The 55765-nt window shown below is 66.0% G+C and carries 55 protein-coding genes and 2 pseudogenes (2 of these 57 running past the window's edge); 27 read left to right on the forward strand and 30 right to left on the reverse strand.

Going from position 1 to position 55765, the window contains the following annotated elements; all coding sequences use genetic code 11:
- Window positions 1-182 carry the 5' portion of an HPr family phosphocarrier protein gene (locus AC1DRE_RS10975; RefSeq protein WP_104175133.1) on the reverse strand. 97 nt of this gene lie to the left of the window's left edge, so the window shows 182 of its 279 coding nt (coding positions 1-182); it begins with the start codon at window positions 180-182; the stop codon falls past the left edge of the window.
- Between the two features lie 38 nt (window positions 183-220).
- Entirely contained in the window at window positions 221-1906 is a 1686-nt protein-coding gene (gene ptsP, locus AC1DRE_RS10980) for a phosphoenolpyruvate--protein phosphotransferase (protein ID WP_476984665.1), read from the reverse strand.
- A gap of 163 nt (window positions 1907-2069) precedes the next feature.
- On the opposite strand from ptsP, the gene AC1DRE_RS10985 reads away from it, so the two are divergent.
- The 6 genes from AC1DRE_RS10985 to AC1DRE_RS11010 all read left to right on the forward strand — a co-directional run bounded on the left by AC1DRE_RS10985 (window position 2070) and on the right by AC1DRE_RS11010 (window position 8431).
- Entirely contained in the window at window positions 2070-2795 is a 726-nt protein-coding gene (locus AC1DRE_RS10985) for a TetR/AcrR family transcriptional regulator (RefSeq protein WP_476984666.1), read from the forward strand.
- 57 nt (window positions 2796-2852) lie between these two features.
- Window positions 2853-4811, forward strand: a complete 1959-nt coding sequence (locus AC1DRE_RS10990) for a PTS mannitol transporter subunit IICBA (protein ID WP_476984667.1) — start codon at window positions 2853-2855, stop codon at window positions 4809-4811.
- A complete protein-coding gene (locus tag AC1DRE_RS10995; protein ID WP_476984668.1) occupies window positions 4811-5965 on the forward strand; it encodes a mannitol-1-phosphate 5-dehydrogenase in 1155 nt (384 codons plus the stop codon). Before AC1DRE_RS10990 ends, AC1DRE_RS10995 begins: the two co-directional genes overlap by 1 nt.
- A gap of 183 nt (window positions 5966-6148) precedes the next feature.
- On the forward strand, window positions 6149-6670 hold the full coding sequence (locus tag AC1DRE_RS11000) for an N-acetyltransferase family protein (protein WP_476984669.1): 522 nt from the start codon (window positions 6149-6151) through the stop codon (window positions 6668-6670).
- A 61-nt stretch (window positions 6671-6731) separates the two neighbouring features.
- Window positions 6732-7181 carry a MarR family winged helix-turn-helix transcriptional regulator gene (locus AC1DRE_RS11005; RefSeq protein ID WP_476984670.1) on the forward strand — a complete coding sequence of 150 codons (450 nt, stop codon included), beginning with the start codon at window positions 6732-6734 and terminating at the stop codon, window positions 7179-7181.
- Between the two features lie 23 nt (window positions 7182-7204).
- On the forward strand, window positions 7205-8431 hold the full coding sequence (locus tag AC1DRE_RS11010; RefSeq protein WP_476984671.1) for an MFS transporter: 1227 nt from the start codon (window positions 7205-7207) through the stop codon (window positions 8429-8431).
- A gap of 123 nt (window positions 8432-8554) precedes the next feature.
- Here the strand turns inward: AC1DRE_RS11010 and AC1DRE_RS11015 are convergent, their stop codons facing one another.
- The 3 genes from AC1DRE_RS11015 to rraA all read right to left on the reverse strand — a co-directional run bounded on the left by AC1DRE_RS11015 (window position 8555) and on the right by rraA (window position 12537).
- Window positions 8555-9994 carry a sugar porter family MFS transporter gene (locus AC1DRE_RS11015; protein ID WP_476984672.1) on the reverse strand — a complete coding sequence of 480 codons (1440 nt, stop codon included), beginning with the start codon at window positions 9992-9994 and terminating at the stop codon, window positions 8555-8557.
- Between the two features lie 255 nt (window positions 9995-10249).
- A complete protein-coding gene (locus AC1DRE_RS11020) occupies window positions 10250-11902 on the reverse strand; it encodes an MDR family MFS transporter (protein WP_476984673.1) in 1653 nt (550 codons plus the stop codon).
- Window positions 11903-12006: 104 nt separating this feature from the next.
- On the reverse strand, window positions 12007-12537 hold the full coding sequence (gene rraA / locus AC1DRE_RS11025; protein WP_476984674.1) for a ribonuclease E activity regulator RraA: 531 nt from the start codon (window positions 12535-12537) through the stop codon (window positions 12007-12009).
- Between the two features lie 98 nt (window positions 12538-12635).
- On the opposite strand from rraA, the gene AC1DRE_RS11030 reads away from it, so the two are divergent.
- The 6 genes from AC1DRE_RS11030 to AC1DRE_RS11055 all read left to right on the forward strand — a co-directional run bounded on the left by AC1DRE_RS11030 (window position 12636) and on the right by AC1DRE_RS11055 (window position 18259).
- Window positions 12636-13952, forward strand: coding sequence for an MFS transporter (locus tag AC1DRE_RS11030; RefSeq protein ID WP_476984739.1), 1317 nt, complete (start codon window positions 12636-12638; stop codon window positions 13950-13952).
- A gap of 149 nt (window positions 13953-14101) precedes the next feature.
- Window positions 14102-14677: a TetR/AcrR family transcriptional regulator gene (locus AC1DRE_RS11035; RefSeq protein WP_476984675.1), complete on the forward strand. Its 576-nt coding sequence runs from the start codon at window positions 14102-14104 to the stop codon at window positions 14675-14677.
- A 303-nt stretch (window positions 14678-14980) separates the two neighbouring features.
- Window positions 14981-16195 (forward strand): NAD(P)-dependent malic enzyme, encoded by a 1215-nt coding sequence (locus AC1DRE_RS11040; protein ID WP_476984676.1) that lies wholly within the window; start codon window positions 14981-14983, stop codon window positions 16193-16195.
- Window positions 16196-16337: 142 nt separating this feature from the next.
- On the forward strand, window positions 16338-16838 hold the full coding sequence (locus AC1DRE_RS11045) for a DUF456 domain-containing protein (RefSeq protein ID WP_476984677.1): 501 nt from the start codon (window positions 16338-16340) through the stop codon (window positions 16836-16838).
- Window positions 16839-16880: 42 nt separating this feature from the next.
- On the forward strand, window positions 16881-17846 hold the full coding sequence (locus AC1DRE_RS11050; protein WP_476984678.1) for a hypothetical protein: 966 nt from the start codon (window positions 16881-16883) through the stop codon (window positions 17844-17846).
- A gap of 53 nt (window positions 17847-17899) precedes the next feature.
- Window positions 17900-18259 (forward strand): nuclear transport factor 2 family protein, encoded by a 360-nt coding sequence (locus tag AC1DRE_RS11055; protein WP_476984679.1) that lies wholly within the window; start codon window positions 17900-17902, stop codon window positions 18257-18259.
- A gap of 28 nt (window positions 18260-18287) precedes the next feature.
- Here the strand turns inward: AC1DRE_RS11055 and AC1DRE_RS11060 are convergent, their stop codons facing one another.
- The gene (locus tag AC1DRE_RS11060) at window positions 18288-18938 is read right to left on the reverse strand and encodes a LysE family translocator (protein ID WP_476984680.1); all 651 of its coding nucleotides are present in this window, start codon (window positions 18936-18938) and stop codon (window positions 18288-18290) included.
- Between the two features lie 104 nt (window positions 18939-19042).
- Between AC1DRE_RS11060 and AC1DRE_RS11065 the strand changes: the two genes are divergently transcribed.
- A complete protein-coding gene (locus AC1DRE_RS11065; RefSeq protein ID WP_104175119.1) occupies window positions 19043-19498 on the forward strand; it encodes an Lrp/AsnC family transcriptional regulator in 456 nt (151 codons plus the stop codon).
- Between the two features lie 15 nt (window positions 19499-19513).
- On the opposite strand, the gene AC1DRE_RS11070 is transcribed toward AC1DRE_RS11065, so the two are convergent.
- From AC1DRE_RS11070 to AC1DRE_RS11090, 5 genes are all read right to left on the reverse strand, one after another.
- The gene (locus tag AC1DRE_RS11070) at window positions 19514-20146 is read right to left on the reverse strand and encodes a hypothetical protein (RefSeq protein ID WP_476984681.1); all 633 of its coding nucleotides are present in this window, start codon (window positions 20144-20146) and stop codon (window positions 19514-19516) included.
- A 2-nt stretch (window positions 20147-20148) separates the two neighbouring features.
- Complete coding sequence (locus AC1DRE_RS11075; protein WP_476984682.1) at window positions 20149-20811, reverse strand: hypothetical protein; 663 nt, start codon at window positions 20809-20811, stop codon at window positions 20149-20151.
- 10 nt (window positions 20812-20821) lie between these two features.
- Window positions 20822-21460: a hypothetical protein gene (locus AC1DRE_RS11080; protein ID WP_476984683.1), complete on the reverse strand. Its 639-nt coding sequence runs from the start codon at window positions 21458-21460 to the stop codon at window positions 20822-20824.
- Entirely contained in the window at window positions 21457-22947 is a 1491-nt protein-coding gene (locus tag AC1DRE_RS11085; RefSeq protein ID WP_476984684.1) for a WXG100 family type VII secretion target, read from the reverse strand. The genes AC1DRE_RS11080 and AC1DRE_RS11085 overlap by 4 nt, the downstream gene beginning before the upstream one ends.
- An 84-nt stretch (window positions 22948-23031) precedes the next feature.
- Complete coding sequence (locus AC1DRE_RS11090) at window positions 23032-23490, reverse strand: Lrp/AsnC family transcriptional regulator (protein WP_476984685.1); 459 nt, start codon at window positions 23488-23490, stop codon at window positions 23032-23034.
- Between the two features lie 393 nt (window positions 23491-23883).
- Between AC1DRE_RS11090 and gluQRS the strand changes: the two genes are divergently transcribed.
- Window positions 23884-24780 (forward strand): tRNA glutamyl-Q(34) synthetase GluQRS, encoded by an 897-nt coding sequence (gene gluQRS, locus AC1DRE_RS11095; protein ID WP_476984686.1) that lies wholly within the window; start codon window positions 23884-23886, stop codon window positions 24778-24780.
- Window positions 24781-24789: 9 nt separating this feature from the next.
- Window positions 24790-25479 carry an HD domain-containing protein gene (locus AC1DRE_RS11100; RefSeq protein WP_476984687.1) on the forward strand — a complete coding sequence of 230 codons (690 nt, stop codon included), beginning with the start codon at window positions 24790-24792 and terminating at the stop codon, window positions 25477-25479.
- Here the strand turns inward: AC1DRE_RS11100 and AC1DRE_RS11105 are convergent.
- The 8 genes from AC1DRE_RS11105 to AC1DRE_RS11140 all read right to left on the reverse strand — a co-directional run bounded on the left by AC1DRE_RS11105 (window position 25476) and on the right by AC1DRE_RS11140 (window position 34934).
- Window positions 25476-26717 (reverse strand): low temperature requirement protein A, encoded by a 1242-nt coding sequence (locus tag AC1DRE_RS11105; protein ID WP_476984688.1) that lies wholly within the window; start codon window positions 26715-26717, stop codon window positions 25476-25478. The genes AC1DRE_RS11100 and AC1DRE_RS11105 overlap by 4 nt on opposite strands.
- Window positions 26718-26771: 54 nt before the next feature.
- Entirely contained in the window at window positions 26772-27407 is a 636-nt protein-coding gene (locus tag AC1DRE_RS11110) for a transmembrane-type terpene cyclase (protein WP_476984689.1), read from the reverse strand.
- Between the two features lie 17 nt (window positions 27408-27424).
- Window positions 27425-28741, reverse strand: a complete 1317-nt coding sequence (locus AC1DRE_RS11115) for an ATP-binding protein (RefSeq protein ID WP_476984690.1) — start codon at window positions 28739-28741, stop codon at window positions 27425-27427.
- Between the two features lie 142 nt (window positions 28742-28883).
- Entirely contained in the window at window positions 28884-29831 is a 948-nt protein-coding gene (locus tag AC1DRE_RS11120) for an L-lactate dehydrogenase (protein ID WP_476984691.1), read from the reverse strand.
- 199 nt (window positions 29832-30030) lie between these two features.
- Complete coding sequence (locus tag AC1DRE_RS11125) at window positions 30031-31581, reverse strand: amino acid permease (protein WP_476984692.1); 1551 nt, start codon at window positions 31579-31581, stop codon at window positions 30031-30033.
- Window positions 31582-31695: 114 nt separating this feature from the next.
- Window positions 31696-33114: an aspartate ammonia-lyase gene (locus AC1DRE_RS11130; RefSeq protein ID WP_476984693.1), complete on the reverse strand. Its 1419-nt coding sequence runs from the start codon at window positions 33112-33114 to the stop codon at window positions 31696-31698.
- 7 nt (window positions 33115-33121) lie between these two features.
- On the reverse strand, window positions 33122-34186 hold the full coding sequence (locus AC1DRE_RS11135; RefSeq protein WP_476984694.1) for an asparaginase: 1065 nt from the start codon (window positions 34184-34186) through the stop codon (window positions 33122-33124).
- A gap of 52 nt (window positions 34187-34238) precedes the next feature.
- Window positions 34239-34934, reverse strand: coding sequence for a FadR/GntR family transcriptional regulator (locus AC1DRE_RS11140; RefSeq protein ID WP_476984740.1), 696 nt, complete (start codon window positions 34932-34934; stop codon window positions 34239-34241).
- Between the two features lie 190 nt (window positions 34935-35124).
- Here AC1DRE_RS11140 and AC1DRE_RS11145 point away from each other — a divergent pair, with 190 nt between their 5' ends.
- Together AC1DRE_RS11145 and AC1DRE_RS11150 are read left to right on the forward strand one after the other, a co-directional pair.
- The gene (locus tag AC1DRE_RS11145) at window positions 35125-35439 is read left to right on the forward strand and encodes a type II toxin-antitoxin system Y4mF family antitoxin (RefSeq protein ID WP_476984695.1); all 315 of its coding nucleotides are present in this window, start codon (window positions 35125-35127) and stop codon (window positions 35437-35439) included.
- Window positions 35436-36665 (forward strand): type II toxin-antitoxin system HipA family toxin, encoded by a 1230-nt coding sequence (locus AC1DRE_RS11150; RefSeq protein WP_476984696.1) that lies wholly within the window; start codon window positions 35436-35438, stop codon window positions 36663-36665. Before AC1DRE_RS11145 ends, AC1DRE_RS11150 begins: the two co-directional genes overlap by 4 nt.
- Window positions 36666-36726: 61 nt before the next feature.
- On the opposite strand, the gene AC1DRE_RS11155 is transcribed toward AC1DRE_RS11150, so the two are convergent.
- From AC1DRE_RS11155 to AC1DRE_RS11165, 3 genes and pseudogenes are all read right to left on the reverse strand, one after another.
- Window positions 36727-37344: a uracil-DNA glycosylase family protein gene (locus AC1DRE_RS11155; RefSeq protein WP_476984697.1), complete on the reverse strand. Its 618-nt coding sequence runs from the start codon at window positions 37342-37344 to the stop codon at window positions 36727-36729.
- A gap of 239 nt (window positions 37345-37583) precedes the next feature.
- Window positions 37584-38574: pseudogene (locus AC1DRE_RS11160) on the reverse strand (HNH endonuclease); the annotation flags it as partial.
- A gap of 168 nt (window positions 38575-38742) precedes the next feature.
- On the reverse strand, window positions 38743-39645 hold the full coding sequence (locus AC1DRE_RS11165; protein ID WP_476984698.1) for an SRPBCC family protein: 903 nt from the start codon (window positions 39643-39645) through the stop codon (window positions 38743-38745).
- A 161-nt stretch (window positions 39646-39806) separates the two neighbouring features.
- Between AC1DRE_RS11165 and AC1DRE_RS11170 the strand changes: the two genes are divergently transcribed.
- Window positions 39807-40313, forward strand: a complete 507-nt coding sequence (locus tag AC1DRE_RS11170) for a hypothetical protein (RefSeq protein ID WP_476984699.1) — start codon at window positions 39807-39809, stop codon at window positions 40311-40313.
- A gap of 59 nt (window positions 40314-40372) precedes the next feature.
- On the opposite strand, the gene AC1DRE_RS11175 is transcribed toward AC1DRE_RS11170, so the two are convergent.
- Window positions 40373-41905 (reverse strand): amidohydrolase, encoded by a 1533-nt coding sequence (locus AC1DRE_RS11175; RefSeq protein WP_476984700.1) that lies wholly within the window; start codon window positions 41903-41905, stop codon window positions 40373-40375.
- A gap of 12 nt (window positions 41906-41917) precedes the next feature.
- Complete coding sequence (locus AC1DRE_RS11180) at window positions 41918-42556, reverse strand: SRPBCC family protein (RefSeq protein ID WP_476984701.1); 639 nt, start codon at window positions 42554-42556, stop codon at window positions 41918-41920.
- A 274-nt stretch (window positions 42557-42830) separates the two neighbouring features.
- On the opposite strand from AC1DRE_RS11180, the gene AC1DRE_RS11185 reads away from it, so the two are divergent.
- From AC1DRE_RS11185 to AC1DRE_RS11205, 5 genes and pseudogenes are all read left to right on the forward strand, one after another.
- Window positions 42831-43232, forward strand: coding sequence for a hypothetical protein (locus AC1DRE_RS11185; protein WP_476984702.1), 402 nt, complete (start codon window positions 42831-42833; stop codon window positions 43230-43232).
- Window positions 43229-44284, forward strand: coding sequence for a zinc-dependent alcohol dehydrogenase family protein (locus tag AC1DRE_RS11190; RefSeq protein WP_476984703.1), 1056 nt, complete (start codon window positions 43229-43231; stop codon window positions 44282-44284). Before AC1DRE_RS11185 ends, AC1DRE_RS11190 begins: the two co-directional genes overlap by 4 nt.
- A gap of 72 nt (window positions 44285-44356) precedes the next feature.
- A complete protein-coding gene (locus AC1DRE_RS11195) occupies window positions 44357-46072 on the forward strand; it encodes a DUF4389 domain-containing protein (RefSeq protein ID WP_476984704.1) in 1716 nt (571 codons plus the stop codon).
- Between the two features lie 31 nt (window positions 46073-46103).
- Window positions 46104-46304, forward strand: a pseudogene (locus AC1DRE_RS11200) (3-oxoacyl-ACP reductase); the annotation flags it as partial.
- Between the two features lie 70 nt (window positions 46305-46374).
- Window positions 46375-46509, forward strand: a complete 135-nt coding sequence (locus AC1DRE_RS11205) for a hypothetical protein (protein WP_476984744.1) — start codon at window positions 46375-46377, stop codon at window positions 46507-46509.
- On the opposite strand, the gene AC1DRE_RS11210 is transcribed toward AC1DRE_RS11205, so the two are convergent.
- The 5 genes from AC1DRE_RS11210 to AC1DRE_RS11230 form a co-directional block, all read right to left on the reverse strand.
- Window positions 46503-46931, reverse strand: coding sequence for a DUF1003 domain-containing protein (locus AC1DRE_RS11210; protein WP_476984705.1), 429 nt, complete (start codon window positions 46929-46931; stop codon window positions 46503-46505). The two genes, AC1DRE_RS11205 and AC1DRE_RS11210, sit on opposite strands and share 7 nt — an antisense overlap.
- A gap of 31 nt (window positions 46932-46962) precedes the next feature.
- Window positions 46963-47622 carry a GntR family transcriptional regulator gene (locus AC1DRE_RS11215; protein WP_476984706.1) on the reverse strand — a complete coding sequence of 220 codons (660 nt, stop codon included), beginning with the start codon at window positions 47620-47622 and terminating at the stop codon, window positions 46963-46965.
- A gap of 121 nt (window positions 47623-47743) precedes the next feature.
- Window positions 47744-48766: a transketolase family protein gene (locus AC1DRE_RS11220; RefSeq protein ID WP_476984707.1), complete on the reverse strand. Its 1023-nt coding sequence runs from the start codon at window positions 48764-48766 to the stop codon at window positions 47744-47746.
- Window positions 48763-49647, reverse strand: coding sequence for a transketolase (locus tag AC1DRE_RS11225; protein WP_476984708.1), 885 nt, complete (start codon window positions 49645-49647; stop codon window positions 48763-48765). Before AC1DRE_RS11225 ends, AC1DRE_RS11220 begins: the two co-directional genes overlap by 4 nt.
- A gap of 23 nt (window positions 49648-49670) precedes the next feature.
- The gene (locus AC1DRE_RS11230) at window positions 49671-51008 is read right to left on the reverse strand and encodes an MFS transporter (RefSeq protein ID WP_476984709.1); all 1338 of its coding nucleotides are present in this window, start codon (window positions 51006-51008) and stop codon (window positions 49671-49673) included.
- A gap of 188 nt (window positions 51009-51196) precedes the next feature.
- Here AC1DRE_RS11230 and AC1DRE_RS11235 point away from each other — a divergent pair, with 188 nt between their 5' ends.
- The 4 genes from AC1DRE_RS11235 (at window position 51197) to AC1DRE_RS11250 (ending at window position 55182) form a co-directional block, all read left to right on the forward strand.
- Complete coding sequence (locus tag AC1DRE_RS11235; protein ID WP_476984710.1) at window positions 51197-52021, forward strand: sugar phosphate isomerase/epimerase family protein; 825 nt, start codon at window positions 51197-51199, stop codon at window positions 52019-52021.
- 98 nt (window positions 52022-52119) lie between these two features.
- On the forward strand, window positions 52120-52893 hold the full coding sequence (locus AC1DRE_RS11240) for an SDR family NAD(P)-dependent oxidoreductase (protein ID WP_476984711.1): 774 nt from the start codon (window positions 52120-52122) through the stop codon (window positions 52891-52893).
- Between the two features lie 34 nt (window positions 52894-52927).
- Window positions 52928-54694, forward strand: a complete 1767-nt coding sequence (locus tag AC1DRE_RS11245; protein ID WP_476984712.1) for a dihydroxyacetone kinase family protein — start codon at window positions 52928-52930, stop codon at window positions 54692-54694.
- A complete protein-coding gene (locus AC1DRE_RS11250) occupies window positions 54691-55182 on the forward strand; it encodes an RpiB/LacA/LacB family sugar-phosphate isomerase (RefSeq protein ID WP_476984713.1) in 492 nt (163 codons plus the stop codon). The genes AC1DRE_RS11245 and AC1DRE_RS11250 overlap by 4 nt, the downstream gene beginning before the upstream one ends.
- Before the next feature lie 34 nt (window positions 55183-55216).
- Here AC1DRE_RS11250 and AC1DRE_RS11255 read toward each other — a convergent pair whose 3' ends face one another.
- Window positions 55217-55765, reverse strand: partial view of a sulfite oxidase gene (locus AC1DRE_RS11255; protein ID WP_476984714.1) — the final stretch only. The gene runs 561 nt beyond the window's last position; the window shows 549 of its 1110 coding nt (coding positions 562-1110); its start codon lies beyond the right edge, outside the window — the gene reads right to left on this strand; the stop codon is at window positions 55217-55219.

Raw genomic sequence — 55765 nt, forward strand, 5'->3', positions numbered from 1 at the left:
TTGGCCGCCCCCAGTGTCATGAGCGAAAGGATGCTGGCGGCGTCGAGGGCCTCGTCCGCCGGTTCGCCCTGCATGGAAATGGTGACCTCAACGCCGGCATTGCCTGCCGCTTCGGCGAAAAGTGCGGCAGGGCGGGCGTGGAGTCCGGAGCGGCTGGCGATGGTTGCGGTACGTTCGGGCATTACTTCTCCTGATGGGTTTCGGCGGTGGGCGGCGTCGGTTAGAGGCCGAGTTCGTTGAGTACAGGCAGCTTTTCGCGCACCCAGGCCCGGGCCTCGGTGGCGCTCGGTGCGGAGAGGGCGAGCTTGGCCAGTTGCTGCGCTTCGGCCAGCGTGACGGTCTTGAGCACCGCAGCCACGGCCGCGAGCGAGCGTGCGGTCATGGACAGGGTGGTAACGCCGAGGCCGGTCAGTACGACGGCGAGGGCGGGGTCCGCCGCAGCCTCGCCGCAGACGCCAACGGGCTTGTTGTGGCCTTCGGCCCGTGATCCTTCGACGGTGAGGCCGACAAGGCGGAGCACGGCCGGCTGCCACGGAGTGTTGAGTGCCGCCAGCGGACCGAGCTGACGGTCGGCGGCCATGGCGTACTGGGTGAGGTCGTTGGTGCCCAGGCTGGCGAAGCCCACTTCCCGCAGGATGGCCTCGGCTGTGAGTGCTGCGGAGGGGACCTCCACCATCACGCCGGGAGTCTTGATGCCGGCGTCGGCGCACATCGAGGCGAAACGGGCCGCTTCCTCCGCCGTCGAAATCATCGGAGCCATGACCCACACGTCTGCTTCGGACTGTTTCTCGGCCAGGGCGATGGCTTCCAGCTGGCGGTCCAGGACGCCGGGCGTAGTGAAGTCCGTGCGGTAGCCGCGGACGCCCAGGGCCGGGTTGGGCTCCGTGGAATCGGTCAGGAACGGGAGGGGCTTGTCGGCGCCGGCGTCGAGGGTGCGCAGAACCACCTTCTTGCCCGGGAACGCGTCAAATACGCTCTTATAGGCCGCGGCCTGTTCCTCCACAGTGGGCTCGGAGTCCCGTTCCAGGAAGCAGAATTCGGTGCGGAACAGGCCCACGCCCTGGGCGCCCAGCTTGGCGGCCGCCACGGCGTCCTTGCCGCCACCGACGTTGGCAAGGAGGGGTACCAGGTGACCGTCCGCCGTCGTGCCCGTGCCGCTGAACTCGGCCAGCAGGGAGGCCGTAGCCGCCCAGGCATCCGCTGCGGCACGCAGCGAGTCGTCGGGATCGGACGTGATGGTGCCCGCGGCGCCGTCCACATAGACTTCCGTGCCGTCCGGGAGCTCGTCCACGCCCAGTGCGGCGACCACAGCAGGCAGGCCAAGCGAACGCGCAATGATGGCGGTGTGGGACTGGGGGCCGCCGCCCGCAGTGACGAGTGCCAGGACCTTGTTCGGGTCCAGGGTGGCGGTGTCGGCCGGCGCCAGGTCCTCGGCCACGAGTACAAAGGGTGTGCTGGAGGAGGGAATGCCGGGCGCAGCGACGCCGCGAAGTTCGGCCACAATCCGGGCGCGTACATCCAGGACGTCGGTGGCACGTTCCGCCATGTAGCCGCCCAGGTTGTGAAGCATTTCAGAGACGGAGGATCCGGATTCCCAGATGGCGCGTTCGGTCGAGAGTCCGCGGGCCACGAGTTTGGCCGCGCCCTTGATCAGCATGGTGTCCTTGGCCATCAGTGCCGTTGCCTCCAGAACGGCCTTGCCGTCTCCGGTGGCGTGTGCGGCGCGGCCCTTCAGTTCGTCGTGGACGGCCTGCGAGGCAGCCTTGAGCGCTGCTGTTGCGTCCTCGGCTGTGACGCCGGCGGGCAGCTGTTCGCCTGCCGGCGGTTCGCTGATCGGCTTGGGCATTTGGCGGATGGTGCCGATGATGCGGCCGGGGCTGACGCCTACTCCTGGGAAGTTCTGCACTGAAGGTCCTCATTCTCTGCCGATAAGCAGGCCCGCCGTTCGTTGCCTGGGCGATTGCCCAGATTGCCGCGACTGCTACGTCCCGACGGTGTTTTGCGGTGCCTGAAAAAATTGTATGTGATGCAGTTCATATAGCGTTGCTATAGGTGATAGGGTAGCGGTTATGAGTTTCGATGGCCAGCTACCGCCCAAACTGAGGCTGTTGCGTGCAGCAGCCGAGTTGCTGGCCAACTCAGCGGGAGCGTCGGTATCCACCCGCCAGATCACGCAGCTGGCAGGGGTTACAGCCCCTACCCTGTATCACCACTTCGGTGACAAGGAAGGGCTGTTCGACGCCGTCGTAACGGCAGGTTTTGAAGAATACGTGGCAGGTGAACGCGACTTCGCCCCGTCCGGACATCCGCTGGAAGATATCCGGCGGATGTGGGACAACCATGTGCAGTTCGGGCTGAACCAGCCGGAACTTTACCTGGTCATGTTTGGCAACATTCGCCCAGAGAGCCGCCCGGCCATCGTTGCCGATGCCGAGGCGCTCATGGAGGAAATGCTGAACAAAGCGGCCGTGGCAGGTCAGCTGAACGTCCAGCCGCGTGAAGCGGCCAGGAGCATCCTGGCGGCGAACGTGGGCGTGACGCTCATGCTCATCGCCGAGCCTGCCGCCGAACGCAACCTTGAACTGTCCACCATGACCCGGGACGCCATGATCTTCGCGGTGTCCGCGGAGCAGGCCAGCGGCACTCCGGAAGACTCCGGCAAGTCGTCGGTGGTGGTGGCGGCGATCGCCCTGAACGCCGCGCTCCAGGCATCGCACTCGGACCAGCTTTCCAGCTCGGAACTCAAGCTCTTTCTCGAATGGCTCCACCGGATCTCCACCAGTTCCACCAGCTAGTCATCGAAAATATCGGACCATCCTGCGGTGCAGCAGGAATCACGGTTAGGAAATCACATGGCAACAGAGACAGTTGCAAAACCCCCTACAAGCATGCGGGTTCACGTCCAGAGGTTCGGGACGTTCCTGTCCGGCATGATCATGCCCAACATGGGGGCCTTCATCGCCTGGGGCATCATCACGGCCTTCTTCATTCCGGCTGGCTTTACTCCCAATGAGGAACTGGCCAAGCTCGTTGGGCCAATGATCACCTACCTCCTGCCCCTCCTGATCGGCTTCACCGGTGGCCGGATTGTCCACGGCATCCGCGGCGGCGTTGTGGGCGCAGTCGCGACAATGGGCGTGATTATGGGCACTGACATCCCCATGTTCATCGGTGCCATGATCATGGGGCCGCTGACGGCGTGGATCATGAAGAAGCTGGACAAGATCTGGGAAGGCCGGGTCAAGCCGGGCTTCGAGATGCTCATCGACAACTTCACCGCGGGGATCGTGGCAGCCGCCATGGCCATCGTGGGCATGCTGGTGATCGGGCCGGTGGTCAAGGCCTTCAGCAACGGCGCCAGTTCCGTCGTCGAATTCCTGGTCAACAACGGCCTGCTGCCGTTCACCAGCATCTTCATCGAACCGGCCAAGGTGCTGTTCCTGAACAACGCCGTCAACCACGGCATCCTGACGCCGCTGGGCACGGAACAGGCACTGCAAAACGGCAAATCCATCCTGTTCCTGCTCGAAGCCAACCCCGGCCCCGGCGTGGGCATCCTGCTTGCGTACATGTTCTTTGGCAAAGGCCTGGCCAAGGCGTCAGCCCCCGGTGCCGCCCTCATCCAGTTTGTTGGCGGCATCCACGAAATCTACTTCCCGTTCGTGCTGATGAAGCCCATCATCATCCTGGCCGCGATCGGCGGCGGCATGACCGGCATCTTCACTTTGGTGCTCACCGGCGCCGGCCTGCGCTCCCCGGCGGCCCCGGGCAGCATCCTCGCCGTGTTTGCCGCGACCGCCAGTGACAGCTACTTCGGGGTGGCGCTGTCCGTGCTGCTCGCCGCCACGGTGTCCTTCCTCATCGCCTCGGTGATCCTGAAGGCCAGCAAGACCCCCGTGGGTGAAACCGAGGAGGACAGCCTCAGCGCCGCCACCTCCCGGATGGAATCCATGAAGGGCAAGAAGAGCTCCGTTTCCTCCGCCCTGACCGGCGCAGGCGCGGCCACCGCCGTCATGGCAGGTCCCATCCGGAACATCGTGTTCGCGTGCGACGCCGGCATGGGTTCCAGCGCCATGGGCGCCTCGGTGCTGCGCAACAAGATCAAGGCCGCCGGCTTCCCGGAGGTCAAGGTCACGAACTCCGCCATCGCCAACCTGAGCGACACCTACGATGTTGTCATTACGCACCAGGACCTGACCGAGCGGGCAAAGCCCGCCACGGCCAGTGCCGTGCACGTGTCCGTGGACAACTTCATGAACAGCCCGCGCTATGACGAGATCGTGGAGCTGGTCAAGAGCAGCAACACCGAAGGAGCTGCCGACGCCGGAGCCGCCGTTGCGGCGCCTGCGGCCGCGGCACCTGCTGAGGCCGTCCCGCCGTCGGACATCCTGGTGGCTGACAGTGTGATCCTCAACGGCACGGCAACCACCCGTGACGCCGCCATCGACGAAGCGGGCCGGCTGCTGCTGGACCGCGGCGCCGTGGACAGCGGTTACATCGATGCCATGCACGAACGCGAGGAATCCGTGTCCACGTACATGGGCAGCTTCCTGGCTATACCGCACGGCACCAACGCCGCGAAGGACCACATCATGAAGTCCGCCGTATCCGTGATCCGCTACCCGAACGGCATCGACTGGAACGGCAAGGAGGTCAAGTTCGTGGTTGGCGTCGCCGGGATCAACAACGAGCACCTGCACATCCTGTCCTCCATCGCGAAGGTCTTCACCAACAAGGCCCAGGTGGCCCAGCTTGAGGCCGCCACCACGGTAGACGAAGTACTGGAACTGTTCGGGAAGGTCAACGCATAGTGAAGGCTGTTCATTTTGGGGCCGGGAACATCGGCCGCGGCTTTGTGGGACTGCTGTTGCACCAGGCAGGCTACGAGCTCGTGTTCGCCGACGTCGCTGAAGATCTGATCTCGGAGCTCGCCGCCGCAGGCAGCTACGACGTCCACGAGGTGGGGGAGGACCCCACGGTCCGGACCGTGGACAACTTCCGGGCGCTGAACTCCGGCACCCAGGAAGCGGACGTCGTGGCGGAAATCGCGACGGCCGACGTGGTCACCACCGCGGTGGGTCCCCACATCCTGAAGTTCGTGGCCCCGGTGATCGCCAAAGGCATCGCCGCACGGGCCGCCGGGCTGGCACCGCTGCAGGTGATGGCGTGCGAGAATGCCATCAACGCCACGGACATCCTGCGGGACGAAGTGGCGGCGCAGTGGGATTCCGCCGCCGGCGAGCTCGAGTCCGCGGCCGTTTTCGCGAACACGGCCGTGGACCGGATCGTCCCGAACCAGGAGCCCGGCAAGGGCCTGGACGTCACCGTGGAGACCTTCTACGAGTGGGTTATCGACCGCACGCCCTTTGGGGGAAACGCCCCGGTCATCCCGGGGGCGACGTTCGTGGACAACCTGGAACCCTACATCGAGCGGAAGCTCTTCACCGTGAACACCGGGCACGCCTCGGCAGCCTACTTCGGGTTCGAAGCAGGGCTTGGCAAGATCTCGGAGGCCATGGCCGACCAGGACGTCGCCGCCGATGTGCGCGCCGTGCTGGACGAAACCAAGGAACTGCTGATCCACAAGCACGGCTTCAACCGCGACGAGCAGGAAGCCTACGTCGAGAAGATCCTGGGCCGCTTTAGCAACCCGCACCTGCCGGACACCGTGAACCGCGTAGGCCGGGCACCGCTGCGCAAGCTCAGCCGGCACGAACGGTTCATCGGCCCGGCGGCGGAACTGGCCGAACGCGGAATCGTGCCCGAAGCGCTGCTGGGAGCCATCGCGGCCGCCCTGCGCTTCAACGATCCCGCGGACGCCGAAGCGACCGAGCTGGCCAAGATCGTGGCGTCGTCCACGGCGGCGGAAGCGACCGAGAAGGTGACGGGCCTGACGCCCGGGCACCCGCTGTTCGCCGCCGTCGAGTCACTGGTGGAAGAGGCCAAAGCGGAGGCCAAAGCCTAGGACGCTCTCTCACTTCCTGCCGGTTTTTCGGCGACGCTCTCTCAGATCCGGTCGGATTTACCCCAACCCTCTCTCACTGAATGAAGTGATAGAGGGTTGGGTTTTTTCGTGCGAAAAGTGAGAGAGCATCGGTGATTTTGGCGCAGGAAGTGAGAGGGGGTGCGGCTGTGGCAAGCTGGTCCGGTGACCTCAAAGCAACGTGACCTGCCTGCCCTGCTGACTCTCGACGTCGACGGCGGGACGTTCCGTCTCCGGCCCGCGACGCGGGCCGACCTGCCCCGAATCCTGGAGCTCCTCGCTGACGACCGGCTGGGTGCAAACCGCGAGGACACCTCGGACATGGCCCCGTACGAGCGGGCCTTCGAAGCGATCGACGCCGACCTTGCCCATCTCTTGGTGGTGGGCGAGCTCCTTCGGGAAGGCGAGGCTGCCGGGCAGGTCGTGGCCACGTTCCAGCTCAGCTTCCTGCCGGGGCTTTCCCGCCGCGGTTCCTGGCGCAGCCAGATCGAGGCCGTCCGGGTTGCGGCACAGGTGCGCGGCCTCGGGATCGGCGCCGCCATGGTCACCTGGGCTGCCGGGGAGTCGCGCCGCCGGGGATGCTCGCTGATGCAGCTCACCACGGACAAATCCCGCACGGACGCCCACCGCTTCTACGAACGCCTGGGCTTCGCGGCCAGCCACGAAGGCATGAAGCTCAGGCTCTAGCTGCGTCGAAACCCGGGAGATCCTTGACTCTTAGGTGCCCTAACTGTTAGGCTACCTAACTATGAGTCAACCCCAGCCAATGCCCGCCGCGCTGCAGGCCCTCGCCCAGGATTTCCGCGAGGCGCTCCGCCACAGTGTTTACCTGGTCCGCCGCCTCGACGCGGACGGCGAACTCAGCGCCGCGCAGCTCAGCACGCTGAAGATGCTGCTCCATGACGGCGTCCGCGTCGGCGAGATCGCCCGGAACCTGGGCGTCAAGGTGCCCAGCGCCACCGAGCAGATCATCAAGCTGGAGAAATCCGGACTCGTCCGCCGGGACCCTGACCCCCACGATTCCCGAGCCGTCCAGGTTGTGCTGACCACGGAAGGCCGTGCCGCCGTCGCCTCCGCCAACGAGCGGCGCAACGCCGTGATGGCGGAAATCCTGGTGGCGCTCAGCGACAGCGAGCGGCAGGCCCTCGCCGCGGCCCTGCCCGTGATCGAAAAAATCAACGGCACACTTCACAACTGATACCCAAGACTTAGGAGTCCCCTATGGAAGGCCAGCTCGCCGCCACGCGGCCAGCAGTAGAAGAAACCCTCGAGGCCGAAAAGGCGTCCCTGCTCAAGCAGCCGAAGGCAGTATGGGCCACAGCCCTCGCCGCGGTGTTCGCGTTCATGGGCATCGGCCTGGTGGATCCGATCCTCCCGGCGATCGCCAAGAACCTGGACGCCACGCCCAGCCAGGTCTCGCTCCTGTTCACGAGCTACTTCCTGGTCACTGCGGTGGCAATGCTGATCACCGGCTACGTGTCCTCCCGGATAGGCGGCAAGAAGACCCTGCTCATCGGCCTGGCCGTGATCGTGGTCTTCGCCTCGTTGTCCGGCCTGTCCGGCAGCGTGGGCGAACTGATCGGGTTCCGCGCTGGCTGGGGCCTGGGCAACGCACTCTTCGTGGCCACTGCCCTGGCCGTCATTGTGGGCGTGGCAAGCGGCGGTGCCGGAACGGCGATCATCCTCTACGAGGCGGCGCTCGGCCTGGGCATTTCCCTCGGACCGCTCCTCGGCGCCCTGCTCGGCGGCTGGCAGTGGCGGGCACCGTTCTTCGGCACCGCCGTGCTCATGGCCGCTGCCTTCGTCGCTCTCATCGCGTTGTTGCCCAAAACCCCGCTGCCCGAGCGGAAAGTCCGGCTCCGCGACCCGCTGCTGGCTTTGGGGCACAAGGGACTGCGGACGACCGCGGCCAGCGGCCTGTTCTACAACTACGGCTTCTTCACCATCCTCGCCTTCACGCCGTTCATCCTGGGCATGGACGCGTACGGCATCGGTGGCGTGTTCTTCGGCTGGGGCGTGGCCGTCGCGGTCTTCTCCGTCTTTGTGGCGCCCGTCCTCCAGAACCGCTTCGGCGCCACCCGGGTGCTGATCGGCACGCTCGCTGTCCTCATGCTGGACCTGGCAGGGCTGGGACTGGCCGCCGGGCACTCGGTGCCCGTCGTCGTCGTCCTGGTGGTGCTCTCCGGGGCGCTGCTGGGCATCAACAACACGGTCTACACGGAACTGGCCATGGGCGTCTCCGACTCACCGCGCCCGGTGGCGTCGGCCGGCTACAACTTCGTGCGTTGGATGGGTGGCGCCCTGGCCCCGTTCGCCGCCGCGCAGCTCGGTGAGCACTTCGGTCCGCAGGTCCCGTTCTTTGCCGGGGCGCTGGCCATGGTTGTCGCCATTTTGATTGCCTTCGGCGGCCGCGGGTTCCTGGCCGCCCACGAACCCCATGTGGTCTGACCGGAGCTGTTGCACGAGGGACTGCCCCCGTTGCAGATAAGGCCCATGTTCGTCATGAACATGGGCCTTATCTGTCCGCTCGCGCTGGGCGCAACGGGAGTCCGCTCGCGCTGGGCTCGGAACCTAGACCTTGACGGTCCCCTTCGGCACGAACAGCGTCTCCGCCTGCTCCAGTGACATGCCGTTGGTTTCCGGCACCTTGAACATTACGAAGAAGAACGACGCCGCCGCGAACGCCGCGTACATGGCGTACGTCAGCGGCAGCGAGGCTACCGCCATCACGGGGAAGCTCAGGGTGATGGCGAAGTTCGCGATCCACTGGGCAGCCGCGGCCAGGCCCAGGGCGCGGGCGCGGATCCGGGACGGGAAGATCTCGCCCAGCAGCACCCACACCAGCGGTCCCCAGGAGGCGCCGAAGCTGATCACGAAGACGTTGGCGGACACCAGGGCAACGGGGCCCCAGGCGCCGGGCAGCGAGATTTCCGCACCGGATCCATTGGCCGAGGCGAAAGCCAGGGCCATGGCACCGAGCGATACAGCCATGCCGATGGAGCCTGCCAGCAGGATGGGGCGCCGGCCGATGCGGTCCACCAGCGCAATGGCCACGAGCGTGACCAGGATGTTGGTGATGGACGTGGCCACCGAAATGGTGAGCGAGTCCTTCTCCTGGAAGCCCACGGCCTTCCACAGGGTGGTGGAGTAGTAGAAGATCACGTTGATGCCCACGAACTGCTGCAGCACGGACAGCGTGATGCCGATCCACACCACCGCCTGCAGGCCAAAGACCTTGCCGCGGAGCGAGCCCTTCTGGCCGGCGAGTTTGTCCTCCTCGATGGCGGACTGGATTTCGCGGATGTGGCGGTCGGTGTCCTCGGACGGGGCGATGGTTTCGAACACCTTGCGTGCCTCGTCCTCCTTGCCTTTGAAGACCAGGAAGCGCGGCGATTCAGGCAGGGTGTATGCGATCCAGCCGTAGACGATGGCGGGTACGGCGCCGGCGAGGAACATCCAGCGCCACGCTTCGATGCCGAGCCAGAGCGCCTGGTCCGCGCCGCCGGCGGTGGTGGCGAACAGGGCGTCGGAGAGGAGGGCGGCAAAAATACCCGTGGTGATGGCGAGCTGCTGGAGCGACGCAAGCCGGCCGCGGACATGCCGCGGCGAGATCTCGGAGATGTAGGCGGGGGCAATGACGGAGGCCAGGCCGATGCCGAGGCCGCCCACCAGGCGCCAGAAGATCAGGTCCCAGACGCCGAACGCGAAGCCGGTGCCCACAGCGCTGACGAGGAACAGGACGGCGCCGAGCTTCATGGCCGGGATACGGCCGTACTTGTCGGCCACCTTGCCTGCCAGGTAGGCGCCGGCGGCGCAGCCGAGGAGCGCGACGGCCACAGCGAACCCGGTGACGGCCTCGCTCAGGGCGAATTCGTCCTTGATGGCGTCCACCGCCCCGTTGACAACGGAGGAATCAAAGCCGAAGAGGAACCCGCCCACCGCTCCCGCGATTGCGAGGCCGATCACCTTGCGGGGAACGCCGGGGCGGCCTTCGGTGCTGGATGTGGACATGGATCTCCCTCGGGATTCTTGCTGCGTTGGGTTTTTAGCTGTGCGGACATCGTTGACCACGGAACCGGCCCTGCTGGCCGGCGCACACGCGCTAAACAGTGTGCCACTTCACGCTGTGAGGTTCCACTTAGGGACGCAGGCCGACGACGGCGGGCCGTTCCGCCGTCGGACAACACGGCGGGAAAAACACGGCCGGAGATGACAACGGGAGGCAGCCAAAAGGCTGCCTCCCGTGACGTGTGCGAACGAGGTGACTTAGTGCGCGGCCACCGTTTCCTTTGAAGCAACCTTCGGGTCCGTCAGCTTCTTGTTCGGCAACGCGAAGCTGATCAGGAAGGCGACCCCGGTGAGCACGGCCGCGGTGAGCATTACGGCGTCGATCGACTGCGCGAAGCCCTCGGTGATGGGGTGGGTCAACGTGCTGTTTGCCGTGTGCAGCCAGCTGGTGTCGTTGAGGGAATCGTTGGTGGCGCCGTTCTGGAAGAACTCGTAGAGCTTGGCATTGGCGGGGTCGGCAGCCACCGCGGGGTCCTTGAGGACCTTCAGGTAATCGGCGTTCTGCATGGCATCCTTCATGCCCGTGGCGATGCGGTCCGCTGCCATGCTGAAGAGCAGCGAGATGAAGACCGCGGTACCCACTGCGCCGCCCATGGACCGGAAGAACGCGGCCGAGGACGTGCCCACGCCCATGTCCTTGGCCGGAACGGAAACCTGCATGGCCAGCGTCAGCGGCTGCATGCAGAAGCCCAGGCCCAGGCCGAAGAACACGGCGATGACGCCCGGCACCCAGAGCCCGGTGTCCACGCCCAGCGAGAAGCCCATCACGGTGGCGGCAGCGGTCAGTCCCGCCGTGCCCAGGATGGGAAAGATCCGGTAGGTGCCCGACGCCGAGATGGTCCGTCCGGCGGTGATGGAACCGGTGAGGATGCCCACCGTGAAGGTGATCATCATCAGGCCGGCCTCGGTGGGGGTGAGGCCCTTGACCAGCTGGAGGTACATCGGGAGCATCGCGATGGCGCCGAACATGCCGATGCCGATGATGAAGTTCAGCAGCGAGGACAGCCCGAAGGTGAGGTTCCGGAAGAGCCGGAGCGGGATCAGGGCGTAGTCGCCGGCGCGCTTCTCCGCCAGCAGGAACGCGATGATGCCCACCACGCCCAGGCCGATGCACAGCAGGGACCCCGCCGAGGTCCAGCCCCAGCTGCGGCCCTGTTCAGCGACCAGGAGCAGCGGAACGATGGCCAGCGTGATGGCGGCCGCGCCCCAGTAGTCGATCTTCTGCTTCACGTGCTTGGCGGGCAGGTGCAGATAGAGGAACACAACGGCCAGGGCAGCCAGGCCGATGGGCAGGTTGATGAAGAACACCCAGCGCCAGCCGTCGAAGCCCAGGATGTTCGCGGAGCCGGCGAAGGCGCCGCCCACCACCGGGCCCAGCACGGAGGAGATCCCGAAGACGGACATGAAGTAGCCCTGGAACTTGGCCCGGTCCTTCAGTGCCACAATGTCGCCGATGATGGTCAGCGCGAGGGCCAGCAGGCCGCCGGCGCCCATGCCCTGGATGCCGCGCGCGATGGCCAGTTCGGTCATCGAGTGCACCGATCCCGCGTACAGGGATCCGGCCAGGAAGATCACGATGGCGGCCAGGTACAGCGGGCGGCGTCCGAAGATGTCGCTGAGCTTGCCGTACAGCGGGGTGCTCACCGTGGAGGTGATGAGGTACGCCGTGGTGGCCCAGGCCTGCAGCGAGAGCCCGTCGAGGTCGTTGGCGATGGTGTAGATCGACGTGGACACGATGGTCTGGTCCAGCGACGAGAGGAACATGCCGAGCATGAGACCCACCATCACTGTGATGGTCTGACGCTTCGTCAGGACGTCCCCGGCTACGGGCCCGGCGGCGGTTTTGGACATGACTGCTCCATTACGAAGAAGGGGAATTAAGCTTGATAGTTGCTTTCAGTAACTATCTTACTTTGCGATTTGTTCCCCCTGCTCGCCGAAATGAAGAATTTACGTCAGCGCTCCACCAGGATCCCGTCAGGATCGCACCAGATCATGGCACCGGGCCGCACCGTCACGCCGGCAATCTCCAGTTCCACGTCCGTCTCGCCGGCGCCCTCCTTGGCGCTCTTGCGCGGGTTGCTGCCCAGCGCCTTAACCCCGAGCGGCAGGTCGGCCAGGACCTCGCGGTCCCGGACGGCACCGTTGATCACGACGCCGGCCCAGCCGTTGGCCACGGCGCTCGCGGCGATCATGTCCCCCATGAGCGCTGTTCGCAGCGAACCGGCGCCGTCCACCACCAGCACGGCGCCGTCGCCCGGCGTGCCCAGGGTGGACTTGACCAGTGCGTTGTCCTCAATGCACCGGATGGTGCGGACCGGCCCGCTGAAGTGCGACAGCCCGCCCAGGGACTGGAACTGGAGCGCGATGGAATCGAGTTCCTCGCCCCGCTCGTCGTAAAGGTCTGCGGTATTGATGCGGCGGCTCTCGTCGGCGTCGAGGTTGTCGGGGGTGTCTGCGGGCGAATCTGCGGGCGAAGCGGTCATTGGTCCTCCTCGGAATGGCTGTAGACAACCCGGTGCGGGCTGTGTTGCTCACGATAGTCTGAATGCACACCAATCATCAGTTCCTTGGGGGAGCCGCAATGAGCCTGTCCGACCTTCCGGGGCACGTCCCGGACCCTTCCATTGTGGCCGCGTCCTCCCGAGGTGGTTCGACCGCGGCGCTCGCCGAACCGGAGGGGCGCGTCCGTCCGCTCTGGACCACCGGCGTGGTGCTCGTGAATGTGGGCATCAATGCGGCGTTCTTCGGACCCATCCAGGTCCTGCTCGGACAGCAGGCAGCGCACTTCAGCGAGGGCGACAAGGAGGCCATCCTGGCTCTCGTCACCGGAGCCGGAGCCGCTGTCTCCCTCGTGGCCAACCCGCTGTTCGGTGCCTTCAGCGACCGCACCACGTCCCGGTTGGGCCGCAGGGTTCCCTGGGTGGTTTTCGGTGCCATCCTGGGTGCGGCTGCCCTGATCGCGCTGGCGGGCGCCCCCAACGTTGCCGTCATGACCATCCTTTGGTGCTTCGTGCAGGCGGGCTGCAACGGAGCCTATGCCGCCATCACCGCTGCCATCCCGGACCGTGTGCCCGTGCCGCAGCGCGGCGCCGTGGGCGGCCTCGCGGCCATGGGCCAGACGGTGGGGATCCTGATCGGCGCGGTGATCGCCGCCGTCGTCAGTGGAAACTTCGGCGTGGGCTACCTGGTCTGCGCAGCGGCGCTGGTTGCCGGCGTCGCGCTGTACTTCTTCAAGAGCGACGATGTGGCGCTTCCCGCAGAGGCCCGTCCGCCGTTCAGCCTTGCGGGCTTCGCCCGGGGATTCTGGATTTCGCCCGTTCTGTATCCGGACTTCGCGTGGGCCTGGCTGACCCGGCTGCTGGTGAACATCGGCAACCACATGGTCACCCTGTACCTGCTGTTCTTCCTATCGGATGCGGTCCACCTGAAGGAGACGCAGGGGATCGAGCCGGCCTTCGGCGTGCTGATCCTGACCGGCCTGTACGCGGTGATGGTGATCATCACCAGCGTGATCGGGGGCCCGCTCAGCGACCGCATGGGCAAGCGGAAGCCGCTGGTCATCGCCTCGTCGGTGATCATCGCCGTCGCGTCCCTGATCCTCGCCTTTGCGCCCACCTGGGCCGGCGCAATTGCCGGCGCCTCGGTGCTGGGGATCGGCTTCGGCGCCTACCTTGCCGTGGACTTTGCCCTCATTACACAGGTACTTCCGAGCGCCCTGGACCGCGGCAAGGACCTCGGCGTCATCAACATCGCCAACTCGTTGCCGCAGGTCCTGGCGCCCCTCATCGCTTTCCCGTTCGTCACCCTGTGGGGCGGCTACGTTTCGCTGTATGTGGCCGCCGCTGTGATCGGGCTGCTGGGCGCGGTGTTCGTCGTGAAGATCAAGGGCGTGGACTGAAGTAGGTGGTCCGCAGCGGTCCCGGCTGCCATCGTTTTGACTAATGGGCGCCAGGACCGGTGCCGTATAGTGGACTCGAATTGCTGCGGCAGTGCTGTGATGGGGATCCGCCTGACCGCTGTACGAAACCCACTCCCGGAACGCTGCTGATGCTTGAACTCAATTCAGATCTTCCACCCATGGCTGCGCCGCCGACCCTGCCCCGACAGCAGATCCGCTATGCCCGGATCCTGGATGCCGCCGCCGGATTCGCCCGTAAAGGGCTGGATTCCGTGAGCCTTTCCGAGGTGTCCGCCAAGGCCAATGTGCCGCTGGGAACCCTGTACCGGTATTTTCCTTCCGCCACCCACCTCATGCTGGGGCTGTTCAGGAAGCAGTTGGGCGAACTCCAGGTCGGAAGCTGGCCGGAGACCGGCGGCAGCCGCCTCCATACTCTGGCAGGCGTGGTGATGGAGATATTCCACATGCGGCTGATGCAGCCGGCGGTGGAGCAGTGCCTGAGCCAGTGCGTTTACACGAAGGGAAAGGACACCACCGCCCTCCTGCGGGAGATCGATATCCTTTCCGAGCAGGCCGTTTCGGTGGCAAGCGGTGACGCCGCCAAGTCCCGGGTGCTGCTGCTGACCGTCTCCGGCCTGGTGCAGGCAGTCCGCTGCCGCCGGCTGTCGCTCTTCGAAGCCGAAGAAGACCTGAAGAAAGCGTGCTCGCTCCTCACCAGGTGCTAGCAGGCGCGTAACCGGTCTAGACCATTAGAGGCTCTTTTGTGATGATTCTTAGTGATGTGGATCACTCGAAATGTAGAAAAAACGATTTATCACGCCCGGTGGTCGGCCCAGTGTCCGTTCGGCCGCCGCCCGTCTGTTTACCATTGAAGAACCGGAGTGGCTAGCAGCCCGTACCTTCAGGAGCTTCACGGCGGTCCCGCCATCCCTTGGGCCGCAGAACTTCCAGCCTGCCCATCTTGAGCCTCCTATGTGCTTGAGCTTCATTGTGCCGTGCGCCCACGGCTAGCCCCAGGAGACAACGACGTGTCCATTGAAATCATCACTCCCGCTGACAGCTCCGCCGCTTCCTCCGAGGAGTCCACTGTGCTGACGGACCAGGAGATCTTCGAAGCCCACCAGGGCGGCAAGCTGTCCATCTCCAGCACGGTCCCGCTCGCCAGCAAACGCGATCTTTCCATTGCCTACACTCCGGGTGTTGCCCAGGTCAGCCGCGCCATCCACGCCGACCCCGAGCTCGCCAAGACCCTCACCTGGGCCCAGCGCCTGGTTGTTGTGGTCAGCGACGGCACCGCGGTGCTGGGCCTCGGCAACATCGGGCCCAGCGCATCCCTGCCCGTCATGGAGGGTAAATCCGCCCTGTTCAAGTCCTTCGGCGACCTTGACTCCATCCCGCTGGTCCTCAACACCACCGACGTGGACGAAATCATTGAGACCCTGGTCCGCCTGCGCCCCAGCTTCGGCGCCGTGAACCTGGAAGACATCTCCGCGCCGCGCTGCTTCGAGCTCGAAGAAAAGCTCATCGAGGCCCTGGACTGCCCGGTCATGCACGATGACCAGCACGGCACCGCCGTCGTGGTCCTGGCCGCGCTGACCGGCGCCGCCAAAGTGACCGGCCGCGAGCTCGAAGGACTCCGTGTGGTTGTCTCGGGTGCGGGCGCCGCGGGCATCGCCGTCGCCGAAATCCTGCTCACCGCTGGCATCCAGGACGTTGTCCTGCTCGACTCGCGCGGCGTCATCAACAAGGACCGTGCGGACATCGCCGCCGACGCCACCAGCAAGAAGGCGCAGATGGCGGAGCGCAGCAACCCCCGCGGCATCACCGGCGGACCCGGCGAGGCCCTGCTCGGCGCCGACGTGTTCATCGGCGTCTCCTCCTCTCAGCTGGCCGAGGAGCACCTGAAGCTCATGAACCACAGCTCCATCGTGTTCGCCCTGTCCAACCCGGACCCCGAAGTCCTGCCGGAGGTTGCCTCGCGCTACGCCGCCGTGGTGGCCACGGGACGCAGCGATTTCCCCAACCAGATCAACAACGTGCTCGCCTTCCCGGGAATCTTCCGCGGTGCGCTGGACGCCGGTGCCCGCCGGATCACCCCCGCCATGAAGCTTGCCGCCGCCCGCGCCATTGCTGAACTGGCCGAACCGGAGCTGTCCGCCGACTACATCGTGCCCAGCCCGCTGGACCCGCGCGTGGCGCCGGCTGTTTCCGCAGCCGTGGCCGCAGCGGTCGAAGCGGAGTAACGCGGAATACTCCGCCAGGAAGTTCGACGGCGGCGGTTCCCGTGCTGGGGAGGCGCCGCCGTTGTTGTTTTAAGCGCCGCGGCCCTAAAGCGTCGTTGCCTTTGAGGCATGATGCCCGTGGTGGAACCCTAGACTGAGGGGCATGAACCCCGAGATCCTCGTGACCGTCCTCTGCGGCCTGGCCATCCTGGTGGGCGTTGCCGGCACCGTTATCCCCGTGCTGCCCGGCAGCATCCTCATTGGCCTCAGCCTGCTGGCCTGGGCAATCTGGGGCGGCGCCGGGACTGCCGGCTGGGTGGTGTTCGGCGTAGGCCTGGCGTTTGTGCTGGCAGGAATGGCTGCCAGCGCCGTGCTCACGGGACGCAAGCTCAGGGAACACCGGATCCCCAGCCGCAGCGTGGTGGTGGGGCTGGTCTTCGGCGTGGTGGGCATGTTCCTGATCCCCGTGGTGGGACTCTTTGTGGGCTTCGCCGGTGGCCTGCTGCTCAGCGAATCGCACCGCACGCGTGATTTCAGGACCGCCGTGACCACCAGCTGGGCGGCCCTCAAGGCCACCGGGCTGGGCATGCTGGTGGAGTTCGGCCTGGCCTGCCTTGCCGCGAGCACCTGGGTGATCGGCGTCTGGGTTGCGGCGGTCAGCTAACCCTCCCAGCGGCTGCCAAGCGGGCACCACTAGCATGGAAGGATGAGCGCCGGACAGACCTCAGGACCGATCTACCGCGACAACCGTGACCTCACCCCGTTCGGCAGCGCGCAGGTCCGCACATCGGTGCGTGACATCGCCGACGGCGTGGGCGGAATCCTGCACAGTGCCCTGGGCGGCCGCGGCGGTGCGCTCCTCAGCGTGGATGGCCCCCTCCCGAAGCTCAAGCGGCTTTCCGGGAAGACCGCCAGGGCCGTGTACGACGCGATCTTCCACAACACCGATCCCAACCGGCTGATCGCGACAGGCCGTGACTACCCCGGGTGGGCCGGGCTTTGCTACGTGATGGCCGGGCTGCTCGCCTACAAGCAGGGCGGCTACCTGCGTGCCACCGAGCTGCTCCAGCGGGGCCTCACCACCAGGAACGACGACGACGCCAACCAGTTCGCGTCCAGCTACCTGATGCGGGTGGTCACCAGAGTCGAAGTTGCCGAGCGCATCGATGTTCCGGTGCTGTTCAGCGAGGAAGCGGTGTTCCTGGCGCTTTCGCATTCGTTGCGGGAAACCGGCCACCTTGAGGCGGCACTGCAAACCGTGGCGTCGCTGCCGCCGTCGCTGCCAGCCGCCCTGGCGCGGTGCTCTCTGGCGCACGCGATCGGCCGGGACAAGGAAGTGGTGGTCTGGACGGAAGGGCTGCTGAATGCCGACGACCTCTCCGCCGCGCTGCTGCTGATCCGGGCGCGTTCGCTCCGCAGGCTCGGCGCCCACACTTCCGCGCAACAGGCGCTGAAGGAGGTATTGCGTCGCCGGAAGACCGACTTGGCCCTCCGGAATGACGCCCTGACCGACCGCGCCCTGCTGGTGCTGGACAACGGCCGGAAATCCCTCAACCCGCGCGACTGGCTACGGGGCCGGCCGGCTGAACTCGAGACTTTCGAAGTCATCCGCAAGGACGTTGAAGAGCGCAGGCTCTGGGAACAGGAATGGAAGCAGCTGGACCGGGAATGACCCTGCCGGACCGGACTCTTGTGGGCGGTGGCGGGCCGCGGTACAACGGTCCAATGAGCGATGCAATCAGGCAGTGGATGGAAAAGTACATCACGGCGTGGACCACCAACGAGCCGGACGATATCCGGGCGCTCTTCACAGAGGACGCGGTCTATGCCACCCGGCCTTACGACCCGGACGCGTGGCGCGGGCACGGACAGATCGTGGAGCACTGGCTGACCGAGGCGGATGAACCCGAGGAGTGGACCTTCGAGTGGGAGCCGCTCGGCGCGGACGGCGACCTGCACTTTGTCCAGGGGCGCACCACGTATCTGGGGGACCGTCCCAGCTACGAGAACCTCTGGGTTGTCCGGCTCGCACCGGACGGCCGGGCCGCGGCGTTCACTGAATGGTTCATGGAACGCAGGATCTGAAAGACACGATTCAGCCTGCCGGCAGGCGCTACTGCCAGGCGAGCCCGGCCACCACAGGAATCAGCTGCTCGGACAGCAGCACGGTCCCCAGCGCCATCATGATGATCCCGCTGGCAAGCGTTACCTTCCGGGCAGCCCCGGGACGCGAGTGCAGCAGCTTCCGGGAGAGCAACGCCACGCAGGTGTACACGAGGCCTGCCAGCAGGACGAACGTCAGGCCCAGCAGCCCGGACTGCACCGGAACGGGCAGTGCCGCTTCCGGGCTGACGAACTGCGGAACCAGTGCCACGAAGAACAGCAGGCCCTTGGGGTTGATCCCGCTGGTGCCCACGCCATGGAGGAAGCTGCGGAACTGGGTGGACGATGCCGGCGAGGTCACCTCGGCGGTGAAGGTGGCGCCGCGCCATGACCGGATGGTGCCGAAGCCCAGCCACAGCAGGTAAGCCGAGCCGGCGACGGTCAGCCAACCGAGGACGCCCGGCAGGCCGGCGAGCAGGGCGGCCAGCCCGGCCACCATCAGCACCGTGTGCAGGACGTAGCCGCCGCAGAGGCCGGCTACAGCGGGGACGAAGCTCCGCTGTTTCAGGCCCGCCGCAATGGAGTAGGCCCAGTCCACGCCCGGCGTGCAGGCCAGGGCGCCCGCAACCACCAGGAATGCGAGGAATAACTGGGAATTCATGGCGGCCTCCTACGGTGTTCTGATAGGAGAAACTCTAGGGAAAATGCCGCCACAAGTGTTCCCTGATTTACTCAGGAAATGCAGCCCATGGGTAAGATAATTGCGTGATTGACCATATTGATAGAAATATTTTGCGCCACCTCAAAGAGGATGGCCGTATGACGGCCACCGCACTGGCCGCAAAGGTGGGGTTAACGGTGGCGCCGTGCCATCGGCGGCTGCGCGACCTGGAGTCATCCGGGGTGATTCGGGGCTACCGCGCGGACATCGACCCGTCCGCCGTCGGGCTCGGATTCGAGGCGATCGTTTTCGTCACGCTGCGGCAGGTGGACAGGCCCACCATGGAGATCTTCGAGAGCCGGGTGGCGGACAATCCCAACATCGTGGAGGCGCAGCGGCTGTTCGGCTCGCCGGATTATCTCCTGAAAGTGATCGCTGAGGACCTGCCGGCATACCAGCGCTTCTACGACGCCGAGCTCACCTCGCTGCCCGGCGTCGAGCGGCTGACGTCAACGCTGGTGATGAAGAACCTGAAATCGAACGCAGGCCCACCGGTCTAGGCTACGTGCGTTGCGTCAGTCCGTGGGCCGGACATGGACGATGATCACCTGGGTATCCTTGGCGCCGTCGTATCGGAGATCGTAATTGACGTCCAGGCCGACGGCAGTGCCCGAGGTGATGGAGAAGTCGCTCGTCTTCGCGGGGTTCTTCTCCGTCGATGAAATCCATCGTTCAGCGGAGTCGCTGCTGATTCCATATCGCTGGACGCCGTCGCGAATGAGGCTGAAATACTCATCCGCCGAATCAGCGGTAAGGAAATAGGTCACTTCGCTGAAGTCGGAGCGCTTGGCCGTGGTGTCGAAGCGGATGCGGTCGGTTTCGCCGGTGATTTCGCCGTTGGGTGCGGCAATCGTCAGCGCGATCTTGCCTGAGCCGCGGGTATTGATTTCCGGACCGTAACTGGCCTCCGGAACCCGAACAGCCGCCTTCTTCAGGGACCCCGAACGCATGTCCAGCCGCGCGATTTTGGTCTCGCGGATCTGATCCACCCCGGCGGCGTCGAGAGTGGAGAACTCCGAATTGCTCAAGGTGCTCGCTTGAGCGGTTGGTTCGGTGGTGGTCCCGTTGATCTGGCAGCCCGCCAGAGCGAGGCTTGCGGCGAGGGCAAGGAGGGCGACGGCGGCCTGCCGCCGGGTCGCCGACGCCACGTTCAGAACCTGCCCGTTTCTGCTATTTCTGCTTGGGCCTCAGGAGTGTAGTACTCCTCGGACAGGAACACCGTGTAGATGAAGGTCATCCGCCCGGTGGTGTGGTTGGACATAATCGACAGCGCGAAAACTGTGCCGGTGGCATTGCCGTAGCCGGGGTTCCAGGTTTCCTTGCCGGATCCGTCCTTGAATTCCGGGCCAATGGTCGTGGCAATCTTCAGCGGGAGAATCCCCAGTTCGTTGGCAGCCCGTTCGATCTCAGGATTGGCATCCTGGGCGTCCGGGTAATTGACGAAGATGTCGACGCTGTCTACTTTGTTCTCAACCCCTCCGCCCCGAACGCGGATGGTGTCTGTCTCCATCTCGACCACGCCGTTGGGTGTTGTCATGGCGACCTTCATGCGTCGGTCTGTATCGGTCGCAACCATGGCTCCATCGGAAACCTCATCCAGGCCGAGAGCCGCCATGTCCAGTGGCAGCGACGTGAAGTCGAAGCTGACATTCCGGCTTGATTTCATCGCCTCGATGCCGCTCTTGGTGAATTGGGAGTTGCCGTTGACGTTGATCGGTTCGGTGGCCGGGGAGGGCGCCAGTCCGCAGCCGTTGAGGAGCAGCACGGTCAGCGCGATCAGTGGTGCCATTTTCTTCAGGGCGGCGGTCCCCATGTCATTCTGCCTACGCTGCCGGGCTGACATGGACGATGATCACCTGGGTGTCCTTGCCGCCGTCGTACCGGAGGTCGTAGTTGACTTCCAGGCCGGTGGCCGTTCCCGAGGTGATGGAAAAATCACTCTTCGTGGCCGGGTCCGCTTCCGCGGAGGAAATCCACCGTTCGGCGGAGTCGCCGTCGATTCCATAGCGCTCCACGCCGTCCCGGATGAGCCCAAAGTACTCGTCCGCCGATCCGGCGGTGAGGAAGTAGGTCACTTCGCTGAAGTCGGGGCGCTTGTCCGTGGTCTTGAAGCGGATCCGGTCGGTTTCACCGGTGATTTCGCCGTTGGGGGCGGCAATCGTCAGTGCGATCTTGCCTGAGTCGCGGGTGTTGATTTCCGGGCCGTAGCTGTCCTCGGTGACACGCACGGCGGCCTTCTTCAGCGCGCCCGAGCTCATGTCCAGGCGCGCCGTCTTGGTTGCGCGGATTTGATCCACCCCGGCGGCGTCGAGGGTGGAGAATTCCGAGGTGCTCATGGTGCTCCCTTGAGAGGTTGGTTCGATGGCGGTGCCGCTGATCCGGCAGCCTGCGAGGGCGAGGCTTCCGATGAGGGCAAGGAGGACCACGGCGGCCTGCCGCCGGAATCGCCGCGTGGACGTCACTGGTGCACCTCCGCGTCAAAGCCGGAGACGAAGCGGTCCATGATGCCCGGGATGTTGTTTGTTGGCCTGTACTGGTCCACGCGGTCATTGAAATCGGAGGCAATGATCTGCTCGGCACGTGCCGGGTCAGTCGCCAGCAGGTTCTGGTAGGCCGGCAGCGTGTCCTGCTCGATGAGCGCCCAGCGTTGGTCGGCATTGGCGATATTGCCGTCGGGGAAGCCGGTGGTGAAGTCCGTGCGGAACTGCGTGGGGTTGTCCCAGTTGGTGAACGGCACGTTCTCCGGTCCCGGGCTCTCCACACTGAACTCGTACGGGAACACCTCCGGGTAGCTCTTGGCGCCGGGGATTGACGGTTCGCCGGCGAGGGTCACCATGTAGGTCACCGCCTCACCGCCGGGGTGGCTGCGCATGTTCTCGTAGTCGTCAGCGATGATTTCGTTCTGTTCGCGGTACAGCAGTTCCGTGTTCCCTTCCTGCACCTGTGAAGGGTCGCCGGAGTCGATTTTCGCCCAGGACCGGGCCGTTTCCGGATCGATGGCACCCGAGTCGCGGAGCCGGTTGATTTCGTCCAGGCCGCCGTTCATGTAGGCCTGGTGCTGCCTGGCCTGGTCCAGGAAGATTTCCTTGTTCATGTCCAGCATGCTGGTTTCGTAGAACTTGATCTCCTGGTCGGTCATGCCGGCCAGCTGCTCGATCTGGTCCAGCACCGGCAGCGGTATGTCCGACGCCGGGTTGTCCGCGATCTGCTGGGCCAGTTCCCGCATCACGGCCATGTCCTTGAACCCGCCGGCGAACGAAGGGCCGATCATATTGGCCATGCCCGCCCACTGCAGGTCCGGGTTGGACAGGTAGGCCTGGCCGTAGAAGTCGTAGACCTTCTTGATGGTTTCCCAGTTGTACTCTGTGCCCTTGGACGTATCCCAGTCGGCCGGGTCGATGCCCATGTCCCGCATGGCCTGTTGGTTCCAGTAGTCGGTGAGGAAATCCGAATACTCCGGCGAATTCTTGCCGATCAGCCCGGAGTCTGCGGCAGCGTCCAGGGCGGCCTTCGCGGCGTCCGGATTGTCCAGCGCCCACTTCTTAAAGTCATCGCTCTTCAGGTACGCCGCGCGTTCTGCGGGGGTCATTCCGTTGAGCCGGTCCGTCAGTTCCTGCGCGGCGCCGTCAGTCGGAGAGTTGCCGCTTCCGCCTGGCCCGCCCGTGCCGCCGCCGGTTGAACCGGTGCTGGCGCGGTCCTGCTGCTCGGCGTTCCGGAGCAGGGCTTTGGATGCCTGCTGGATGCCGGCGGCTGCAGCCCTGAGCACCTTGGCGTGCTTGCCGTTCCAATCGCTGCGGAAGCGCTCGCCGTCGTTGCCCTTCCACGGGCTGGAGGTAATGGAGCTGCCCAACTGTTGTCCCAGCTGGTCCAGCCGGCTGGCGCCGGTGGCCAGGTCCTTTGCGAGCTGGCGTAGCTGTGCGACGTCCGCACCGTAGAAGTTCCCCGCCACTTTTCCCCCTGTTTGAAGTCCACGGTCAGCCTAACGGCTTTGGCGGTAGGCGGCGATGGGGAGAAGTCCCCGCCTGATGCGGCGTCAGGCGCCCAGTAGCCCGGTGGTGCGGTACGGAATGACCTCGCGCAGGAACATGCTGGTGGACGTGCGGACAATGCCGGGGCAGAGCCTGATTTCCTCGGACACCCGGTAGAGGTCGTCCGGGCTCTTGGCAACCACGCGGATCAGGAGGTCGGTGTCGCCGGCAGGGGCGTGGCATTCCAGGACTTCAGGGATCTCCCGCAGTGCGGCGATGGCCTCGTTCAGGTGGCTCTGGTCCAGTTCCGCGCTCACTGCGGCGGCCACGCCCCGGCCGAGCGCCGATGGCAGCACCCGGCTGCTGTTGGGGCGGAGGGCGCCGGACGCCGTCATCCGCTCCAATCGCGACTGCACAGTGCCCCGCGCCAGGCCCAGCTTTTGTGCGAGCACCATGATGGGAACTCGGGGGTCGTCGTCCAATGCGGCAAGGATCCGCCGGTCAGTGGAATCAAGTTCCTGCAATCTGATCACTTCCTGCCTGTTGCGCGCTCCGTGATTGGTCAGATTGACCAGTGAAGCACTTGCTCGTTGCGCCTACTGTAGGGGTTCTGCTGAAATAGTGGCAACAAGGGATGCAGGCTACCGCCGGATCCCGCAGGCTACAGGAGCCCCGGCACACCACCCGGTCCCTGGAACAGGTTTCCCGCAAGGAGGCCGCCGCTGATTGACACTTGTTCACGCATCGTCATTCCGCAAGCAGTGCAAGGGGTCCGGAGCTACGCTCCCGGACCCGGCACGGCAAGAGCCCCTGAGCCACCGACGCCGGATCACCCGGAGTGTTCGGTAGCTGAGGGGCTCTTGTGTTTGCTCCTGCCGGTTTGTACCGCACGTCGCCGGTGAGCCTAGGCTGGTGCCATGACATCAGCCGGCCGCTTCGCCCCGAGCCCCTCCGGCGAACTCCACGTGGGAAACCTCAGGACGGCGATACTCGCGTGGCTGTTCGCCCGCTCCACCGGCCGGCGCTTCCTCATGCGCGTGGAGGACCTGGACCGTGCCCGTGCGGGTGCGGAAGCGGAGCAGCTCCGCGATCTGGCGGCCGTCGGAGTGACCTGGGACGGCGGCGTCGTGCGCCAAACGGAACGCGAGCCGCTGTACGCGGAGGCGATCGACCGCCTCGCAGCCGCGGGGCTCACCTATGAGTGCTTCTGTACCCGGCGGGAAATCCAGGAGGCGCCGTCGGCCCCGCATGCCCCGCAGGGTGCCTACCCGGGGACGTGCCGGAACCTGGATCCGGCAGAACTCGAGTTCAAGAGGACAATTCGGCCGGCCGCGATCCGGCTCCGCGCGGCTGCGACCGAGTGGACGGTCGAAGACCAGCTGCACGGAATGTACACGGGCATGGTGGACGACTTTGTGCTCCGGCGCAACGACGGCGTGACCGCCTATAACCTGGCCGTGGTGGTGGACGACGCAGCCCAGGGAGTTGACCAGGTGGTCCGCGGGGACGACCTGCTGCCCTCCACCCCGCGGCAGTCCTATCTGGCCTCGCTTTTGAATCTTCCCGTTCCGGAATATGCTCACGTGCCGCTGGTGGTGAATTCCGACGGCGTCCGGCTGGCGAAGCGCGACGGCGCGGTGACGCTGGCGGACCTCGCCGGCGCCGGGCTGGACGCAGGCCGTGTCCGGGACATCGTCCTGGAGTCTTTGGGGCTGCCGGCAGGGCCGCTGGAGAATGCGCTGGCCGTCTTCGATCCCGCCGCACTGCCACGGGACCCCTGGGTGTGGCCGGGTGCGGTGCAGCTGGGCGCGTAGGCTGGAACCATGCCAGAAACAGGAACCCCGGACGCAAACCTCCCCCAGCCACGATTCACTGTTGACACGGCCCGGGTCCTCGCCGAGGTGGCCCACAACCGCCAGAAGGACAAGCTCAAGCGGCCATACCGCGAACATGTTCTCGCCGTCGGCGATGCCCTGGCGGATTTCGACGACGACATCCGGATTGCCGGCTACCTGCACGACATCGCCGAGGACACCCCCATCACCCGGCAGGCGCTGCTGGACATGGGCGTTTCCGAGCGCGCCGTGGACATCATTGAGCGTGTCACCAAGCGGCTGCATGACAACCCGGACGACTACCAGGCCGGTATCCGGTTCATCGCCGAGGACCACGACGCCACACTGGTCAAGATCGCGGACAACGCCCACAACTCCCTGCCTGAGCGCGTCAAGGCCCTGGCCGAAAAGTGGCCGGACAAGCCGCCGGTCACCCGGTACGACGAGGCCCGGCCCGTGCTCTATGACGCCGTTCCGGTGGAGGAAGTCCGGAAGATCCTGGCCCGGGTGAACCCCTGGCTGCTAGAAGAACTGGACGACCGCCTCGACGAAGCGGATGACACCGACTACGAGAACCTCACCTATGACGGCACCGGAGCGGCCGAACCTGTGCGCCCGGTGGTCGAGCCTGCCGAGACCCCGGAAACGGCGGACAGCCGGCCGGACGCGGCCTCTTAGGCTCCGGCTTTCAGCCGCTCCAGCGCCGCGTTCATCCGTTCGGTGCCGCGCTTTTCATCAATGACAATCGACACGCCCAGGGCCAGCACAATCACCAGCAGGCAGACGGGCACCGAGACCCCGGCGGCGGCCAGCCAAATACTGCCCGCTAGCGCAACCACGACGCCGGCTGCCACGGCAATGACGGTGCGGTCCACGCAGATCATGACGCTGAACAACCAGGTCAGGGACAGTTTGAACAGGGCCACGGGTACCGCGATGCTGGCCACGGCCACGGCGGCGCTGATGTGGGCCTCGTGGTCGATGTAGTAGGCCGCCACGTGCAGTCCGGCACCAGTTGCGGCGATGGCAGCGAAGATGGGCATGTGCCCGTAGCCGAAGAAGAATGAGCGGTGGCGCTGGTGATGCAGGGCCGGGCCAGCGGGCAGGATGAAGTAGATCCACCACATGCTGAACGCAAGGGCCGTTCCGCCGAATCCCACCAGCGCGGCGTCGACGCTCCAGCCATGGTTTGCCACGATGGCGCGGAGTGTTTCGATCGCCCCGATCAGGCATTCTCCAAGGGCGATGATGGCGAGCAGTCCATAGCGTTCGGCGATGTGGTGCGCGTGCCATGGAGTCCGCATGCCGCGCTCCGCGGCGTAGGGCGTGGCCATTTCCAGGATGAACAGGGGCGCAGCCACGAGGAATGTGGTCAGGATGTCCGCCTCGATGACGAGCACCGCGATCCAGCCGAGCTGTACCACGCCAAGGTAGGTGGCGTAGCGCCGGCAGGTCTGCCGGCGTGCGGGATCCTGCCGTGCCGCGCGCAGCCACTGGAACACCAAGGCCAAGCGCATGATCACGTAGCCGCCCACGATCACGGCATTGTCCACATGGTCGCCCTCGACGAGCGAGTGGAACATCGGCTCAATTCCCATGGCAAGGATCAGTACGCCGAGCAGCTGGACCATGGTGACCACGCGGAACACCCAGTCGTCGGTGTCATAGGCGCTGGCAAACCAGGTGAAGTTGATCCAGGCCCAGATCACGGCGAACATCGCAAAGGAGAAGCCCAGCAGCCCGGCACCGAAGTGGCCTTCGGCTATCTCGTGGGCGAACTGGCTTCCGGCCACTCCGAAGGCAATGACAAACGTCAGGTCGAAGAACAGCTCCAGTGGCGTGGCGGCACGGTGCTGCTCATGCGGGTCACGGCCGCCCATGCGGGCCACGGCATGCCGAAGGGGATTGTTGGACATGGCTCAAAGAGTACCGCCGTGAGCCGCGGCCGCTCCAGCGCTGCCCGTCACGCGTCAGGAGCCGACAGGACCGGTACCGGCCGAGGCTGCCCGCGCCCGCCACATGAGGCCGATGTATACGAGGTCGAAAATGCTGCAGAGGGCGCCGACGCCCAGGATCAGCGGCGCGTTGCCGAACCAGCCGAACACGATGGTGGGAGCCAGGGTTCCGATCCATTTGGCGACGGCGATCAGCAGGGACTGGCCCCGGGCGCCGCCGCGTGCAGCGAACATGGCGATGAACAGCCCGGACATCAGCAGGTTCTGCAGGAAGGCCGAGTAGCGCGGCGCGGCATCCCAACCGAACTCAGCAACGAACAACAGCTGCACGGCGAAGGCGGTGACACCCAGGAGGAGCGCCCAGCCAAGGAAGAGCTTCCGCGTCACCCAGGCGGGTAACTCGGACCGGCCGAACCTGAAGAACGTGTACAGGATAACGACGTCCGCCAGCGCCCACACGATGTTGATGACGCCCTGGACGGACAACCCGGTGGCGGCGGAATGAGACGCGTAGATGACCTCCCAGGCGAAGTTCAGCGCCAGGGCTGCGGCGGGGATCGCATAGCTCCGGTCCCTGAAACCGATCCGGACTGCGTCGACGTACACCACCGTCCAGGCGATGCCGCTGAGAACAGTCAGGAACAGGATCATCGGACGCGCATCAGGGGCTACACCCGGCCCAGTGCGTCGATGTCCTCCAGGAACAGCTCGTGGACCTCTTTGCTCACCGTCGTGCGCGTGTCAGCGATCGCATCGAGGTAGTCCTGCGTGGCGGGTCCCTTCCGGACGGCTTCGCGGATGGAGACCTCGCCGCCGGAAGCCAGCCCGCCGTCGTCGTACACTGCCTTTTCCAGGGCACGCTGGGAGGCGCTCCGGGCCGCGTACTCAATGTCCGCGGGGGAGAAGCCCTCGGTGCGGTCCACCAGCAGCTCAACGTCCACGTCGTCCACCACGGTGGCAGGGATGAAACGTTCCCACATGGCGCGGCGGGCTTCGGAGTCCGGAAGCCCGATGGGGATCACATAGTCGAACCGGCCGTGCCGCAGGAAGGCAGTGTCCAGCGCACGGATGAAGTTCGTGGCGCAGACCAGCAGGCGGCCGGGCTGCTCGCGGAACGCCGGGATGATCTTGAGGAGCTCGTTGGTGACGCCCTGGAGCGGCGACGGCGGTTCGCCGGACCGCTGGGACGCGATCTCCTCCACCTCGTCTATGAACACCACGGCATGTTCCAGCTCGGCGATCTCCAGGAACGTCTCACGGAGTGCGCCGGCGAGGCCCTTCGGATCGGCCGCGAGCCGGGAAGGGAATACTTCCACGAACGGCCATTCGAGCCGGGACGCGATCGCCTTAGCAAACGTGGTCTTTCCGGTACCGGGAGGGCCAAAAAGCACGACGGCGCGTGGCGGCACTACGCCGAATTCGTCCGCAAGGTCTGCTTCCGCCAGGGGGAGCACCAGCCGGCGTTCCAGCAGTTCCTTCTCGTTCCGCATGCCGGCAACGTTCTCCCAGAGGTCGCGGGCCAGGATGCGGCCACCGAGGAGGCCCAGGGGTTCGAGTTCCTGGCGCTGCACCGGGATGGTCCGTTCGAAGTACCGCAGGTTTTTCTTGAGCACGAAGCCGCGGCTGAGGAACGCCTCCACCCGGGTTTCGGACTCCGGCATCAGCGCGGAGAGTTTGTTCAGCCCGTGCGGGGCCATCCTGTTTTCGACGGCGGCCAGCAGCGAGGTGCCGATTCCGCGGCCGCGGAATTCGGGGAGCGTGGCCAGGAAGACGATCCAGCCCTGGTCGTGCGCGGCACGTCCAACGGCGGCACCCACCACCTGATCACCCTGCACCGCCACGACGGCGTGGTCCTTCTCGCAGGACGCCAGGACTTCGGAGAGTGCGTAGACGGGCTCCACGTTGGTGGCCTTGAGCGATTCCCAGAGGTGCAGGATGCCGTCAAGATCGGCCGAATGGAAATCCCTGATCCGCCAGGTGGTCATGAGCGTTACTCCTGTGTTGGTTCGTCGTTGAGCCAGCGTGAACTTCTCTGCTGAGCATATGCGAACCGACCCCCGCCGGGGGTTGCGGCGGCGTTGCATTACGCCGCTGCACCAGGTTCACTCAGTCAACAGTGCTGACAGCTTAGATACCCAACGTCCCCAGCGTGTTCCGCAGCGTAACGGCCGAATACTGCAGGGCCGCGAGTTCGCCGTCGTCCATCGGCGTATGCAGCACGCGGCGCACGCCGCCGCGACCCACAATGCTGGGAAGGGACAACGCCACGCCGGAGATTCCGTAGGGGCCGTCCAGCACGGTGGACACCGGCAGCACGGCGTTCTCGTTCCGGAGTATGGCTTCCACGATCCGCGCCCCGGAAAGGCCGATCGCGTAATTGGTGGCACCCTTGCCCGCGATGACTTTGTAAGCCGCCTGCGTCACTTCGCGGGCCGTCTCAGCGAGGTACTCCGGGGTGAAGATGCGTTCGCCGTGGTCTTTCCAGTCACGGATGGGGACGGGGCCGATGGTGGCGCCGGACCACACCGGAAACTCCGTGTCACCGTGCTCACCCACGATGCTGGCATGGACGCTGGCAACTGAGACGCCGGCGTGGCGGGCCAGCAGCCACCGCAATCGCGAGGTATCCAGCACGGTGCCGGAGGAAAGGACGCGTTCCGGCGGCAGCCCGGAGATCTTTTGCGCTGCAACCGTGAGCACGTCGCAGGGGTTGGTGACCAGGACATAGACGGCGTCCGGGGCATGCTGAAGCAGCTGCGGCATGAGCTGTTCGAGGATGCGGACGTTCGTGCCGGCAAGGTCCAGGCGCGTTTGGCCGGTGGCCTGCTTCGCCCCGGCGGTGATCACCACGACGTCGGCGCCTTCCGTTATCGCGACGTCGCCGCCGCCGGTGACTGTGGCGGCCGCCGCGGCGAACTGGGTGCCGTGGGCGAGATCCAGGACCTCCGCCTCCGCTTTGAGGGCGTTGGCATCGAACAAGGCGATGTTGCTGGCCGAACCTCGGATCAGGGCGGCGTAGGCCAGCGAGGTGCCCACGCTCCCGGCTCCCACCACGGCAAGTTTGGATCCTGACATGAGCTACCTCTTCCTCGGCCCCGGCGCTCCAGGACCAGCGCTGATGGTGCAAGTGTCCGCAATGGCTTCATGCTACCGATTTAGGGCTGGCCACACAGGCGTCGCCGCCAGCGCGAACGGACACTTGCGGCCCGTCAATCCGAAGATTCAGGGCCGCAAGTGTCCGTTCGCGCTAAAGGGAGGGGTTGTTTGCCGTGGGCTATTCGCCGTTCTTCGCGCCCGGGCCCGGGCGGTTGGCTACGAGCGGGTAGGGGCCGGTGAAGCCGTCGCGGACCGCGGCGAGCTCCAGGACGCGGTCCCGGCAGAGGCGCCAGCCCAGCATCAGCGCCGGGATGACGATCAGCAGTGAAGCGATGGTCCAGGTGCCCACGGGCGAGTCGAAGGCCATCAGGATCAGCACTGCCAGCAGGAAGGCCAGCGTGATCCAGCCGGTCACCGGTGCGCCGGGCATCCGGAACGCCGGGCGGAGCAGCTCGCCACGCTTGGCCAGCCGAGCCAGCTGCATCTGGCACATCACAATCACTGCCCAGGTGCTGATGATGCCCAGGGAGGCGACGTTGAGGACGATCTCGAAGGCTTCGGCGGGAACGAGGGCGTTGAGCACTACGCCGAGGACCGCTACGGCGGCAGTCAGGGCGATGCCGCCGTAGGGGACGCCGGCCTTGTTCATACGGGCTGCGAACTTGGGGGCGGACCCGGTGACGGACATGGAGCGCATGATGCGGCCGGTGGAGTACAGGCCGGCGTTCAGCGAGGACAGCGCCGCGGTGAGGACCACGAGGTTCATGATCGCGTCCACGCCTTCCACGCCGATGGAGCCGAAGAACGTGACGAACGGGCTTTCGCCGGCTTTGTATGAGGTGTACGGCAGCAGCAGGGACAGCAGCACCAGGGAGCCCACGTAGAACACCGCGATACGGAAGATCACCGTGTTGATGGCCTTGGGCATGATCTTTTCCGGGTTCTCGGTTTCACCGGCGGCGGTGCCGATGAGCTCGATGGAAGCGTAGGCGAACACGACGCCCTGCATGACGACGATGGCGGGCAGGAGGCCATTGGGGAACATGCCTCCGTTGTCCGCGATGAGGCTAAAGCCCACCTGCTGGCCGTCCACCGGCGTGCCGAAGATGACGAAGTAGATCCCCACCACCAGGAAGGTCACCAGCGCTACGACCTTGATGAGCGCGAACCAGAATTCGAGCTCGCCGAAGACCTTGACGGAGATCAGGTTCAGGCCGAGAACCAGGATCAGGGCCGTCAGCGCCCACACCCACTGGGGAACATCCGCGATGGGAGCCCAGTATTTCTTGAAGAAGTTCATGTAAAGAGCGACGGCGGTGATGTCCACGATTGCGGTCATCGCCCAGTTCAGCCAGTACAGCCAGCCGGTGACGAAGGCTGCCTTCTCGCCGAAGAACTCCCGGGCGTAGGAAACGAACGATCCTGACGAGGGGCGGTGCATCACCAGTTCGCCGAGGGCGCGCAGGATCATGAAGGCAAAGAAGCCGCACACCGCGTAGCTGATGATGAGGGCAGGCCCGGCGGTGGCAAGCCGGCCGCCGGCACCCATAAAGAGGCCGGTGCCGATCGCGCCGCCGATGGCGATCATCTGGACCTGCCGCGGCTTGAGTCCCTTGTGGTAGCCCTCATCCTCGCGGTGGAGCGTGGCTTCCGAAGCGTGCGCGTGCGCCGGAATGGTGTGGTCAGTGACTGCCTGTTTTTGGGCAGTGTCCTGCTGTGGCTGTGTCATTGGTTGTCCTTTGGTTTCCTGTTGGGGAGGAGCCGGAGGTGCTTCGGTGGTGGTGCTGGGCCCACGACCGCCGGGTTCCCTAGCCGAGCTTGCGAGGTTAGGGGGCGGTTGGGGCTACTTGCTCAGGTTGGCCAGGCGTTGGGGGCTGAGGAGTTCCTGGAGTTGTTCGGCGGTGAGGAGGCCGTGTTCGAGGACGAGTTCGGCGACGCCTTTGCCGGTGGCGAGGGCTTCCTGGGCGATGGCGGTTGCGGTGGTGTAGCCGAGGTGGGGGTTCAGGGCGGTGACCAGGCCGATGGATTGTTCGACCGTGAGGCGCAGGTGTTCGGTGTTGGCGGTGATGCCCCGGATGCAGCGTGCTGTGAGGGTGCGGCAGGCGGCTTCGAGGTGGGAGATGCTCTTGTGGAGGCTGTGGACGATGATGGGTTCGAAGGCGTTGAGTTGGAGTTGTCCGGCTTCGGCGGCCATGGTGATGGTGACGTCGTTGCCGATCACTTCGTAGGCGACCTGGGAGACGACTTCGGGGATGACSGGGTTGATTTTGCCGGGCATGATGGAGGAGCCGGACTGGACGGCGGGGAGGTTGATTTCGCCGAAGCCCGCGCGGGGGCCGGAGGAGAGCAGGCGCAGGTCGTTGCAGATTTTSGAGAGTTTCACGGCGACGCGTTTGAGGACGCCGGAGAGGTGGACGAACGCGCCGACGTCCTGGGTGGCTTCGATCAGGTCGATGGCGGTGACCAGGGGTAGGCCGGTGATCTCGGCCAGGTGCCGGCAGGCGGCCTCGGCGTAGCCGGGTGCGGCGTTCAGGCCGGTGCCGATGGCGGTGGCGCCGAGGTTGATTTCGTGGATGAGCAGGTCCGCTTCGGCCAGGCGGAGGCGGTCCTCGCCGATGGTGACGGCGTAGGTGCCGAATTCCTGGCCGAGGGTCATGGGGACGGCGTCCTGGAGCTGGGTGCGGCCCATTTTGACGACGGTGCGGAAYTCGGCGGCTTTGGCGGCGCAGGCGTCTTCGAGTTCTGCCAGGGCGGCGAGGAGTTCGCGGACGGCGAAGATGGTKCCCAGGTTCACCGCGGTGGGGTAGACGTCGTTGGTGGACTGGGAGAGGTTGACGTGGTCGTTGGGGTGCAGGCGGGCGTAGTSGCCTTTGGGGTGGCCGAGGATTTCCAGGGCGCGGTTGGCGATGACCTCGTTGGCGTTCATGTTCGAGGACGTTCCGGCKCCGCCCTGGATGACGTCCACGACGAACTGYTCGGCSAGGTGTCCGTTCATGATGTCGGTGCAGGCCTGTTCGATCGCGTCGGCCCGTTCGGGGTCCAGGAGGCCGAGTTCGCGGTTGGTGCGGGCGGCGGCGAGTTTCACGGCGGCGAGGCCGCGGACCAGGTACATGTTCGTGGACAGCGGCTGGCCGGTGATGGGGAAGTTCTCCACGGCCCTGAGGGTGTGCACGCCCCAGTACGCGGCGGCGGGGATGTCCCGGTCCCCGAGGAGGTCGTGTTCGGAACGGGTGTCCGGGGCGGTATCGGCAATGGTGGTCATGGGGTCCTCACAGGGCTTCGTTGACGGGCGTGGACAGGAAATCGGCGGCCTGCAACGCGCCCACGGACCGTCCGCCGCCGAGGACGGTGCCGGTGGCGACGCCGGCGAACGGTGCGGTGTCGACGTCGAGCGCTTCCAGCGCGCGGACGGTGACCGGCATGCGGGCGCGGTCCCCGCCGTCGGAAATCTTCATAGCCACGGCGCGGCCGTCCGGCAGTCCCACGAGCTGTACGCCTTCGAAGCCGTCCTTGGCCAGGATGCCGGGGGCGAGCCGCATCAGTTCGGTGACGTCGCGGCCAATGCCGGCCACCATTTCGGGGTGCTGCATCATCGCGCGGCCGACGGCGGCTTCCGGGCTTTCGGGGTCGGTCACCACTGCGGAGGTGATCCGGCCGAACGCGCGGGCCATTCCACGGAGGGTGAGGGCGAACAGGGGAGTGCCGCAACCGTCGGTGCTGGTGCGCTCGGGTTCTTCCCCGGTGAGTTGCCGGACTGTGGTGCGCACGAGCTGCTGCAGGGGGTGTCCCGGATCGAGGTAGCCGCGGACCGGCCAGCCGTTGATGACGCAGGTAGCAGCCATGGCGGCGTGCTTGCCGGAGCAGTTCTGGGTCAGCTGGGTGGCGGTTCCGCCGTCGCGGAGCCATTCCTCCCGTTCCTCCGTCCCGTAAGGGAGGTCCGTGCTGTTTTCCAGGGCGTCCGCCGTGAGGCCGTGCATTTCGAGGATGCGGAGGGCGCCGTCGCGGTGCATTGCGGCTCCGGAGTGGCTGGCTGCGGTGAGGGCCAGGAGGTCGGCGGGAAGGTCGAGGCCGGCACTGACCATGGCCACGGCCTGCAGCGGCTTGAGCGATGACCGCGGGTAGAAAGGTGCCAGCGGGTCACCCGCCGAGAACAGCGTACGGACGCCGCCTTCGGCCGATTCATCCGGGGCGGTGGCGATCAATGAACCGTAGTGGATGCTTTCCACAAGCCCGTCGCGGGTCTGCACGGCCAGGGGAACGTGCTGCGGCAAGGCGGCAATGCCCGGGGTCTGAACCGGAGTCTGGGCATGGGCGGGCAGGGCTGGGGAGAGCATGGGGTCCTTGGGTTTCGGTGCTGTGTGTCGGGTGTGCGTCGGTTGCCGGGAGCTACCGGTTAAGGATGGAGTCGAGGGCCACGCCCACAGCGTGCAGGTGTTCCCGCATGGCGGAGCTGGCCTCGGCGGCATTGCCGGATTCGATGGCGGCCAGGATCCGCTGGTGTTCGTGGTCGGAGGCATGCTGGCGGTCCGCCACCATGTTGAGCATTTCGGACTGGTGTGCCAGAGCGTCGCGGATGTCGGAGACCACGTTTTCGAACACCTGGTTGTGGCTGGCACGGGCGATGGCTGCGTGGAAGCTGGAGTCGAGGGCCACCCAGGCTTCGGGGTCGTCCTCGGCGGCCATTGCAGCGACGATGTCCCGCAGCCCTTCAAGTTCCTCGGTGGTGCGCCGTTCGGCCGCCAGGCCGGCGGCCGGGACTTCGATGTGAGGGCGGGCCTCGGTGAGGTCCAGGGCCGAGTACTGGCCCAGGACCAGGTCCTTGGCCACCCGATTGGCCACCACAAACGTGCCGCGGCCGGTCTTGGTCATGGTCAGGCCGAGGGCGTTACAGGAGCGCAATGCCTCACGGACCACGGAACGGCTCACCCCGTACTGCTGGGCGAGGGTGGCTTCGGCGCTCAGCTTGGCGCCGACCTCGAGCTTGCCGGATTCGATGTCCGCGCGGAGGACATTGAAGACTGCTTCGGCCGCACTAAGGCGGGCGAGCGGCTGTCCTGCTGTCCGGCTGTCTGACAGGTTCATCACGGTTCAAATATGGCACGGGTCACACGGACTGTCAATTGTGAAGGCAGCTTCCAGCGCGGGCGGAGGGTCTGGAGGGCTTTGGGGTGCGCCCGCGAAGCCTTCTTCCGGTACGTTCGTTCCGAAATCCTCTGTTCACGCGGGTGCATCCCGCCGTATCATGGGTGGCAGGCAGGAAAACGGTACGTTCGTGCCTATCGGGAGGTTCGGGATGGCGGATGGGTTTACTGACGGGCTTGCGGCCGAGGTCCGGGCCCGCCGGGCTGCCCTGCGGCTCACCCAGCACGACCTGGCCCAGCTCGCCGGGGTGTCCGAGCGCTTCGTCCGCTTCGTTGAGCAGGGGAAGCGCAGCGTGCAGCTGGACTCACTCCTGGCGCTTCTTGAGACGCTCGGGCTGGAGCTTCAGCTGACCACGCGGACACGTGCCGCAGCCCGGGCCATCGACGGGCAGCGAAGTGCCACAGGCCGTGCCGCCGGCAGGCCCCTGCCGGAGGATGGGCCATGAGGCACCGCGTCGCCGACGTCTACAAGGCGGGCGTCCTGGCTGCGCGGCTCGAACGGTATGAGGGCGGCACCAGGTTCAGCTACCTGCCGGCGTACCTCGCAGCCGGAGGTCCCGCCGTCGCCAGTTCCCTCCCCCTGACCGCCGAACCGGTGCTGTCTGCCGCGGGTGCCGCCCCGCCGTACTTCACCGGGCTGCTGCCGGAGGGCAGGCGGCTGAACGCGTTGCGGCGCTCGGTAAAGACGAGCGTGGATGACGAACTCTCGCTCCTGATCGTTGCCGGCGCCAACCCGGTGGGCGACGTGCAGATCGTGGGCCACGGCGAACCCCTGGATCCGGACGAGCACGCCGTTGAGCTGAACCCGAAGACGACGGTTGATTTCGACGCGCTACTGGGCGATTCCGGGCTGATCGACCCGGTGGCCCTCGCCGGCGTCCAGGACAAGCTGTCGGCCGGGATGATCTCCATGCCGGTGGCCAGCGCCGGCCGGCGCTACATCCTCAAGCTCAACGCGCCGGAGTTCCCGCATGTGGTGGAGAACGAGTTGGTGATGTTCCGGTATGCCGCCAAGCTGCGTATACCGCTGAGCAAGGTGCGGCTGATCCGGGACGTCGGGGGGCGGCCGGGGCTTCTGGTGGAGCGGTTCGACCGGATTCCGCTCCCGGGCGGCGGCCACGGGGCGGTGCAGCGGCTCGCTGTCGAGGACGGTGCGCAGGTGCTGCGGCTCTACCCGGCGGACAAGTACAACGTGGGTTACGGGCAGGTGTGCCATGCCTTGGCTGAATACTGCGCTGCGCCGCTGCCGGCGTTGCGGAACCTGGCCATCCAGGCTGCATTCGCATGGTTGAGCGGGAATGGCGATCTTCACGCCAAGAATGTGTCGATGGTGCAACAGCCATCGGGGGAGTGGTCCATCGCGCCGGTGTACGACATTCCCTCCACGGTGGTCTACGGCGACAAGACGCTGGCCCTGATGCTGGACGGCAAGCGGACCGGGATCTCGCGGAGGCATTTCCTCGGCTGGGCCACGGGGCTGGGGCTGGCCGAACGCGCCGCGGTGCAAGTGCTGGAGCTGGGATTGAAGGCGTCGGGTCCGCTGGTGGCGGATCTGGAAGCGGGCACGGCCTTCACGGGAGCGAACGACGACGGCGCCGCACCGTTTTCGGCGATGGTCACCAGGTCGTGGCTCAAGGAGCTGAAGCACCGGCGGAGGCTGCTGGAAGCGTAAGGCAGGCAGTGCCGCAAAAGTGAGTCCCGGCGTCGGGCGTCACCCTGCAGGAGGGCAGTAATTAGAGGTGCTGGATCCCGGCCCGCTGCATCGCGTCCTTGTAGATTTCAACGCTCTTGCTCAGCAGTTCTTCCTGCTTGTTTGCGGAGACCGCGAAGGCCCGGCCGCCGAGGGCGCTGGCTTTGTAGACCTTGATCCCGGAGTTCTTCAAGGACTGGTGGTACGTCTTTTCGAAGAGGGTCAGGAAAGTCTGGGCGTCCGTGCCGTGGGCGATGATGGCGGAGACGCGCCTGTTGATCTTGAGGAACTGGCGGAAGGGCCTGAGGCCGTCCGTCTTTTCCTGGACATTGAGGGCCGACGGCAGATCCGGGTCGCGCACCCAGGGATAAGCGTTCCACGGCATCACGTAGCGGGGGTCGAGCTCCACGATTTCGTAGATTGAGGTGGCCCGCCGCGCTGCTTCATCGTCGTTGAAGTGCGAAACGAAGCCGGATTCAGTGCCCTTGCCGGGGCTGACGTGGAGGCTGACGATCCTGCACTCGTCCTCATCGTGGACGGGGTCGATGTACGGGACTACTGAGCCCGGCTTCTTTTCCATGAGTTCGTCGCAAAGCTGGGTTACAGCAGCGATGTTCGGTTCCTGCAGCAGGGCCTTTTTTTCGTCCCAGTCAATCGTCACGATTTCTCCCTCAGCACACGGCGTCCAGAATCAGGCGTCTGGTTCCACTCTACGCTTTTGGCCGGGGTTGATGTTCTGCGGATTTCCGGAACCAGTCGATTCCGCACCGCATCCGGCCTCCACGGCAAGAGGCTCCCGACCTATTTCCTGCCGGACCGTGCGGGCGTACGCTTAAAGCGCCTGCAGGTAACCGTTCAGATAACGCGGGCCGTTCGGGACATGAGAATGTCCGGGCCGTCTCATAGCGAGATCGCGAAGGTACCTGCAGGTCTTTGCTGTTTAAGCCGGTCTTTGTGGTTCAGGGGCGCTGATTTGCGCGCGCCCGTCAGCGGATAACTCGGCGCCCCTTCCGCCGCGGCCGCAGCCCGTATCCTGACGCGCTTGAGCGCCTTGACCTGATGCCGAAGTTCACGGCGATGACGGGTGGCTGCTGTCTCAGAAGGAAGATGCCCAGGTAACGGCGGGGCGGTGGACTGGTAGCTGCGCCCGGTGGGCGTTGTCAGTCGGATCGTGTGCCGGGGTCCCGGCCCGGGGTGGGCGCTCCACCCGGGTGCTTCCTTGGTGTGGTTGCTGGCTTCGCAGAGTCCGGCGCCGTTGCCTTGAGTGGTGGTTCCGCCGCTGTGCCACGGCAGGACGTGATCCAGCTGCCTGATCGGGGCGTCGCAAAAAGGCGTGCGGCAGGTGTGGTCGCGGACCTGGATGAAGCGGCGGAGTCCTGACGGGAAGAGGCGTGCCCGCGAGTCCATCGCCACCAGATCTCCGGTGGCGGGGGCGGTGTAGAGCCTCCGGAGCCAAATGTTCATCGGCCGGTCCTGGTCCGGGGCAGCGACCTCCCGGGCCCACCCGGCCGGGACCACGCCGTAGCCGGGGAGCCGCGCCGGTTCGCTGTCTCCCTGTAACAGGGTGCGGTCCGTCATGACCAGCTGGATCTCGACCCCGCTGATTCCGCCTACCCGTTCCCGTGACGCGTTCCACCAGCGCGTCGGCCATAAGCTGGCCGCGGGAGCGGGGGTCTCCGTCGGATCGGAACTTGTCCGCATGCCTGGTGAGGGCCGCGTGGACGGCAACCCCCTCGGATACTGGGAGGAACGCCGTCAGGTAGCACATGGTGTCGGGCGCCGGCCGAAGGCTCACATGGCGCTCGGCGGCGGCGTGGCTGGCGCGATCCGCAACGGACCGAGGATCGCGCCGATAGGCGGCTGACCGCACCGCTGCGACGACGGCGCGGTCGCATGTCTCGAAGCCCGTTCCCGCTCGCCGTCCATGCACTAAGTGTCACAGCGACCCCTGACAATAAAGCGCCACGGAACCTCCGGAGCCGACAGGGCCGCCGGGCCCTCGGAACGCCCCGAGCCCGAACGCTGCAAGGCGGGGCGTTCCGAGAGGGTAACGCGGTCCCTAGTGCTGGCCCAGGCTTCCTGCCGCAGGCGGCAGGCCGCCGTCGCGTTCTTCTTCGCCGCGCCGCTCAGCCGCACTTCTTGTGTCGCTTGCCGCGGTTTCGTCGGAATCGCCTTCGAAATCAACCAGGCCGTTGGTCTGGTCGAACGGCTTGGCGATCCGGTCGTCGCTCAAGGCGGAACCGGAACCGGATGCCGTGCCGGCCGCTTCCGCGGGCTCCACATAGCCGGAAGCGTCGGTCGCCGGAACGGCTGAAACCGGGGTCCCGGAAACGGGAGCCGTGGTGCGGGTGGGCTCCGTGTCCTTGTCCCGCATGCTCGCGGCCACGCCTGCTGCCGCTGCCGCGGCAACTCCCACGCCCGCAGCGACCTTTCCGGAGACGCCGGCCTTGCCGGAATCGCCGCGTGATGCCGCTGCCGCCTCCACTCCGGGTGTCCCCGCGGAAGCGCCTTCGTTGACGGTCCCGCGCCAGGCGCCGCTCGCGTAACCTTCGTCCTCGATGAAGTCCTTGAACCTCTTCAGGTCCGCTTCTACCTGACGGTCGACGACATTCAACTTGTCGCCCAGGGTCTCCACGATGCCTTCCGGTTCGTATTCGAGCGAAAGCTGCACCGAGGTCTGACCCCCTCCCACGTCTTCGAAAGTTACGGTCCCGGCATTCGTTGCACCTTCCGTCGCTGCCCAGGCGACCTTCCGGTCCGGGACCTGCTCGAGGATTTTCGCCTCCCACTTCCGGCGGACACCTGCGATTTCAGCCACCCATTCGAGGCGGTCATCGCTGAGTTGCGTCACACTCTTCACGCCACCCATGAAGTGCGGAAATTCCTCGAACTGGGTCCACTGGTTGTACGCCGTGCTTGCCGGCACGTTGACCAGAATGCGTTTTTCGACCTTCGTGCTCATGGTGTCTCCTTTGACTGGAAAGGGTTGAACGTTGCCTGACGACGGACGATGATTTCGCCAACTAGTCAGCATGCTTACTATAACTTTGGCGACGCCGTCCGGCTAGAGTTTGATTGGCGGCCGCCGCCATTCCACGTGTTCACGAGCCAAGGACCCCAACCATGCAGGTCAACAGACAGGCACTTCGTGAGGACGGTTTCGCCGGCTTCAGGACCTTCGCTGAAGTCGAGGTCAACCGGATCCCGCAGGCACCCGGGATCTTCGCCGTCCTCCAGCCGGAAGGATTCCAGCCGCAGTTCCTGGCCAGGAGCACTGCTGGCGTGTTCAAGAAGAAAGATCCATCGCTCACTCAGGCGGCACTCGCGGCTGAATGGGTCGACGGCGCCGACGTCCTCTACGTGGGCAAGGCCGGACCAGGCAGCAAGGGCAATCGCGGACTGCGCCGGCAGGTTCAGGAATTCATGGATTTCGGCCAGGGAAAGCCCCCCGGTCACTGGGACGGGCGGCTCATCTGGCAACTCGCGAACGCCAAGTCCCTGCTCATTGCCTGGAAGGAGCTTCCCGCCGGCGGGCTGAATCAGGCAGAGGCCAAGTATCACGCGGACTTCCGCGGGGAATTCGGCCGCCTGCCGTTCGCCAACCTGGTCCAGGCCCGGGTAAAGGGCTAGAACCGAGCCAGCGTTGGGGCCATAAGTGTCCGTTCGCGCCGGTCAGCTGCCCGGCATAGTCAGCTGACCTGCGTAGCCAGCGCGCCGCCGTCGAACGTGAACCGGCCCGCAACGAGCGTCGCCGCCACCGGCATCGACGCGAAGGCCTCGTCCGGGACGCCGAGCGGGTCGGCATCCAGCACGGCGATGTCCGCCGGGTCTCCCACGCGGATCCGGGACCGTCCCCGGGACGACGCAAACAAGGCTTCCGCCCGGGTGATGGCCTGCTCCGGGTGCCACGGTCCGCGGCCGTCCAGGGCGGACCTCGTGGTCGCTGCCGACATCGCAGTCCACGAATCCAGCGGAGCCACAGGCGCGTCGGAACCGAGCGCCAGCGTGGCCCCTGCCGCCAGCAGCGACCGCAGCGGGAACGCCCGGCCGGTGCGGTCGCCCCAGTTGGCGTCGGCAGTGTCCCTGTCATCAAGGGCATGCGCCGGCTGGACGCTCGCAGTCAGGCCCAGCCGGCCAAAGCGGGCGAAGTCCTCCTGCCGGACAAACTGGGCATGTTCGATCCGTCCGCGGATGCCGGCGGCCTCGAACGCGTTCAGGGCCACCTCGTTCGCGGCGTCGCCGATCGCGTGGACAGCGGGAACGAAGCCGGATTCATTGGCCCGGACCAGCAATGCCCGCAGTTCGGCTTCGCTGACGGTGAGAAGCCCCCGTCCACCGTGCGGGTAAGGGTCCACGCAGTAGGCAGTACGGGTGTTGAGCGAGCCGTCGATCAGCACCTTGAGCGGCCCCACCCGGAGCAGGCCGTTCCCGCCCGGAATGTACTGACCTGTCCGCATGCCCTCAATCCGGGCACGGTCCAGGTGCTCCGGATAGACGCCGGCGTCCACCCGCAGGGAGCCGAAGCCGCCGCTGACGCGCCTGAGCCACACCTCGCGGTTCCAGGTCATCTCGAAGTCCACGATCCCAACCACCCCGCGGGCGGCGGCCTTCCGCGCCGCCTCGCCGACCCAACCGTCCACCACCGAGTCAGGCAGCCGGCCGAGCTCGCGCGTCAGGGCAAACGCCGGGTCCTCGCGCAGCAGGCCGCTGGCGTCCACCTCCACCCCGTAGCGCTTCGCGGCGGCACTGTTCACCCAGACGCAGTGGAGGTCGTGGCTGATGAGCGCGGTGGGAACGCCCCGCGTCACGGCATCGAGCATCGCCAGGCTGGGGTGGTCTGTCCAGACGGCGTCGCGGAAGCCGACGCCCACCAGCGTCGGGCTACTTCCGTCGCCGTCGTTCTCGCCTTGCACCGCAACGCCGAGGCGGATGGCGGCGATACTCGACCGAACGACGTCGACGGCCTCACTTGCCGACGCAGCACGCGAAAGGTCGATGCGGTTGGCGGCCATGGCCCACTGGGTCATGTGCACATGCTCATCCCACAGGCCCGGGATGACGTACCGGCCGCCGAAGTCAACGGTGCGCGCGCCGCTCCGCTGCTCATCCGCCGCCGTTATCCGGGTGACCACGCCCCGGGCAATGTGGATATCCAGACAGTCCGTCCCCCCGGGCTCCCGGACGGTGGCAAGGACGAGGTCGGGCGCAGCGGGTTCAGGCATAGGGACAGGCTACTAAGAGTTCCCCTCCGCGCGGGTCCTGATCCCGTGCAGCATCCGCCGGGACATGACGAAACTGGCAACCTCCACCACCTCGACCAGGCACCGGGCCCACCACTGCCGGTAGGCGTACCGTTCCCGCACCACCAAGCGCGTGGTGCCGTCGGGCTGCGGCTGCAGGACAAATGCCCAGCTGAAATCGAACGGCCCGGGCGGGGATCCGGGAGGAACGCGGAGTACTAGCGCGTTTCCGTGGTCCACCAACCCGACTTCCAGGTCCGCGGAAGCAGCCGGGGCCAGGTGAAAGTGGTCGCCTGCCTTGATGTCCTGCCACTCCGGGTGGATACGGTCGGCGCTGTGGATGTCCAGTCCGGCGAGGTTTTCCAGGAAGTCGTAACTGTAAAGTCCGCCGCGTCCCTGCCCCATCTGCGCCAGCCAGGGCCACACGTCGTTCGACGGAGCCTTGATGGTGATGGCCCGCGTGGACTGCAGGTCCGGAGTAGGCAGCAGATGGTCGCCCGGCAGCCCGCCGTCGGCCTCGGCGTCCGTGGCGCCCCAGCGCAACTGAAAGCGCCGGAACAGGAAGGCCGATGCCGCCAGCCAGGCGAACACTGCGGGCTTGGAAATATGTTTTACGGTCCGTGGCTTCGTCATCGGGCAATTCTCCAGACTGCCGATTCCCCTGTCACGGGCCATAAGCCCCGGGCGGGTATCGGGGCCGCCCGGCAGGCCCCCGTAAAGGGGTCTTTCGTCCCTTACCGTTGCTGCGCGGGGCCGCCATCCTTGATGTGGGGCATCTCACGTCTGCGTTACTCACGCACGCACCTTGGGGAGGGGAAATGCTTCGCCTATCAGCAACCGGTCTCGCCAAAAATTGGGGAAGGGCTGGCGCAGTGCGCCTCCCGGACATAGCAGGAGACCCGGCTTCATGAATCAGCACGCACGAACTGTCCTGGGTACCCGACCCGCCGTCCACTCCCGTCATGGAGCCCCATCCACCACGCATTACGAACATTCAGAGCACCGGCTGAAGATAGTGGTCCGCATTGAAGCGGACCTGGAGGCCGCCAGCCTTGAAGTCCGCGGCGTGGTGACAGGGGCCAGCCTCCGCGCCCTGTATGTCGTTGCCCGGCGTACCACGTCACTGCTGCACGGCAAAGAACTCACCATCGATCTCTCCCGCGCACGGGTCACCGACACGGTCCTCGAAGAACTCCACGAATGCGCCCGCCTGTCCCGACTGGCATCCGGAGTGGACCGTTCCCTAGTGCCGTGCCGCGTGAAAATCGTTGACCCCGGCTTCATCCACAGAGTCAAGGAGTACGCATGAAAGCGCTCGTCTACGGCGGTCCCGGCGAAAAATCCTGGACCGACGTCCCGGACCCCAAGATCCAGAACCCCAGCGACGTGATCGTCAAGGTGGACACGACCACCATCTGTGGAACGGACCTGCACATCCTCAAGGGGGACGTGCCCGCAGTTCAGAAAGGCCGGATCCTGGGGCACGAAGGTGTAGGAACCATCACCGAGGTAGGCTCCTCGGTCACCAGCCTGAAAGTAGGGGACCGGGTCATCATCTCCTGCATCAAGTCCTGCGGCCACTGCGCCAACTGCAAGACCGGCCTGTACTCGCACTGCATGGGCGAGGAAGGGGCAGCGGGCATCGGCTGGGTCTTCGGACACCTGATCGACGGTACGCAGGCTGAATACGTGCGCGTCCCGTACGCGGAGAACTCGCTGCACCTTCTGCCCGAAGGGGTCAGCGACGACCAGGCCGTGATGCTCTCCGACATCCTGCCCACCGGCTTTGAAATCGGCGTGCAGTACGGGCGGGTCAAGCCGGGGGACACCGTGGCGGTTGTCGGCGCGGGGCCGGTCGGGTTGGCAGCAATCGCCACCGCCGGGCTGTACGGCGCGGCAACCATCATCGCGATCGACCTTGACGCGAACCGGCTGGAAAAGTCCCGCGAGTTCGGCGCCACCGACGTCGTGCTCTCCGGCGACGCCGACTGGAAGGAACAGGTGCTGGCGCTCACGGACGGACAAGGCGTGGATGTGGCCATTGAAGCGGTGGGCATCCCGGCGACCTTCACCATGTGCACGGACATCGTCCGCCCCGGCGGCAACGTGGCCAACGTGGGAGTGCATGGCAAATCCGTCGAACTCCATGTGGAGAACCTCTGGATCCAGAACATCAACATCAGCATGGGCCTGGTCAATGCCAACACCACTCCGATGCTCCTCAAGCTGGTGGCCCAGAAGAAGGTTCCGGCCGAGAAATTCGCCACCCACCACTTCACGTTCGACCAGTTCATGGATGCCTACGACACTTTCGCCCGCGCCGCCGAAACCAAGGCGCTCAAAGTGGTGATCACGGCGTGAAATCAACGCCTGCTCACAGAGCAGGCGGATAAGACTCCGGGGGGCCAAGCAAGAGGCAAGAAAGGACTGGCCATGAAACCAGGCCGGATAGTCATGCTGGTACTCGGCACCCTCGCCGCCCTGATGGGGCTTGGACTGCTGACAGGCGCCGGCGCCGTCGGATGGGTCAACTTCCAGCAGCGCGACGACGGATATTTGACCACACCCACAGAGCGCTACGACGTGGCGACGCGTGCCATCACCTCGCCAGGCCTGAATGTCCTGGTGGACGAGGAAATGCCGGACGTCCTGCCGGTGGACAGCGCGGGGCGGCTGCTGTTGCGCGGCACGTCGGCGTCCGGCCAACAGATCTTCATCGGTATCGGACCCCAGGAGGACGTGGCCCGGTACCTGGACAACGTCCGGCATTCCGAAATCACCGAGTTGAAGTCCTACCCGTTCCGCGTCCAGTACCGTGAGGTTCCCGGAGACGCGGTACCCGCTGCCCCGGGCGCCCAGTCATTCTGGTCCACGTCCGCCCAGGGAACCGGAACCCAGCAGATTGAATGGGACCTGCGCAGCGGCCGCTGGGCGGTGGTGGTCATGAACGCCGACGGCGCCGCCCCGGTTTCAGTGGACCTGCAGGCAGGCGTACGGTCCGATCTGTTGTGGCCGGTCTTCATCGGGCTCCTGATCGGCGGCATCGCCCTGCTGGCGGTGGGTGTGCCGCTGATTGTGGCCGGCGCCGCAGGGCTCGGCAGGCACGGCCCGCCGCCGCATTACCCGGCGGCCGCGCCCGCAGGCCCCGGGCCCTTGCCGGTAGGCCCGGACGCCCATGCCCCTTACTCCACGACGCCGGGTGCCGCAGCCCCTTACGCCACAGCCGCTGCCGCGATTCCGCCCGGAGGCGGCCGTACGCCGCTGCCCACGGACCCGCAGCCCTCGGACACCTCCCGGTACCCCGTGCGGCTGAATGGCTACCTCGACCCCGGACTCTCCCGCGGCATGTGGCTGATCAAGTGGTTCCTGGCGATCCCGCACTACATCGTGCTGTTCTTCCTGTGGTTCGCCTTCTTCGTGACCACCATCGTGGCCGGCTTTGCCATCCTGTTCACCGGCCGCTATCCGCGCTCGCTGTTCAACTTCAACGTGGGCGTCCTGCGGTGGAACTGGCGGGTTGCCTTCTACGCCTACGCCGCGATCGGGACGGACCGTTACCCGCCCTTCACGCTGGCGCGGACCGACTACCCGGCAGATTTCGACGTGGAGTACCCCGAGCACCTCTCCCGCGGCCTGGTGCTGGTCAAGTGGTGGCTCTTGGCCCTTCCCCAACTCCTGATCGTCGCCGCCTTCTCAGGCGCGGCAAGCACCTGGGGCAACCGGCGGACCTGGGTGGACGGAAGATGGGTGGACGGCACCTGGGTTGATGGCACCTGGGTGGGATACCAGGGCGGCGGCGGGGTCTCGCTGATCGGCCTGCTGGTGATTGTGGCCGGGTTCAGCCTCCTGTTTACGGGGCGCTTCGGCCGGAGGCTTTTTGACCTGCTGATCGGCCTGAACCGCTGGACCCACCGCGTTATTGCCTACGTGGCGCTGATGCGGGACGAGTACCCGCCCTTCCGCCTCGACATGGGGCCGACGGATCCGGCCGACGCTCCGCCGGCAGACTATTTGCCGCCCCCGGTCCCCGCCTCGCAGTACGTTGTGCCTCCCGGCCCTCCGGCGCCCCCGCATGCGGTGCCCCCGGCCACGGAACCGCCCCCGGTGCCCCCGCGTGCGGAGCCTCCGGGCGAACCCCGCCAACCCTAGGAAGGCGGGTAGAACCGACAGGAGGCCTGCGATGCTGCTGGAAAACGGGACGGGGCCAAATGGAACGGGGCCGGCTGGCCTGCTGCGGGGCCGCACCGCCTTGGTCTACGGCGGCGGCGGTCCCGTCGGAGGCGGCGCTGTCGCCCGGGCCTTCGGGGCGGAAGGTGCCGACGTCTTCCTCGCCGGCCGCACCGAATCACGCCTGCAGAAAGTAGCCCGGGACATCCGTCAGGCAGGCGGCAGAGCGGAAACCGCCGTCGTCGACGCTCTGGACGAAAACCAGGTTCAGCCAGCCCGTCAGCGTGGCAACCCGGACCCACTTCCTCACCACGCTCGCCGACGTGGGCAACGTGGCCGTATTCATCGCCTCGGACCGGGCCGGTGCCATCACTGACGCCACTGTGAATATTTCCTGCGGCGCGATCGTGGACTACTGAACTGTCGCCTTGCCGTCACGTTCGGCCAGGAGTTGCCGCAGCTCCCGGAGGATCTCCAACTGTTGGTTGTTGATGGCGGTGAGTTTCCGGATTTCGTCTTCTGCCTGTACATCCGTGTCGTAGTCATGCTGGGCCATGGCGGCCGCGATGGCATCCTGCCGCTTGGCGGCGATGAGCAGGATGGCGCCCTGTAGGCCGGCCAGCATGGACAGGAACAGGTTCAGCAGGATGTAGGGGTAGGGATCCCAGGCTCTGTCGGCAAGGGCAAATGAATTCACCAGTGCCCACACCATCATCGACAGGATGAAGAGTCCCACGAACGGCCAGCTGCCCATGCCGTTGCGCAGGACGTCAGCTGCCCGTTGCCCCCGACTCAGGCTGGCCTTGTGCTCCGCATGCCAGGTGTTCCTTTGCGCGCTCATGTGCCCAGCGTAGGCCGTGGCGACGGGCCTTCTACGCCACCAGGTTGTCCGCGGCGGTGTCCATGTGTTCCCGGATGGTCTTGCGGGCCAGGGAAGCGTCGCCGGTTTCAATGGCAGCCACGATGTCGTGGTGCCTGTCCACGCTCATGTTCGAAACGCCCTTTTCCAGCCCGGCGAACATGATGGACATCCGGATGGAGCCCTCCAGTGATTCCCAGGAATGGAGCAGCGTCTCGTTGCCGGTGAGGCGGCACATGGTGCGATGGAATTCGAGGTCCGATTCGATCCGTTCTTCGAGGGTGCCCTTGGTGGCGGCGTCCATGGCGGCGATGGCTGCGCGCAGCGAACTGATGACCTGCTGGCGTTCGGGAAGTTCGCACAGGGTCCGGGCAGCCAGGGATTCCAGTGCAGCGCGAACAGAGTAGATGTCCCGGATTTCCTTGGCGTCCAGGTGCCGGACGGAAAGGCGGCCGCGCGGTCCGGCTGACAGCAGGCCTTCCTGCTCAAGCTGCCGCAGCGCTTCGCGGAGCGTTCCCCGGCTGATCTGGAGCATGTCCGAGAGTTCAGTCTCCACCAGGTGCCGGCCGGGTTCCAGCTCACCGCTGGTGATGGCCGTGCGCAGTGCGGAAAGTGCCTGCTCGCGAAGGCTCTTCTTTTGCAGTCCGAGCAGGGGTGCTGTTGCTCCGGCCATCGTGGGTACTTCCTCACTGTCAGTGGTCGACTGTTTACAGTCAGTGTGTTAACTGTCGATGGTACGCCAGAAGCGCGGAACAGGCTTATGCCGGCTCCGCGCTCCCGCTCTTGCGGCCCGGTTAGCCGAGTTCCGCGAGTACTTTCGCCACGATCCGCTGGACTGAGAGGCCATAGCGTTCGTGCAGGGTGGGGAGCGCGCCGGCGTCGAGGAACTCATCCGGCAATGCCACCGGAACCACCCTCTTGCCGAGTCCTGCGGTGACCACGGCGGAGGCGACGGTTTCGAACAGCCCGCCGATCACGCTGTGGTTTTCCAGTGTTACGGCCAGGCGGTCGGTGTTGATCTCGGCCAGGACGGTCGCCGCGTCGAACGGTTTGATGGTGGGGGTGTGAACGACGGCGACATCCACGTTGTGCTCCGCCAGTGCCTTGGCGGCCTGGAGGGCCCGCATGGTCATCAGCCCGCTGGAGATGAAAACGACGTCGTTCCCGCCGCGGAGGACCTTCGCCTTGCCGAGTTCGAAGGTATAACCGTATTCGTCCAGGACGGTAGGCACGTTGCCGCGCAGCAGCCGCAGGTAGGTAGGGCCTTCGCTGGCCGCGAGCTGGGGGACCGCTTGTTCGATGTCCAGCGAGTCACAGGGGTCCACGATGGTCAGGTTGGGCATGCCGCGGAAGATCGCCATGTCCTCGGTGGCCTGGTGGCTGGGACCGTACCCGGTGGTCAGGCCGGGCAGCCCGCCCACGATGTTCACGTTGAGGTTCGGTTCGGCGCTGTCCAGGCAGAGGAAGTCGTACGCACGCCGCGCCGCGAACACCGAATAGGTGGATGCGAACGGCACCAGGCCGGTCTCGGCCAGCCCCGCGGCCGCACCGAAGAGCAGCTGCTCTGCCATGCCCATCTGGAAGAACCGATCCGGGAAGGCCTGGGCGAAGATGTGCATGTCCGTGTACTTGCCCAGGTCTGCTGTGAGGCCAACGATTTTGTCGTTCTCCTGCGCGGCCTTAACCAGGGCGTGTCCGAACGGTGCGGAGGCGGTCTTTTGGCCGGGATCGGTGAAGGACGCGATCATCGCCGAGGTCTTCAGCTTGGGGGCGGTGCCCTTCAAAACGGTGCCTTTCAAGGCGCTGGGGGCGCTCATCGCTTGGCCTTCCCTTCGTATCCTGCAGTCAGTTGTTCGCGGCAGAGCTGCCATTCGTGTTCTTCGATGCGCATGAAGTGCGCCTTCTCGCGTTCTTCCAGCAGGGGCACGCCGCGACCAACCTTCGTGTCGCACAGGATGACGGAAGGACGTCCGGCGGCGGCGGCCTGGGCGGCGGCGTTGTCGAAGGCCCGCAAGAGGTCGGCCATGTTATTGCCGTCCACCCGCTGGGTGTACCAACCGAAGGACTCCCACTTTTGCGTCACGGGCTCGGTGCGGAGCACGCTGTCCGTCTTGCCGTCCGCCTGCAGTGCGTTGATGTCCACCATGGCGGTCAGGTTGCCCAGCTGGTGGTGGTGCGCGCCCATGGCGGCCTCCCAGGTCGATCCCTCGTCCAGTTCGCCGTCGGAGAGGAAGTTGTACACCCTGGCGTCGGAGCCCTGGTAGCGGAGGCCCAGGGCCATGCCGACGGCGATGGTGAGACCGTGGCCCAGGGAGCCGCCGGAGATTTCCATGCCCGGAGTGTAGGTGGACATCCCGGACATGGGCAGCCGGGAATCGTCCGAGCCGTAGGTCTCGAGTTCCTCCACCGGGACGATGCCGGCCTCGGCCAAAGCGGCATAGTGGCCGATGGCGTAGTGCCCGGTGGAGAGCAGGAACCTGTCCCGGCCCTCCCATTCGGCGTCGGCGGCCCGGAACCGGAGCTGGTCCGCGTAAACGGCTGCCAGCATGTCCGCTGCGCCGAGCGCCTGGCCGACGTAGCCCTGGCCTTGGACCTCTCCCATATTCAGGGCATGGTGCCGAATCCGGTATGCCGCGGCTGAAACATTGTCGACGCGTTCTGTTATGGAGCTAGCCATGGTTTCCTGTGTGGCGGTCATGTGGGCTTCCTTCGTGGCGGTCATCAGACGGTCACTGACTGGGGGGTGCTTTTGGTGGCCTCATCTGCCAGCTGGCGTTCGCGCTTGCCCCAGGTTTCCCGGGTGACGATCGCGGCCCAGAGGCCGATGGCGGCGTAGAAGCTGAAGAGGAGGGCGGGGCCCATCCAGCCCAGGCTCACGAAGAGAAGCGTGGTGATGAAGGGGGTGAATCCGGAGACCATGGCGGAGATCTGGTAGGCCAGCGAGGCCCCGGAGGAACGGGTCTTGGCCTGGAACAGTTCGGGGAACCACGGACCCTGGGCGCCGGCCAGGGAGTTCTGGCAGACAGCGTAGGAGATGACGATGGTGGCGATGACGAAGATGAACATTCCTGTGTTCACCAGCAGGAACATGGGGATGCCGAACAGAAGCGCGAAGGCAGTGGACCAGATATACAGGGGCCGGCGGCCGATCCTGTCCGTAAGCCTTGCCCAGGCCATGGTGGCAAAGATGCCGATCGCTGACGCGATGCAGAGGGCCACGAGCGTCTGGGTCTTGTCCGCCAGATGCTGGGTGTGGAGGTAGGAAATCATGTACGTGATGGAGACGGCGTAGCCGGCGGTCTCGGCGATGCGGAGGCCGATGCCCCGGACAATGCTCCGCCAGTCGCTCTTGATGACCTCGATGATCGGGGACTTGACGATGGAGCCGCTTTCCTTGACCTCGTCAAAGACCGGGGACTCCGGGACTTTGGAGCGGATGATCAGGCCGACGGCGACGAGCACGATGCTGGCCAGGAACGGAACGCGCCAGGCAAGTTCGCCGCCGAGGTTCACGCTGACCAGGAAGACGAGGTTCGCCAGGAGCAGGCCAACGGGGAAGCCGGCCTGGACGATGCCGGTGTACCTGCCCTTGGACTTCCAAGGCGCGTGTTCGTAGCTCATCAGGATGGCGCCGCCCCACTCGGCGCCGAAAGCCAGGCCTTGGACGACCCGGACGAAGACCAGCAGGGCAGGAGCGAGCAGGCCCACCTGCTCGTAGGTGGGAAGGAGGCCGATGAGGAACGTGGCCACGCCCATGAGGATCAGGGAGGCCACCAGTACGGGTTTGCGGCCCACCTTATCGCCGAGGTGCCCGCCGATGATGCCGCCGATCGGGCGGGCGGCGAAACCGACGCCGAGTGTGGCGAAGGCTGCCAGTGTTCCCGTGACGGGGTCGCCGGTCGGGAAGAACGCCGTACCGAAGTACAGGGCCGCGGCAGTGCCGAAGCCGATGAAGTCGTACGTCTCAATGACGGCGCCCACACCGGAACCGATGGCGACGCGCTTTGCGTCCTTCGTGCCGTGGACGTGGCCCCGCATTTTCAGAGCTTCGTTGCTCATTGGTGGATCCCTTTCGATTAGCGACCGAAGCATTGGAACCTCGGCACTGTCGACTGTTAACACATGATACGACAAGTGTGACGTACGTCATTTGCTATGTCAACAGTCAATGTTGGAGGTTGACTGTTAACAGTGAAAAGCCTTATGGTGATTCACATCACCCCCGCTCATTCAGAGGATCAACGACGATGTTCAACACCCGACTCGGCTGCTCGTCCATCAGCTTCCGCCATCAGGACCTGAGTACCGCCCTGCGGACCATCAGCGGCCTGGGCTTCGAAGAAATCGACCTGGGCGCCCTGCCGGGTGTCTGTGACCACGTCCCTTATGACCTGGATGAGGAGGCGGTCACGGCCGTCACCGCGAAGGTTGCCGCCTCCGGGCTGCGGATCCGCTCCGTCAACGGTGACATCGGGGACCTCAATGCAGTGCTCGACGCCGGCCGGATGGCCGCCCGTGATCGGCACCTGGAGGCGCTGCTCACCCTAACCGCCAACACCGGCGCCAAAGCCCTGGTCCTTCCGTGCGGGGCCCTGGGCCACGACCCGGTCCGGAGCGTTGACGAGGACCTGGACACCATCGCGGCGCAGCTCATGCACGCAGGACAGCGCGCCGCGGAATTCGGCGTCGAACTCTGGACCGAATCCCTGCACTTCCTGCGGTTCTGCTGGAACCTGGAACGAGCGGAACTGCTGGCCCGGCGGCTTGCCGGTTCCGGCGTGGGAATAGTGATGGACTTCAGCCACATCGTCGCCGCCGGTGCGGACCCCCTTGAGTATCTCGAACGCCACGAAGGACGGATCGCCCATGTCCATCTGCGCGATGCGGTGCCCGGCAACATCAATCTCAGCATCGGAAACGGCCAGGCGGACTTTGCCGCCGGGCTGAGCTCACTCGCAGCCCACGGTTACACCGGGCACTTCGCCCTCGAGCTGGAAACCCGGGACATCACCCACGACGAACGTCCCGCAGCGGCCGCCAAGGCAGCCAGCTTCATCACCGACCTCATCTGACCATCGATTGCTCCGTAACTGCCGTTATGAACCCTCAAAACGGCGCTTATGGAGCACTCGATTCCATCAAAAGACACAACCACCATCCAAGGAGCATCATGACCACCATCCAGCGCACCGCCGTCCTCACCGGGGCCACCTCGGACCGCGGCATCGGCATCACCACCGCACGCCGCTACGCCAGCCAGGGCTGGGGAGTGGTGATCCTGGACCTCGACGGCGAGAAGTCCGCGAAGGTCGCCGCCGAAATCGGCAACGAATTCAACGTCCCGGCATTCGGCTACGAGATCGACGTCGCCAATGAGGACTCCGTGAACGCGGCGTACCGCGCAGTGAAGGCCGAGATCAACGCCGGTACGCTTCCGGCCGTGGGCGCCCTGGCCAACATCGCCGGCATCACCTCGCCGGTGCCGTTCCTCGAGACCACCCTGGATCTTTGGAATAAGGTCATGGCCGTGAACTCCACCGGCACCTACCTGGTCACCAAGGCATTCCTCCCGGACATGATCGCCAGCGGCTGGGGCCGGGTCGTCAACATGTCCTCGGTCTCCGCGCAGCGCGGCGGCGGCGTGTTCGGCAAGGTGCCATATTCCGCCGCAAAGGCCGCCATTCTCGGGTTCACCAAGGCCCTGGCCCGCGAAATCGGCGCCACGGGCGTCACTGTCAACGCGATCACACCGGGCGCCGTGGACACCAACATCCGCGTGGGCAGCACCGACGAGCAGGAGGCGGCCATCAACGCCGGCATCCCGCTGGGCCGCAATGCCACCACCGAGGAAATCGCCGCCGTCATCACCTTCCTGTCCTCGGAGGAATCGGCATACCTCACCGGAACCACCATCGACATCAACGGCGGAAGCCACATCCACTAACAGCCATTCCCGCCGCAGGATAGAGAGTCCCACCATGACCAGAATATTCAACGATCCTTCCGACTTCGCCGACGAAGCCCTCGCCGGGTTCTGCGACGTCCACGCCGACCTGGTACGCCAGGTCACGGGCGGGGCAGTGCGGCGCCGCCGCCCGGCCAAGCCCAAGGTGGCCGTCCTCGCCGGCGGCGGTTCCGGCCACTACCCGGCGTTTGCAGGCCTGATCGGCACCGGATTCGCTGACGGCGCCGTAGTGGGCAACATCTTCACCTCGCCCTCCGCGCAGCAGGCCTACGCTGTGGCCAAGGCCGCGGAATCAGGGGCCGGCGTGGTGTTCACCTACGGCAACTACGCGGGCGACGTCCTGAACTTCGGTATGGCCAGCGAACGGCTCGCAGCGGAGGGGATCCAGGTGGAAAACGTCTTGGTGACGGACGACGTCGCCAGCGCCCCGCCGTCGGAATCGGAGAAACGCCGCGGCATCGCCGGTGATTTCACGGTCTTCAAGGTGATGGGCGCGGCGGCCGAAGCGGGCGCCGACTTCGCCGACGTTGTACGGCTCGGCCGGAAGGCCAACAGGCTGACGCGCACCATCGGCAGCGCCTTCCACGGCTGCACCTTTCCCGGCGCCGAAAGCCCGCTGTTCAGGCTCAAGGACCGGCAGATGGGACTTGGCCTGGGCATCCACGGCGAGCCGGGCCTGTTCGACACCGAGCTGCCGCCTGCGAAGGAGCTGGCCCAGGAACTCGTTTCCCGGCTGCTGGCCGAGACGCCGCACGGTGCAGGGGACCGCATCGCCGTGATCCTCAACGGCCTCGGGTCCACCAAGCACGAAGAACTTTTTGTCCTCTGGCTCACCGTTGCACCGCTGCTCCGCGCCGCGGGCTACACGCTGGTGATGCCTGAGGTCGGCGAACTGGTCACCAGCCTGGACATGTCCGGCGTCTCGCTCACCATCACCTGGCTGGACGAGGAACTCGAGCCGCTCTGGACCGCCCCGGCGGAAACGCCGGCGTACCGGAGGGGCAATGCCGCCCTCCAGCCCGGTGACCAGATGGCGGAGGAAGCGTCCGACGGCGCCGCCGCACCCGATGCTTTCGAGGCGACTGAGGCGTCGCGGGAGTACGCCGCGAACTGCCTGGCGGCGCTTGCCGCCGCCCGGGCGTCCCTGCACGGCGCCGAAGTGCGGCTCGGCGACATGGACGCTGTGGCGGGCGACGGTGACCACGGGCGTGGAATGGTCCGTGGCATCGACGCGGCTACGGCCGCAGCCTCTGACGCCATTGCCCGCGGTGCCGGGGCGGGAGCGGTCCTGGCTGCCGCCGGGGACGCCTGGGCGGACAAGGCCGGCGGAACCTCAGGGGTGCTGTGGGGCGCGGGCCTGCGCTCCTTTGGCGAATCACTGGGCAACCAGCAGATCCCGGGACCGCCTGAGCTGGCCACGGCCGTCAGCGCGTTTGCGGCAAGGATCACCGGCCTCGGCAAGGCGGATATCGGGGACAAGACCATGGTGGATGCGCTGCTGCCCTTCGCCGAAACGTTCGGCCGGCTGGTGGCCGCCGGTACTAGCCAAGCTGGTGCATCGCCTGAGGCGGCGTGGGCCGAAGCCGCAGCCGCCGCAACCGCGGCGGCGGAAGCCACCGCCTCCCTGCGCCCGCTCAAGGGCCGGGCCCGGCCGCTCGCCGAAAAGAGCGTAGGCACCGCGGACCCCGGGGCCACGTCCCTGGCAATGATCTTCGCCGTCATGGGCCCGCATTTGGCGGCGCCGGTTCCGGCGCGCCAGCCCGCGGGAACACCGTCATGACTATGGAAGGACAAGCCGTGGGTATCCGACTCATCCTGGGCGCCGACGAAGCCGGCGTGGACTACAAGGACCGGATCATGGAGGACCTGCGGAATGATCCCAGGGTCAGCGAAATCATCGACATCGGCGTCAACCGCGGTGATGCCGCCGAGCAGTTCACCACCCCTTATCCGTACGTGGGGATTGCCGCCGGGGAGATGATCAGGGACGGCCTCGCGGACCGGGCCATCCTGTTCTGCGGCACGGGCATCGGCGTCGCCATCGCGGCCAACAAGGTGGAAGGAATCCGGGCCGCCACGGCCCACGATTCCTTCTCGGTGGAACGCTCTGTGCTGTCCAACGACTGCCAGGTGCTAACCATGGGACAGCGCGTGGTGGGCGTGGAGCTCGCCCGCCGGCTGGCCCGGGAGTGGCTTGGCTACACCTTCGACCCCGCGTCCGCCTCGGCGGGCAAGGTCAAGGTCCTGACCGACTTCGAAGGATGCTGACCCCAGCCGACGCGAAGACGAACCGGGGCGGCAACTATTCGACGTTCACCTTCACGCGCTGCACCGCGTTGTTGCCCATGCCCTGGTAGTTCCAGGCCTGCTCCAGCGGCTGCATTGATCCGGTGGAATCGGTGGCCCGGCAGGCGAGTTCATGCTCGCCCCGGTCCGCCACCCACGGCAACGTCCAGTCGCACCACGCAAACGGACCAGCCGGATGACCGAGATGCGCCGGCACCCACTTCCCGTCGATCCCCACCTCGACGCGGACCACGGAACCTTCGCCGGACCAGGCCCTGCCCTTGAGCATCACCGGCCCGGCGGACAGGACCCTGCTGCGGGTGAAGAAGTCCGGGATTCCGGGCGGAACCATGAGCGAACGGACCTTGATGCGCGTGACCGGCGTACCGGCGTCGTTCGCGTCCTTCTGGTAGCGATAGGCGACCGACTGCTGGAAGCCGTCATAGGCGTGGGTGACCACCTGGATGGATTCCAGCCACTTCACGCTGGCCATGCCATACCAGCCGGGCACCACCAGCCGCAGCGGGAAGCCGTGCTGCGGGGGCAGCTCGCGGCCGTTCATCTC

It is taken from the genome of Arthrobacter sp. P4_H3 (genome assembly GCF_056400885.1).

What these genes read in the sequence shown, in the direction of transcription:
- AC1DRE_RS11175 (WP_476984700.1), bottom strand. Translation starts at nt 41,905, where the DNA reads ATGCCTGAACCCGCTGCGCCCGACCTCGTCCTTGCCACCGTCCGGGAG.
- AC1DRE_RS11005 (WP_476984670.1), top strand. Translation starts at nt 6,732, where the DNA reads ATGAGTCAACCCCAGCCAATGCCCGCCGCGCTGCAGGCCCTCGCCCAG.
- AC1DRE_RS11195 (WP_476984704.1), top strand. Translation starts at nt 44,357, where the DNA reads ATGAAACCAGGCCGGATAGTCATGCTGGTACTCGGCACCCTCGCCGCC.
- rraA (WP_476984674.1), bottom strand. Translation starts at nt 12,537, where the DNA reads ATGACCGCTTCGCCCGCAGATTCGCCCGCAGACACCCCCGACAACCTC.
- gluQRS (WP_476984686.1), top strand. Translation starts at nt 23,884, where the DNA reads ATGACATCAGCCGGCCGCTTCGCCCCGAGCCCCTCCGGCGAACTCCAC.
- AC1DRE_RS11115 (WP_476984690.1), bottom strand. Translation starts at nt 28,741, where the DNA reads ATGACCACCTGGCGGATCAGGGATTTCCATTCGGCCGATCTTGACGGC.
- AC1DRE_RS11140 (WP_476984740.1), bottom strand. Translation starts at nt 34,934, where the DNA reads ATGAACCTGTCAGACAGCCGGACAGCAGGACAGCCGCTCGCCCGCCTT.
- AC1DRE_RS11015 (WP_476984672.1), bottom strand. Translation starts at nt 9,994, where the DNA reads ATGTCCACATCCAGCACCGAAGGCCGCCCCGGCGTTCCCCGCAAGGTG.
- AC1DRE_RS11245 (WP_476984712.1), top strand. Translation starts at nt 52,928, where the DNA reads ATGACCAGAATATTCAACGATCCTTCCGACTTCGCCGACGAAGCCCTC.
- AC1DRE_RS11120 (WP_476984691.1), bottom strand. Translation starts at nt 29,831, where the DNA reads ATGTCAGGATCCAAACTTGCCGTGGTGGGAGCCGGGAGCGTGGGCACC.
- AC1DRE_RS11100 (WP_476984687.1), top strand. Translation starts at nt 24,790, where the DNA reads ATGCCAGAAACAGGAACCCCGGACGCAAACCTCCCCCAGCCACGATTC.
- AC1DRE_RS11050 (WP_476984678.1), top strand. Translation starts at nt 16,881, where the DNA reads ATGAGCGCCGGACAGACCTCAGGACCGATCTACCGCGACAACCGTGAC.
- AC1DRE_RS11110 (WP_476984689.1), bottom strand. Translation starts at nt 27,407, where the DNA reads ATGATCCTGTTCCTGACTGTTCTCAGCGGCATCGCCTGGACGGTGGTG.
- AC1DRE_RS11220 (WP_476984707.1), bottom strand. Translation starts at nt 48,766, where the DNA reads ATGAGCGCCCCCAGCGCCTTGAAAGGCACCGTTTTGAAGGGCACCGCC.
- AC1DRE_RS11250 (WP_476984713.1), top strand. Translation starts at nt 54,691, where the DNA reads ATGACTATGGAAGGACAAGCCGTGGGTATCCGACTCATCCTGGGCGCC.
- AC1DRE_RS11230 (WP_476984709.1), bottom strand. Translation starts at nt 51,008, where the DNA reads ATGAGCAACGAAGCTCTGAAAATGCGGGGCCACGTCCACGGCACGAAG.
- AC1DRE_RS11150 (WP_476984696.1), top strand. Translation starts at nt 35,436, where the DNA reads ATGAGGCACCGCGTCGCCGACGTCTACAAGGCGGGCGTCCTGGCTGCG.
- AC1DRE_RS11215 (WP_476984706.1), bottom strand. Translation starts at nt 47,622, where the DNA reads ATGGCCGGAGCAACAGCACCCCTGCTCGGACTGCAAAAGAAGAGCCTT.
- AC1DRE_RS10990 (WP_476984667.1), top strand. Translation starts at nt 2,853, where the DNA reads ATGGCAACAGAGACAGTTGCAAAACCCCCTACAAGCATGCGGGTTCAC.
- AC1DRE_RS11075 (WP_476984682.1), bottom strand. Translation starts at nt 20,811, where the DNA reads ATGGGGACCGCCGCCCTGAAGAAAATGGCACCACTGATCGCGCTGACC.
- AC1DRE_RS11035 (WP_476984675.1), top strand. Translation starts at nt 14,102, where the DNA reads ATGCTTGAACTCAATTCAGATCTTCCACCCATGGCTGCGCCGCCGACC.
- AC1DRE_RS10985 (WP_476984666.1), top strand. Translation starts at nt 2,070, where the DNA reads ATGAGTTTCGATGGCCAGCTACCGCCCAAACTGAGGCTGTTGCGTGCA.
- AC1DRE_RS11190 (WP_476984703.1), top strand. Translation starts at nt 43,229, where the DNA reads ATGAAAGCGCTCGTCTACGGCGGTCCCGGCGAAAAATCCTGGACCGAC.
- AC1DRE_RS11125 (WP_476984692.1), bottom strand. Translation starts at nt 31,581, where the DNA reads ATGACACAGCCACAGCAGGACACTGCCCAAAAACAGGCAGTCACTGAC.
- AC1DRE_RS11165 (WP_476984698.1), bottom strand. Translation starts at nt 39,645, where the DNA reads ATGAGCACGAAGGTCGAAAAACGCATTCTGGTCAACGTGCCGGCAAGC.
- AC1DRE_RS11185 (WP_476984702.1), top strand. Translation starts at nt 42,831, where the DNA reads ATGAATCAGCACGCACGAACTGTCCTGGGTACCCGACCCGCCGTCCAC.
- AC1DRE_RS11180 (WP_476984701.1), bottom strand. Translation starts at nt 42,556, where the DNA reads ATGACGAAGCCACGGACCGTAAAACATATTTCCAAGCCCGCAGTGTTC.
- AC1DRE_RS11010 (WP_476984671.1), top strand. Translation starts at nt 7,205, where the DNA reads ATGGAAGGCCAGCTCGCCGCCACGCGGCCAGCAGTAGAAGAAACCCTC.
- AC1DRE_RS11020 (WP_476984673.1), bottom strand. Translation starts at nt 11,902, where the DNA reads ATGTCCAAAACCGCCGCCGGGCCCGTAGCCGGGGACGTCCTGACGAAG.
- AC1DRE_RS11045 (WP_476984677.1), top strand. Translation starts at nt 16,338, where the DNA reads ATGAACCCCGAGATCCTCGTGACCGTCCTCTGCGGCCTGGCCATCCTG.
- AC1DRE_RS11240 (WP_476984711.1), top strand. Translation starts at nt 52,120, where the DNA reads ATGACCACCATCCAGCGCACCGCCGTCCTCACCGGGGCCACCTCGGAC.
- AC1DRE_RS11210 (WP_476984705.1), bottom strand. Translation starts at nt 46,931, where the DNA reads ATGAGCGCGCAAAGGAACACCTGGCATGCGGAGCACAAGGCCAGCCTG.
- AC1DRE_RS11235 (WP_476984710.1), top strand. Translation starts at nt 51,197, where the DNA reads ATGTTCAACACCCGACTCGGCTGCTCGTCCATCAGCTTCCGCCATCAG.
- AC1DRE_RS11055 (WP_476984679.1), top strand. Translation starts at nt 17,900, where the DNA reads ATGAGCGATGCAATCAGGCAGTGGATGGAAAAGTACATCACGGCGTGG.
- AC1DRE_RS11135 (WP_476984694.1), bottom strand. Translation starts at nt 34,186, where the DNA reads ATGCTCTCCCCAGCCCTGCCCGCCCATGCCCAGACTCCGGTTCAGACC.
- AC1DRE_RS11030 (WP_476984739.1), top strand. Translation starts at nt 12,636, where the DNA reads ATGAGCCTGTCCGACCTTCCGGGGCACGTCCCGGACCCTTCCATTGTG.
- AC1DRE_RS11170 (WP_476984699.1), top strand. Translation starts at nt 39,807, where the DNA reads ATGCAGGTCAACAGACAGGCACTTCGTGAGGACGGTTTCGCCGGCTTC.
- AC1DRE_RS11060 (WP_476984680.1), bottom strand. Translation starts at nt 18,938, where the DNA reads ATGAATTCCCAGTTATTCCTCGCATTCCTGGTGGTTGCGGGCGCCCTG.
- AC1DRE_RS11225 (WP_476984708.1), bottom strand. Translation starts at nt 49,647, where the DNA reads ATGACCGCCACACAGGAAACCATGGCTAGCTCCATAACAGAACGCGTC.
- AC1DRE_RS11105 (WP_476984688.1), bottom strand. Translation starts at nt 26,717, where the DNA reads ATGTCCAACAATCCCCTTCGGCATGCCGTGGCCCGCATGGGCGGCCGT.